At 53.9% G+C, this 57,671-nt stretch carries 49 protein-coding genes (2 of these 49 running past the window's edge); 28 read left to right on the forward strand and 21 right to left on the reverse strand.

Annotated elements, in window-relative coordinates; all coding sequences use genetic code 11:
• The 10 genes from D5398_RS10840 to D5398_RS10885 all read left to right on the forward strand — a co-directional run.
• On the forward strand, window positions 1-1,258 hold the 3' portion of the coding sequence (locus tag D5398_RS10840; RefSeq protein ID WP_120507636.1) for an ABC transporter substrate-binding protein. The gene continues 338 nt to the left of window position 1, outside the view; the window shows 1,258 of its 1,596 coding nt (coding positions 339-1,596); its start codon lies off the left edge, out of view; its stop codon occupies window positions 1,256-1,258.
• Window positions 1,258-2,271 (forward strand): ABC transporter permease, encoded by a 1,014-nt coding sequence (locus D5398_RS10845; RefSeq protein ID WP_112288693.1) that lies wholly within the window; start codon window positions 1,258-1,260, stop codon window positions 2,269-2,271. Before D5398_RS10840 ends, D5398_RS10845 begins: the two co-directional genes overlap by 1 nt.
• Window positions 2,268-3,194: an ABC transporter permease gene (locus tag D5398_RS10850; RefSeq protein WP_120133822.1), complete on the forward strand. Its 927-nt coding sequence runs from the start codon at window positions 2,268-2,270 to the stop codon at window positions 3,192-3,194. Before D5398_RS10845 ends, D5398_RS10850 begins: the two co-directional genes overlap by 4 nt.
• Window positions 3,194-4,024: an ABC transporter ATP-binding protein gene (locus D5398_RS10855; protein ID WP_120507637.1), complete on the forward strand. Its 831-nt coding sequence runs from the start codon at window positions 3,194-3,196 to the stop codon at window positions 4,022-4,024. The genes D5398_RS10850 and D5398_RS10855 overlap by 1 nt, the downstream gene beginning before the upstream one ends.
• Window positions 4,021-4,806, forward strand: coding sequence for an ABC transporter ATP-binding protein (locus D5398_RS10860; protein WP_120507638.1), 786 nt, complete (start codon window positions 4,021-4,023; stop codon window positions 4,804-4,806). The genes D5398_RS10855 and D5398_RS10860 overlap by 4 nt, the downstream gene beginning before the upstream one ends.
• 86 nt (window positions 4,807-4,892) lie before the next feature.
• Complete coding sequence (locus D5398_RS10865; protein ID WP_120507639.1) at window positions 4,893-6,440, forward strand: serine hydrolase domain-containing protein; 1,548 nt, start codon at window positions 4,893-4,895, stop codon at window positions 6,438-6,440.
• A gap of 392 nt (window positions 6,441-6,832) precedes the next feature.
• Window positions 6,833-7,309: a GlcG/HbpS family heme-binding protein gene (locus D5398_RS10870; protein WP_120507640.1), complete on the forward strand. Its 477-nt coding sequence runs from the start codon at window positions 6,833-6,835 to the stop codon at window positions 7,307-7,309.
• A gap of 78 nt (window positions 7,310-7,387) precedes the next feature.
• Window positions 7,388-7,945: a sugar dehydrogenase complex small subunit gene (locus D5398_RS10875; protein WP_120507641.1), complete on the forward strand. Its 558-nt coding sequence runs from the start codon at window positions 7,388-7,390 to the stop codon at window positions 7,943-7,945.
• Complete coding sequence (locus tag D5398_RS10880) at window positions 7,938-9,542, forward strand: GMC family oxidoreductase (RefSeq protein WP_120507642.1); 1,605 nt, start codon at window positions 7,938-7,940, stop codon at window positions 9,540-9,542. The genes D5398_RS10875 and D5398_RS10880 overlap by 8 nt, the downstream gene beginning before the upstream one ends.
• A gap of 22 nt (window positions 9,543-9,564) precedes the next feature.
• A complete protein-coding gene (locus D5398_RS10885; protein WP_120507643.1) occupies window positions 9,565-10,884 on the forward strand; it encodes a c-type cytochrome in 1,320 nt (439 codons plus the stop codon).
• Between the two features lie 75 nt (window positions 10,885-10,959).
• Here D5398_RS10885 and D5398_RS10890 read toward each other — a convergent pair whose 3' ends face one another.
• Window positions 10,960-12,066, reverse strand: coding sequence for a GGDEF domain-containing protein (locus D5398_RS10890; protein WP_120507644.1), 1,107 nt, complete (start codon window positions 12,064-12,066; stop codon window positions 10,960-10,962).
• Window positions 12,067-12,338: 272 nt separating this feature from the next.
• Here D5398_RS10890 and dauA point away from each other — a divergent pair, with 272 nt between their 5' ends.
• Window positions 12,339-14,018, forward strand: a complete 1,680-nt coding sequence (gene dauA / locus D5398_RS10895) for a C4-dicarboxylic acid transporter DauA (protein ID WP_120507645.1) — start codon at window positions 12,339-12,341, stop codon at window positions 14,016-14,018.
• A gap of 50 nt (window positions 14,019-14,068) precedes the next feature.
• On the opposite strand, the gene kdsA is transcribed toward dauA, so the two are convergent.
• From kdsA to hemA, 6 genes are all read right to left on the reverse strand, one after another.
• Window positions 14,069-14,923 carry a 3-deoxy-8-phosphooctulonate synthase gene (gene kdsA, locus D5398_RS10900; RefSeq protein WP_120507646.1) on the reverse strand — a complete coding sequence of 285 codons (855 nt, stop codon included), beginning with the start codon at window positions 14,921-14,923 and terminating at the stop codon, window positions 14,069-14,071.
• 94 nt (window positions 14,924-15,017) lie between these two features.
• A complete protein-coding gene (sirB1, locus tag D5398_RS10905) occupies window positions 15,018-15,827 on the reverse strand; it encodes an invasion regulator SirB1 (RefSeq protein ID WP_120507647.1) in 810 nt (269 codons plus the stop codon).
• Window positions 15,828-15,829: 2 nt separating this feature from the next.
• Window positions 15,830-16,219 carry a SirB2 family protein gene (locus D5398_RS10910; protein ID WP_120507648.1) on the reverse strand — a complete coding sequence of 130 codons (390 nt, stop codon included), beginning with the start codon at window positions 16,217-16,219 and terminating at the stop codon, window positions 15,830-15,832.
• A gap of 71 nt (window positions 16,220-16,290) precedes the next feature.
• Window positions 16,291-17,133, reverse strand: a complete 843-nt coding sequence (gene prmC / locus D5398_RS10915; RefSeq protein WP_120507649.1) for a peptide chain release factor N(5)-glutamine methyltransferase — start codon at window positions 17,131-17,133, stop codon at window positions 16,291-16,293.
• Window positions 17,133-18,215 carry a peptide chain release factor 1 gene (prfA, locus tag D5398_RS10920; RefSeq protein ID WP_120507650.1) on the reverse strand — a complete coding sequence of 361 codons (1,083 nt, stop codon included), beginning with the start codon at window positions 18,213-18,215 and terminating at the stop codon, window positions 17,133-17,135. Before prfA ends, prmC begins: the two co-directional genes overlap by 1 nt.
• Before the next feature lie 32 nt (window positions 18,216-18,247).
• The gene (gene hemA, locus D5398_RS10925) at window positions 18,248-19,510 is read right to left on the reverse strand and encodes a glutamyl-tRNA reductase (protein WP_120507651.1); all 1,263 of its coding nucleotides are present in this window, start codon (window positions 19,508-19,510) and stop codon (window positions 18,248-18,250) included.
• A gap of 259 nt (window positions 19,511-19,769) precedes the next feature.
• Between hemA and D5398_RS10930 the strand changes: the two genes are divergently transcribed.
• Window positions 19,770-20,252, forward strand: a complete 483-nt coding sequence (locus tag D5398_RS10930) for an Hcp family type VI secretion system effector (RefSeq protein WP_120507652.1) — start codon at window positions 19,770-19,772, stop codon at window positions 20,250-20,252.
• Window positions 20,253-20,278: 26 nt separating this feature from the next.
• Here the strand turns inward: D5398_RS10930 and D5398_RS10935 are convergent, their stop codons facing one another.
• Both D5398_RS10935 and D5398_RS10940 read right to left on the reverse strand, forming a co-directional pair.
• Window positions 20,279-20,614: a DUF1493 family protein gene (locus tag D5398_RS10935; protein WP_162940751.1), complete on the reverse strand. Its 336-nt coding sequence runs from the start codon at window positions 20,612-20,614 to the stop codon at window positions 20,279-20,281.
• Window positions 20,614-21,081 carry an STM2901 family protein gene (locus tag D5398_RS10940; protein ID WP_120507654.1) on the reverse strand — a complete coding sequence of 156 codons (468 nt, stop codon included), beginning with the start codon at window positions 21,079-21,081 and terminating at the stop codon, window positions 20,614-20,616. The genes D5398_RS10935 and D5398_RS10940 overlap by 1 nt, the downstream gene beginning before the upstream one ends.
• Window positions 21,082-21,318: 237 nt before the next feature.
• Here D5398_RS10940 and lolB point away from each other — a divergent pair, with 237 nt between their 5' ends.
• From lolB to prs, 3 genes are all read left to right on the forward strand, one after another.
• Window positions 21,319-21,942: a lipoprotein insertase outer membrane protein LolB gene (gene lolB / locus D5398_RS10945; protein ID WP_120507705.1), complete on the forward strand. Its 624-nt coding sequence runs from the start codon at window positions 21,319-21,321 to the stop codon at window positions 21,940-21,942.
• A gap of 1 nt (window position 21,943) precedes the next feature.
• Window positions 21,944-22,807, forward strand: a complete 864-nt coding sequence (ispE, locus tag D5398_RS10950) for a 4-(cytidine 5'-diphospho)-2-C-methyl-D-erythritol kinase (RefSeq protein ID WP_120507655.1) — start codon at window positions 21,944-21,946, stop codon at window positions 22,805-22,807.
• A 162-nt stretch (window positions 22,808-22,969) separates the two neighbouring features.
• Entirely contained in the window at window positions 22,970-23,917 is a 948-nt protein-coding gene (gene prs / locus D5398_RS10955; protein WP_013575591.1) for a ribose-phosphate diphosphokinase, read from the forward strand.
• 151 nt (window positions 23,918-24,068) lie between these two features.
• On the opposite strand, the gene ychH is transcribed toward prs, so the two are convergent.
• Complete coding sequence (gene ychH, locus D5398_RS10960) at window positions 24,069-24,347, reverse strand: stress-induced protein YchH (RefSeq protein WP_120507656.1); 279 nt, start codon at window positions 24,345-24,347, stop codon at window positions 24,069-24,071.
• A 293-nt stretch (window positions 24,348-24,640) separates the two neighbouring features.
• Here ychH and pth point away from each other — a divergent pair, with 293 nt between their 5' ends.
• The 7 genes from pth to fbpC all read left to right on the forward strand — a co-directional run bounded on the left by pth (window position 24,641) and on the right by fbpC (window position 33,336).
• A complete protein-coding gene (gene pth / locus D5398_RS10965; RefSeq protein ID WP_037034067.1) occupies window positions 24,641-25,231 on the forward strand; it encodes an aminoacyl-tRNA hydrolase in 591 nt (196 codons plus the stop codon).
• A 158-nt stretch (window positions 25,232-25,389) separates the two neighbouring features.
• Window positions 25,390-26,013, forward strand: a complete 624-nt coding sequence (locus D5398_RS10970) for a response regulator transcription factor (protein WP_120507706.1) — start codon at window positions 25,390-25,392, stop codon at window positions 26,011-26,013.
• Window positions 26,013-27,542 carry an MASE1 domain-containing sensor histidine kinase gene (locus tag D5398_RS10975; protein ID WP_120507657.1) on the forward strand — a complete coding sequence of 510 codons (1,530 nt, stop codon included), beginning with the start codon at window positions 26,013-26,015 and terminating at the stop codon, window positions 27,540-27,542. The genes D5398_RS10970 and D5398_RS10975 overlap by 1 nt, the downstream gene beginning before the upstream one ends.
• 89 nt (window positions 27,543-27,631) lie before the next feature.
• Window positions 27,632-28,948, forward strand: a complete 1,317-nt coding sequence (uhpC, locus tag D5398_RS10980; protein WP_120507658.1) for an MFS transporter family glucose-6-phosphate receptor UhpC — start codon at window positions 27,632-27,634, stop codon at window positions 28,946-28,948.
• A 44-nt stretch (window positions 28,949-28,992) separates the two neighbouring features.
• Entirely contained in the window at window positions 28,993-30,033 is a 1,041-nt protein-coding gene (locus D5398_RS10985; RefSeq protein WP_120507659.1) for an ABC transporter substrate-binding protein, read from the forward strand.
• A gap of 124 nt (window positions 30,034-30,157) precedes the next feature.
• A complete protein-coding gene (locus tag D5398_RS10990; protein WP_120507660.1) occupies window positions 30,158-32,236 on the forward strand; it encodes an ABC transporter permease in 2,079 nt (692 codons plus the stop codon).
• Between the two features lie 23 nt (window positions 32,237-32,259).
• Window positions 32,260-33,336, forward strand: a complete 1,077-nt coding sequence (gene fbpC / locus D5398_RS10995) for a ferric ABC transporter ATP-binding protein (protein WP_120507707.1) — start codon at window positions 32,260-32,262, stop codon at window positions 33,334-33,336.
• A gap of 68 nt (window positions 33,337-33,404) precedes the next feature.
• Here fbpC and D5398_RS11000 read toward each other — a convergent pair whose 3' ends face one another.
• From D5398_RS11000 to D5398_RS11040, 9 genes are all read right to left on the reverse strand, one after another.
• Complete coding sequence (locus tag D5398_RS11000) at window positions 33,405-35,309, reverse strand: heavy metal translocating P-type ATPase (protein WP_120507661.1); 1,905 nt, start codon at window positions 35,307-35,309, stop codon at window positions 33,405-33,407.
• A 12-nt stretch (window positions 35,310-35,321) separates the two neighbouring features.
• A complete protein-coding gene (hflK, locus tag D5398_RS11005) occupies window positions 35,322-36,365 on the reverse strand; it encodes a protease modulator HflK (RefSeq protein WP_120507662.1) in 1,044 nt (347 codons plus the stop codon).
• Window positions 36,362-37,405, reverse strand: coding sequence for a protease modulator HflC (hflC, locus tag D5398_RS11010; protein WP_120507663.1), 1,044 nt, complete (start codon window positions 37,403-37,405; stop codon window positions 36,362-36,364). The genes hflK (D5398_RS11005) and hflC overlap by 4 nt, the downstream gene beginning before the upstream one ends.
• Window positions 37,402-39,360: a protease modulator HflK gene (hflK, locus tag D5398_RS11015; protein ID WP_120507664.1), complete on the reverse strand. Its 1,959-nt coding sequence runs from the start codon at window positions 39,358-39,360 to the stop codon at window positions 37,402-37,404. Before hflK (D5398_RS11015) ends, hflC begins: the two co-directional genes overlap by 4 nt.
• Before the next feature lie 201 nt (window positions 39,361-39,561).
• Window positions 39,562-40,713 carry an ROK family transcriptional regulator gene (locus tag D5398_RS11020; protein WP_244216745.1) on the reverse strand — a complete coding sequence of 384 codons (1,152 nt, stop codon included), beginning with the start codon at window positions 40,711-40,713 and terminating at the stop codon, window positions 39,562-39,564.
• A 53-nt stretch (window positions 40,714-40,766) separates the two neighbouring features.
• Window positions 40,767-41,924: an N-acetylglucosamine-6-phosphate deacetylase gene (locus D5398_RS11025; RefSeq protein WP_120507665.1), complete on the reverse strand. Its 1,158-nt coding sequence runs from the start codon at window positions 41,922-41,924 to the stop codon at window positions 40,767-40,769.
• Window positions 41,917-42,693 (reverse strand): 6-phosphogluconolactonase, encoded by a 777-nt coding sequence (locus tag D5398_RS11030; RefSeq protein WP_208645935.1) that lies wholly within the window; start codon window positions 42,691-42,693, stop codon window positions 41,917-41,919. Before D5398_RS11030 ends, D5398_RS11025 begins: the two co-directional genes overlap by 8 nt.
• 37 nt (window positions 42,694-42,730) lie before the next feature.
• Window positions 42,731-44,254 (reverse strand): sodium:solute symporter family protein, encoded by a 1,524-nt coding sequence (locus D5398_RS11035; protein WP_120507666.1) that lies wholly within the window; start codon window positions 44,252-44,254, stop codon window positions 42,731-42,733.
• 264 nt (window positions 44,255-44,518) lie between these two features.
• Window positions 44,519-46,000, reverse strand: coding sequence for a SulP family inorganic anion transporter (locus tag D5398_RS11040; RefSeq protein ID WP_120507667.1), 1,482 nt, complete (start codon window positions 45,998-46,000; stop codon window positions 44,519-44,521).
• A gap of 218 nt (window positions 46,001-46,218) precedes the next feature.
• On the opposite strand from D5398_RS11040, the gene ychF reads away from it, so the two are divergent.
• From ychF to D5398_RS11055, 3 genes are all read left to right on the forward strand, one after another.
• Window positions 46,219-47,310, forward strand: a complete 1,092-nt coding sequence (gene ychF / locus D5398_RS11045; protein ID WP_120507668.1) for a redox-regulated ATPase YchF — start codon at window positions 46,219-46,221, stop codon at window positions 47,308-47,310.
• A gap of 171 nt (window positions 47,311-47,481) precedes the next feature.
• Complete coding sequence (yajD, locus tag D5398_RS11050; protein ID WP_120507669.1) at window positions 47,482-47,829, forward strand: HNH nuclease YajD; 348 nt, start codon at window positions 47,482-47,484, stop codon at window positions 47,827-47,829.
• A 210-nt stretch (window positions 47,830-48,039) separates the two neighbouring features.
• A complete protein-coding gene (locus tag D5398_RS11055; RefSeq protein WP_120507670.1) occupies window positions 48,040-50,247 on the forward strand; it encodes a TonB-dependent receptor in 2,208 nt (735 codons plus the stop codon).
• Between the two features lie 78 nt (window positions 50,248-50,325).
• On the opposite strand, the gene D5398_RS11060 is transcribed toward D5398_RS11055, so the two are convergent.
• Window positions 50,326-51,930, reverse strand: coding sequence for an OpgD/OpgG family glucan biosynthesis protein (locus D5398_RS11060; protein WP_120507710.1), 1,605 nt, complete (start codon window positions 51,928-51,930; stop codon window positions 50,326-50,328).
• A gap of 624 nt (window positions 51,931-52,554) precedes the next feature.
• Between D5398_RS11060 and D5398_RS11065 the strand changes: the two genes are divergently transcribed.
• A complete protein-coding gene (locus D5398_RS11065) occupies window positions 52,555-55,116 on the forward strand; it encodes an autotransporter outer membrane beta-barrel domain-containing protein (RefSeq protein ID WP_120507671.1) in 2,562 nt (853 codons plus the stop codon).
• An 89-nt stretch (window positions 55,117-55,205) separates the two neighbouring features.
• Here the strand turns inward: D5398_RS11065 and D5398_RS11070 are convergent, their stop codons facing one another.
• Window positions 55,206-56,165: a zinc-binding dehydrogenase gene (locus D5398_RS11070; RefSeq protein ID WP_120507672.1), complete on the reverse strand. Its 960-nt coding sequence runs from the start codon at window positions 56,163-56,165 to the stop codon at window positions 55,206-55,208.
• 138 nt (window positions 56,166-56,303) lie between these two features.
• Between D5398_RS11070 and D5398_RS11075 the strand changes: the two genes are divergently transcribed.
• The gene (locus tag D5398_RS11075; RefSeq protein ID WP_120507673.1) at window positions 56,304-57,188 is read left to right on the forward strand and encodes a LysR family transcriptional regulator; all 885 of its coding nucleotides are present in this window, start codon (window positions 56,304-56,306) and stop codon (window positions 57,186-57,188) included.
• Window positions 57,189-57,325: 137 nt separating this feature from the next.
• A protein-coding gene (locus D5398_RS11080) for a nitroreductase family protein (protein WP_120507674.1) crosses the window boundary here: on the forward strand, window positions 57,326-57,671 show its 5' portion. The gene runs 293 nt beyond the window's last position; 346 of the gene's 639 nt are visible here — the first part of the coding sequence; its start codon is at window positions 57,326-57,328; the stop codon falls past the right edge of the window.

Here is a 57,671-nt window from a genome sequence, read left to right on the forward strand (position 1 = left end):
CGAAGACGCGGCGTTTTCGCTGCAACGCGTGGTGAAACTCGATAAAAGCCCTGCGTACATCATCAACCAGTTTGGCTATACCAAAGATAACGTCGACAGCCTGATCACCGCTCCTGACGCCGAAACGCTGGTGATTACAACCACTGAACCGGCGTCTGAATCCTTCCTGCTTTACTGCCTGACCGCTAACGTCGGCAGCATCGTGCAAAAATCGGCCTGTCTGGCCAATCAGGCGGGTGATGACCTGGGTAATGCCTGGCTGAAGAAAAACAGCGCCGGTTCCGGTGCCTTTAAACTGCGCGACTGGAAAGTCAGTGAGTCTGTGATTCTGGAGAGCAATAAAAACAACCCGCACGCGGGTAAAATCCAGCGCATCATCATGCGTCATATCATCGACCCGTCTGCCCAGCTGTTAATGCTGCAAAAAGGCGATATCGATATCGCGCGTAACCTGACCACTGAACAACTTCGCCCGCTGATGAAGGACAAAAATTTCACGCTGGTACAGAAAGGGATTGCCGGGACCTTTATGCTGTCCGCCAATACCGCGCACCCGAATCTCGCCAAACCGCAGGTCTGGCAGGCGATCAAATGGGCAATCGATTACGAAAATATCCAGCAGCATATCGTGCCGCTGACCCATAAAATCCACCAGAGCTTCTTGCCGGAAGGTTTCCCGGCGGCGGTGAATACCATCATGTACAAACGTGATGTGGCGAAAGCCAAAGCGCTGCTGGCCGAAGCCGGTTTCCCGAACGGTTTTGAAATCACGCTGGATCACTATTCCGCCTCGCCTTCTTCTGACATCGTGCAGGCATTACAGTCGAACCTCGCGGAAGTCGGGATTAAAGTCACGCTGCTGGCTGCCGAAAGCCGTCAGGTGCTGACCAAAATGCGTGCACGTCAGCAGCAACTGGCGATGACCCAATGGGGCGCGGATTATTTTGACCCGAACTCTAACGCCGAAGCCTTTTGCAGCAATCCGGATAACACCGATAAAGCGAAAAGCCGCACCCTGGCGTGGCGTTGCAGCTGGCAGGATAAAGAGATTTCAGACCTCAGCACCAAAGCACTGAAAGAATCTGATCCGGCCACACGCATCAAGCTATATGAAGAGTTGCAGACCAAACATATGGAAAACAGCCCGTTTGCCATCATGTTGCAGCCCACCATGACCGCCGCCTGCCGTAACGTGATTTCCGGCGTGGTATTAACAGTAATGAGCACCAGCCCTTACGAGAAGGTTGTTAAAGCGTGATGAGCAAGAGACTCAAAGGATTTCTGAGTACCTGCATCAGCGTTTGTCTTACTTTGTTTGGTCTGTCGGTAGTGACTTTTTTCATCGGTCGCGTGATGCCGACAGACCCGGTTCTGGCTGCGGTTGGCGATAACGCCCCGCAGGCAGTCGTCGAACGGGTTCGTCATGAAATGGGGCTGGATCAGCCCCTCTGGATGCAGTTCTTCCATTATCTCAGCCAGGTGTTTCACGGTGATTTAGGCCGTTCCGCCCTGACATCCAATCTGGTCACCACCGATATCGCGCGCTTTTTCCCGGCCACGCTGGAACTGGCGACAGCGGCCATCATCATTGCGGCCATTGTCGGCATTCCGCTGGGCGTCTGGGCGGCAACGCGTCAGGGCAGCTGGATTGACCAGACCATCCGCGTGGTGTGTCTGGCCGGTCACTCCCTGCCGGTATTCGTACTGGCGTTGCTCAGCCTGCTGATTTTCTACTCCGCGCTGGGTATCGCGCCGGGTCCGGGACGCCAGGACATCATTTATCAGGACATGATCCCGCAGGTCACTGGTTTGCTGACCGTCGACTCTCTGCTGGCCGGTGACATGGGCGCGTTCTGGGATGCCCTCGCGCATATGGCCCAGCCGGTGCTGATCCTCGCGTATTTCAGCATGGCTTATATCACCCGCATGACACGAACGTTCATGCTCAACGCACTCGGCGGCGAATACGTGATTACCGCCCGCGCCAAGGGGCTTTCTGCGCAGCGCGTCATCTGGAAACATGCTTTCCCGACCGTCGGCGTGCAGCTGATTACCGTTCTTGCACTGACGTATGCCGGTTTGCTGGAAGGCGCTGTGGTCACTGAAAACGTCTTCTCCTGGCCCGGCCTCGGACAATATCTCACCGTCTCACTGATGAATGCGGATATGAACCCGGTGATCGGCTCCACACTGTTGATCGGCGCGATTTACGTGCTGCTTAACCTGCTGGCCGACCTTCTCTACCGACTATTGGATCCCCGCGTAAAATGAGCACTCTTCCGGTCACACCTCAACCCCGAGCGGGCAGCCGCGCCTGGCTGCTGGCGGATACTCCGCATACCCGGACGCAAGCCGTCTGGGGACGCCGTTACCGTATCTGGCTTGGTCTGCGCAAAAATCCGCTGGCCGTCACTGGCCTTTTCACCGTACTTATCGTATTGCTGATTTCGATTTGCGCGCCATGGCTGACCAGTTACGACCCCGGTGCGCAGGATCTGGCTCACCGTCTGGCGAAACCCTCCTCCCTGCACTGGCTCGGCACCGATGAGCTGGGGCGCGACACCCTGAGCCGAATTCTTTATGGCGGACGCATCACGCTTGGAATGGTGATTATTGTGGTGGCGATCGTCGCCCCGCTCGGCCTGCTGATTGGCTGTGTGGCCGGTTATGCCGGCGGATTACTTGACCGTATTTTGATGCGCATAACCGACATCTTTCTGGCATTCCCTCGTCTGATTCTGGCTCTGGCTTTTGTGGCTGCCCTCAAACCCGGTATCGAAAGTGCCATTCTGGCGATCGCTCTCACTGCCTGGCCGCCGTATGCCCGTCTCGCCCGCGCCGAAACCATGCAGGTGCGCGGCACGGATTATATTGCCGCCTGCCGTCTGACCGGCGCGACACCGACGCGTATTGTGCTGCGCCATATCATGCCGCTGTGCGTGCCAAGTCTGGTGGTGCGTATCACGCTGGATATGAGTTCAATCATTATCACCGCCGCCAGCCTCGGTTTTCTGGGCATGGGCGCACAACCACCGTCACCGGAATGGGGCGCGATGATCGCCACCGCACGCCGTTTCCTGTTCAGCGAATGGTGGGTGCCGCTGATCCCGGCTATTGCGATTTTCGTCACTTCACTGGCGTTCAACTTCCTCGGCGACGGCCTGCGCGACGTCCTCGATCCTAAGGAGAAATGATGCTGGTTGATATCAAAGATCTGCATATTACGTTCCAGACCAATAGCGGCAGTTTCGACGCAGTTCGAGGCGTATCGCTGTCACTGGACAAAGAAAAGTTCGGTATTGTCGGCGAAAGTGGATCGGGGAAATCCCTGACCGCGCGCTGCCTGATGAATCTGCTACCTTCAAGCGCAAAATGCCGCGCCGAAACCCTGTCTTTCGACGGTATCGACCTGCGTAATGCCAGTGAAAAACAGATGCGCCAGATACGCGGCAAACGCGTCGGCTTCATTTTGCAGGATCCGAAATATTCCCTGAATCCGGTAATGCCGGTTGGTAAACAGGTGGCGGAAGCCTGGCAGACGCATAAAGGCGGGTCGAAAAAGCAGGCGATGAACGCCGCCATAGAACTGCTGGATCAGGTGCGTATCCGTGATCCGCATAAAGTCGCCGAACGTTACGCCCATGAAGTTTCGGGCGGTATGGGACAGCGCGTAATGATCGCCATGATGCTGGCTCCGGATCCGGAACTGATGATTGCCGATGAGCCGACCAGCGCACTGGATGCCACCGTGCAGGCCGAGATTTTGCGCCTGCTCGACGACCTGGTGTCCAGTCGCGGCATGGGACTGATCCTGATCAGCCACGATTTGCCGCTGGTGTCCAAATTCTGTGACCGCGTGGCCGTGATGTATGCAGGCCGTATCGTCGAAACGTTACAGGCCGGTGATTTGCTCAAAGCACAACATCCCTACACCCGCGGGCTGCTGGAATGTCTGCCGTCGCTGAAACATCCGCGTGACAGGTTGCCGGTACTGGTGCGTGACGAAGCATGGAAAACCTCATGACTGATCAATCCCCTCTTATCCGTCAGGATTTAGATAACAGTAAAATTATTCTGAACAATCTGCGGATTGCTTTTGGTGATACCGAAGTGGTGAAAGGCGTGAGTTTCAGCGTCGCGCCGGGTGAATGCTTTGGGATTGTAGGAGAAAGCGGCTCAGGGAAATCCACCATTTTACGTGCGCTGGCCGGACTGAATCAGTCCTGGTCGGGTGAAATGGTGATTGGCGGTGAAGATCAGCTGCCGGTGCGCCAGAAGCGCTTTTTCCGCCGCGTGCAGATGGTATTTCAGGATCCCTACGGCTCGCTGCATCCGCGGCAGACCATAGACCGCATCCTCAGCGAACCGCTGATTGTTCATGGTTTTCTCAATATTGAGAAACGAATAACCGATGCCCTGAGCGAAGTTGGTCTGCCGCAGGCGGTGCGTTTCCGCTTTCCGCATCAGCTTTCCGGCGGTCAGCGTCAGCGTGTTGCCATTGCGCGGGCAATGATTTCGGAACCGGAAATTTTACTGCTCGACGAGCCCACCTCAGCGCTGGATGTCTCGGTGCAGGCGGAGATTCTCAACCTGTTAAGCGACCTGCGTGAACGGCGGAAACTGACTTATATCCTCGTCAGCCACAATCTGGCCGTAGTAACGCATCTTTGCACCAGCATTGGCGTGATGATTGGTGGTGAAATGGTCGAGCTTCTGAGCGCAGACGATTTACGGACGGGCAACGTCACCCATCCGCATACAGCAGAACTACGATCGTTAAGTCTCAGTTTAGAGGAGCCCGAATAACCGTTGCATTAACGGACATTATTCCGGTCTCACGGGCAGTCTGGGCTGCCCTCTTATTCACTGATAGACAGTCTGTGGAGATTCTCATGACCTCTGATTTACAGTGGCAAGCCGCTGAGGCGACCGCAAAACGCATCACTAAAAACTGGGATAAACCCGGCGAGCCCGGCGGGGCAATCACACTTTTCGACAGCAAAACACTGCGCGGTTTCGCCACCGGCGGTATGTCTAATCTGACCACTTCTGAGCCGTTTAGCATTGATTCCGTGGTGCGTTACGCTTCCGTCACCAAGCATATTTTCGCGGCTCTGGCCTTACTGAAAAGTGATGCCGGACTCTCGCCGCATGACACCCTCGGCCAGTATTTACCCGCGCTGAAACCGCCGATGTCGCAGGTGACTATTGGTCAGGCTCTCGACATGACCGGCGGTTTACCGGACGTTCGCGAAACGCTCTCCCTGCTGGGAATTTCGGTTTATAACGTCAGCGATGCTGACGTGATCATGGCGTTTCTGGCGCAGGACGGCGCCCTGAATTTCCCTGCGGGTACGGAGATTTCATACAGTAATACCGGTTACCGACTGGTGGAAGAAATCCTCAGGCAAAAAGGCATTTTGTTTGAAGATCTGCTGCAAAAACATATAGCTCATCCGCTGGATATTGCATTCCGCGCACCGGAAACCTGGTTTGATATTGTGCCGGGTCTGATCCCTGGTTACTGGCAGGACACCACCGGCTGGAAAACGGCCGCCGCCGGTTTACATCTTTCGGCTTCCGGCAGTCTGACCGGCAGTGTACGTTCGCTTTCCGTCTGGCTGCAAAGTCTGCTGGCAGACAGCGGACCAGGCGCAGGCGTACTGAAAACGCTGACCGCGCAACGCCATTTGCAGGGTCATATTCCTTCCGCCTACGGGCTGGGCACAACGTCGTCGCAAATCGGTGAACATACGGTCTTTGGCCACGGCGGTTCCCATGCAGGATACAAAACCTATTTCCTGCTGCACCCGGAACTGGACGCCGGGATTGCGCTGGTCTCGAACCGAGAAGACACCACTGCGTATACCCACGCGCTGGAAGTGATGTCCGCCCTGCTGGCATCACCGCTTCCCGCCCGGAGTCACGCATTGCCGGACGGACTGTATTCGAGCATTGCCGATCCTTACTGGCTGAAAGTCAGCAATGGCACCGCCAGCTATCTGGGTTCCGCCGATAATCTGTATCAGGGCGATGACGCCGGTGAGGCCATTACGCTTTCGGCACATATGCCCATGCGGTTACGCTGGAACGGTCAGGCCATTGAAGGTGAAATCGGCCATGCTCCGCGTTATTTCCGGCCGATTGAGCCTAATGACTGCCTGAAAATGGTTCAGGGGCGCTGGTATCATCCGGAGTCAAAAGCCGCCTTTGATATCGATGGCGACCAGCTGCGGATTGGGGTCGGGACACAGCGTGCCAGCGGACAGTTAACCTCGCTGGGTGCAGGACGCCTGCTGGTGGAATTGCCCGACGGGCCGTGGAAGAAAACCTTCTGTCTTTACTTTCAGGGTTACAACGTCAAACTCGTTTCAAACCGCAGCCGCGTACTGAGCTTCCGCCGCGATGAATGCCGGAGCAGCTGGCAGCCGGGACTCTAATCCCGAACGGTGTACTGCAAAGCCTCCCGTCGTGGAGGCTTTTTTTGTTAACTTCATCACATTTTATTAATACAAACGGATCAACTGGTACATAACAGCACAAAATGTTCACTCCTTATTTAACAAGGGCTGCAAGCCCGTTTTGCCCAAAATCCCCTCACAAAACCTCCTGAAAATTAGTTGCCACTCGTAACCGTCACTTCTTCATGCTTGTTAATTGAATTAACATCTGGGAAACAAAATTCAATACCCGCTTTATCTGCATGGCATTAAGAAACACATCAAGTGTTCAGCAGATGATGCCGTTGGATTTTAAACATACTGATTTAACTAAACTATTTTATATGTCTTTTTTTATGCAATGTTTAGCAACTGCTACAAGGGATGAGTCTATGTCTGTTAATAAACACACGGCACGTGCTGTAATTTGTGTCTCCGCTTTACTGTTTTCCGCCCCCTCCGTTTACGCTGCCGGGCATCCTCAGCTCGATAACGCTCAGGCCGCTAAAGTGATCGACAGTGTTAAAGCCACTCTTGCTGAACAGCACAGCACCGGTTGCGTTGCTGTAGTTGATGCATCTGGTTCGTTACTGGCATTCCAGCGTCTGGATGGTTCCCCTGCCGGATGCGTCGATGCATCCATTGGCAAAGCGCGCACCTCTGCGCTTTATCACGCCCCTTCGCTGAAATTCATGCAACGCCTTCAGGGCGGCGAAACCACCGTGCTGGCAATCCCGCACGCGGTGGCACTGGGTGGTGGCTTCCCATTGACCCTTGACGGTGAAGTGGTCGGTGCCGTCGGTGTCAGCACACCGAAGCAGGACATCGATAATCAGTCATCAGAAAAAGCGGCCAGCGTCCTGAAATAACAGGCACTTTTAATCACTCCTTCTTGTTGACGGCCACGCCCGTGGCCGTTTTATACGGAACATTTACGGACTTTCAGCATGATCAATCTCTCTCGTCGCCGGTGGATACTCGGCACTGCGGGCGTCATGGTTGCGGGTATCGGTGGCCAGATGCTGGGCGGTGGCGTGTTTGCTACTCTCGCCCATGCCGCGCCTCCGCTGGCTTCTGCTGTGACAATGCCAGACAGTTTTATGGCGCTTTCTAAGCAGCTTACCGGCATGGACGCACTCGAACCGCACCTCGGACAGGCACTCTACAGCTGGCTGCATCAGGCACAGCTCGACACGCAGCTTGAGGCCCTTTCGACACTTTTCACCACGCACCGCAACGTTGTCGGTGATGATTTGCATCAGTTGCTGGCCGCACAACCGGCGGAACTGGCGCAGTTGTATCAACAGCTGGTCAGCGGCTGGTATCTCGGCGTGGTCGGTCAGCCCGGCAGCCAGAAATGTATCGGATTCGAAAATATCATCAGCTATCAGTTGCTGAAAAATAACCTGCTGCCGCCAAGTTATGCGCCGGGTGAACCGAATTTCTGGGTCAACAAGCCTGCTGCGCCGCAACAAAATTCCACGGAGGTGATTGCTCATGGCTGATGCACTGAATGCAGATGTCGTTGTTATTGGTGCCGGTATCGCCGGATCGCTCGCTGCGCTGAAAATGGCGAAAGCCGGCGTTTCCGTGCTGATGCTCGATTCGGGGCCGGTCATCAAACGTGATGAAGCGGTAGAACTGTTCCGCCAGTCACCGCTGAAAGGCGATTTCACCGAGCCGTATCCGGCAAAACCCTGGGCGCCGCAACCGAAGTTTCAGCCAAAAGATAACAACTATCTGATCCAAAAAGGCCCGGATCTCTACGCTGCGCAATACCTGCGCGGCGTCGGCGGCACGACCTGGCACTGGGCGGGACAGGCGTTCCGTTTGCTGCCAAACGACATGAAGATCAAAACACTGTATGGCGTCGGTCGCGACTGGCCAATCAGTTATGAAGAGCTGGAACCGTATTACACCGAAGCGGAAATTCAGATGGGTGTTTCAGGTGACGATGCGCTGGACTCGCCGCGCTCCCGGCCTTATCCGCTGCCAGGTATCCCGCTGCCTTACGGGTTCGACCGAATCAGCAAACGCATTGCCAAACTCGGTTACATACTGGGTATCGGCCCGCAGGCACGTAACAGTATTCCTTACGACGGACGACCTGCCTGCTGTGGCAACAACAACTGTATGCCGGTTTGCCCGATTGATGCGCAGTATCACGGCGGGATTTCCGCGCGAAAGGCGATTGAAGCCGGTGTGCGCGTCATTGCCAACGCCGTGGTGTACAAAATCGAAGCCAATGACAGCGGCGAAATCGTTGCCGTGCATTATCTCGATGCCGACAAAGTGGCACACAAAGTCACCGGTAAACGCTTCGTGCTGACCGCCAACGGCATCGAAAGCCCGAAACTGCTACTGATGTCCACCAGCGACAAATATCCTGACGGCATCGCCAACAGCTCCGGCATGGTAGGCCGCAACCTGATGGATCATCCGGGCACGTCCGTGGAATTTTACGCCGATGAACCGGTGTATTTCGGCCGCGGCCCGATGCGTCCGGGCAGTATCAACAACCTGCGTGATGGCGATTTCCGTCGCGACCGTTCAGCACTTCGTATCGACGTCGCCAACACCTCCCCGGTGCGTTATCTGACCGAGCGTCTGGTGCGTCAGGGTTATTACGGCAAAGCGCTGAACGACAAACTGACCTATCAGTCAGAGCGTTTTATTCAGCTGAAATGCCTGCTGGAAATGCTGCCGGAACCTGAAAACCGCGTGGTACTGAGCAAGACTGAGAAGGACGAATGGGGGATCCCGCGTCTCGAAGTGCATTACAAATTCCCGGACTACGTTCACCGCGGTTATGACCAGTCGATGCTCGACTTCCAGAAAATCGTTAAAGAGATGGGCGGCACCGAAGTGGTGTACAGCAAGCGTGGCGTTTACGACAACAACCAGCACATCACCGGCACCATGATCATGGGCAGCGATCCGAAAGATTCGGTGGTGGACGGGAATTGCCGTACGCATGATCACCCGAACCTGTTTATCGCCGGTACCGGCATCATGCCTTCCGCTTCGACAGTGAACTCCACGTTGTCCGGAACCGCGCTGGCATTACGTATGGCTGACGCGGTACTGAAAAGCCTGGCCTGATTGATTTTCTGAGGATTGAGCAATGAAAATGAAATTCGTGCTGGCGGCATTGCCGTTAATGGCAGCGGCCAGCGCCTGGGCTGATGATGCAGCAGGCAACGCGGACATGATTAAACGCGGTGAATATCTGGCAATAGCCGGTGACTGCACCGCCTGTCACACCGCACCGGGGGCAGATAAAACCGCGAAATTCGGCGGCGGTTATCCGCTGGCATCTCCTTTCGGGGTGATTTACGGCACCAACATTTCTTCTGACAAGGAATTTGGTATCGGCAGCTGGAGTGACGATGAATTCGTCCGCGCAGTGCGTGAAGGTGTCGGCAAAGACGGACAGCAGCTGTATCCGGCAATGCCTTACGACAGTTTCACCAAAATGAAACGCGAAGACGTTCTGGCGATCAAAGCCTATCTGATGTCGCAGCCTGCGGTGCATTCCGCCGGGCCGCAAACGGATTTGTCCTTCCCGTTTAATCAGCGCTGGGGCATGCGCGTGTGGAAGCTGTTTAACTTCGACAAAGGCGAGCTGAAAAACGATCCGTCCCAATCAGCGGACTGGAACCGTGGCGCCTATCTGGTGGAAGCACTGGAGCACTGCGGCACCTGCCATACGCCGCGCACGCTGACAATGGGCATGGACACCGACAAAGCGTTTTCGGGCGGTGATTTAGGCTCATGGGTCGCGTTTAACATCACGCCGGATAAAAACGCCGGGATCGGCACCTGGTCGCAGCAGGATTTGGTGACATACCTGAAAAACGGTTTCGTGGCAGGCAAAGCGTCGGCTTCCGGCGCGATGTCTGAGGCCATTGAGCACAGCCTGCAACACTTGTCAGACAGTGACCTGAATGCGATTGCCACGTATATCCGCTCGGTTGCGGCTATAGGCGATGACAAGCAAACCAAACCGCGTGATGCATGGGGTCAGAAGAATCAGGACATTTATCCGCTGCGCGCCGAAGGTCAGACAATCGATCAGTCAGCCGCCGCGCTGTTTAATGCCAGCTGCGCCGCCTGTCACGGAAAAGGCGGTGAAGGCAGCGGCGAAGGATTCCATGCGTATCCGTCGCTTTTCAGCCACACCAGCACTGGTTCTTACGACAGCCGTAATCAGGTTTCGGTTATCCTCAACGGCGTACAGCGTCACATGGATAAAGGCGAAATCATGATGCCGTCGTTTGCCAATCAGCTGAATGACCAGCAGATTGCGACGCTGAGTAATTACGTCAGCACGCAGTTCGGAAATCCGGCAGCGGCAACCGTCACTGCCAAAGACGTGGCAAAAATGCGTAAAGCAGCTGACCTGACATATCCGCCGAAAATCGAAGAAGGCACACAGAAATAATTTGTTGTCGTGCAACAGACAAAAGGAGCCGCTGAGGCTCCTTTCCCCGTTTAGGGTAATCGTATTTGATGAGCGTTATAGCTTATGAGATTGCCGTCTGGCACCGAGCGTGGCGAGTGTCAGAATTGAGCTGGCCACCACGCGGTTTTTACCCTGCCGCTTCGCCTCATATAAAGACAAATCTGCCAGTTTGAGTGACTTGCGGATAATCATTCCCGGTAAATACAGTGAAACACCCAGTGACACCGTCACTTTAAGTTCCCTGCCATCTTCCAGAATGATCACGCATTGTTCGACTTCCTGACGGATGCGCTCCGCTATTGCCAGCAGCGTCGTCGGGTCATAAGCCGACGTCATGATCAGAAACTCTTCGCCGCCGTAGCGACCGGCAAAGTCTTCATTGCGCGTCAGGTGGCGTAATAAACGTCCTATTTCAATTAATACCCGGTCACCGGCCAGATGCCCGAGAGTATCATTCACCCGTTTAAAGTTATCGATATCGAGCAGAATTAAGCCGCAGGCTTCACGCTGTATTTGCCGCTGCGCCAGCCAGTAATCAATGCTGGCCCGGTTATTAATTTGCGTCAGTTCATCGGTCGCCGCTTTCACGCGAATGGTGAACACTTTGCTCATGTAGATTTCTTTATAATTTAGCGCGTGGTAACAGAGGATCATACATAGCGCGGCAATGACCTGATAAAAAATCAGCGCCGTCCACGGCACCTGAATGCCATGCAATCCTGAAACCAGCGCCAGACGGAAAATACCGACCAGCACAATGGTAATGTAAAGTTCACGGTGTTTTCGGCGTTGCCAGACACGGAATAAAAACAGAGTGCCGAGGATTATCGCGATAAATAAGTTATTGAGCGTAAACATTCCGCTGAAGAGAAATGTCACGGCATAACTGCATAATCCGCTGAGCCAGCCGCCAAAAAAAGTCACCAGTATCATCGGCAACATTTCAAAACTAAAAGAAAGGCTGTCCGTCAGCGCCAGCTGGTTGCCGCGCAGATACAGTGCCGTCATCCCCGCAACCAGTCCGAATGCCACCCGTTTCCAGTGTGAACCTTTAAAGGTGAAAGGTTCACTGCGGCTGAGGACAAAAAAGCTGATCGAAAGCGTGGCGTACGTAACACAAATATCCGCATACAGGCTGGTCAGCGAAAATATATCCGGCATAGTTAAATGCGTCCTCTCACGCTTTTCCCTGTCGATTTACGGGCATTAACTTAAATATAGATGATGAATGCCTTCATCGTATCCGTAGATGAAATAACCGGCGGCACATCACATTGCCGCCCATTACTATAAAACGAAGACTAAGCAGGAAAGTGTCAGCGAGTCTTGATTTATGTCTACATAACCTGAGTCGGACCGGCGTAGGCTATGACTTTTCCGGTGACGGAATACCGGGTTATTATCAATTCTTCTCACCAGGTGGTTTACGCTCTATGAATATTTCAGGAAGTCGCCGCATCAGACTGTTCAGTGCTCTGACCGACGCCTGTTTTCGTGAAAAATATACCCTTCAACGTTTACTAAAAGACGCCATTGCCGGTGTAACGGTCGGGATTATTGCTATCCCTCTCGCCATGGCGCTGGCCATTGGCAGCGGTGTTCCGCCGCAGTACGGGCTTTATACCTCGGCAGTCGCCGGGATTATTATCGCCATTTTCGGCGGCTCTCGTTTCAGCGTATCTGGCCCGACTGCGGCATTTGTGGTGATCCTCTATCCGGTTTCGCAGCAATTCGGATTATCCGGCCTGTTACTGGCGACACTGATGTCCGGCTTTATGTTGCTGCTGATGGGGCTGGCGCGTTTTGGCAGGCTGATTGAATACATTCCGCTGCCGGTCACGCTCGGTTTTACCTCCGGTATTGCGATTACTATCGGGACGATGCAGTTCAAAGATTTCTTCGGTCTGTCGATGGCAACGGTTCCCGAACATTATCTGAGTAAAGTGGCTGCGCTGGTGATGGCCTTGCCGACGCTGGATATCGGCGATGCGGCGATTGGCATTGTGACGCTCGGTATCTTAATTCTGTGGCCAAAACTGGGGCTGCGCATTCCCGGACATCTTCCGGCACTGCTGGCCGGTTGTGCAGTAATGGCCATTTTCATGCAGGCCGGACATCCGGTCGCCACCATCGGTTCACGTTTTCATTTCCTGTTACCCGACGGTTCGCAGGGCAACGGTATCCCGCCAATTTTGCCACAGTTCGCCCTGCCGTGGACTCAGCCCGACGGCAGTGGTCTGAGCTGGTCATTGGTGCAGGCGCTGCTCCCTGCGGCATTTTCCATGGCGATGCTCGGTGCGATTGAATCATTATTGTGTGCCGTCGTGCTCGATGGCATGACCGGCAAGAAACACCATTCAGACAATGAGCTGATCGGTCAGGGTATTGGCAATATGGTCAGCCCGTTTTTTGGCGGCATTACGGCCACGGCGGCGATTGCCCGTTCAGCAGCTAACGTCCGGGCCGGGGCAACATCGCCGGTATCTGCGGTGATCCACTCGCTGCTGGTGATCCTCGCCCTGCTGATCCTTGCGCCATTACTTTCATGGTTGCCGCTGGCGGCGATGGCGGCGCTGCTCCTGATGGTGGCGTGGAATATGAGTGAAGCACATAAAGTTGTGGATCTTCTGCGCCGCGCGCCGAAAGACGACATTCTGGTGATGCTGACCTGCATGAGCCTGACGGTGTTGTTTGATATGGTGATCGCCATTACCGCCGGTATCGTGATGGCGTCATTACTGTTTATGCGGCGGATAGCGAAACTGACGCGGCTGACGGAAGTTTCCGGCGAAACGGCGAAAGACACGCTGGTTCTGCGCGTTAATGGCCCGCTGTTCTTCGCAGCGGCTGAGCGACTTTTCAGTGAATTGCAGCTACGCAGTTCCGGCAAGAAAGTGATCGTGTTGCTGTGGGACCGCGTCGCTGTGCTGGATGCCGGTGGCGTTAACGCCTTGCAGCATTATATCGACGCCTTACCGCAAGGCACGGAACTGAGGATTGCAGAAATCCCCTTCCAGCCACTGAAAACGATGGCCCGCGCCAGAATGCATCCGGTGGAAGGAAAGCTGAGTTTTTATAGTTCTCTGCAAGATGCTTTGCAAAGCCATCACTAAACGAAAAAGGCGACCAGAAGGTCGCCTTTGTTTTATCTGGTCGTGACAGATTATTTGCTGGTATCGAGCACCGGGAAGCTTTTCACCAGATCGTCGATAGCTTTCATCTGCACCAGGAAAGGTTCCAGTTTGTCCAGCGGCAATGCAGAAGGACCGTCGCATTTCGCGTGAGCCGGATCTTCGTGCGCTTCGATGAACAGACCTGCAATACCCACCGCCATACCGGCGCGAGCCAGTTCAGCAACCTGTGCACGACGACCACCGGAAGCTGCGCCAAACGGGTCGCGGGTTTGCAGAGCATGAGTCACGTCGAAGATGACCGGATGACCGCCAGTGGCGTTGATCATCACGTTCATGCCCAGCATGTCGACAACCAGGTTGTCGTAGCCGAAGTTGCTGCCGCGATCGCACAAAATAACCTGATCGTTGCCGCCTTCTTTGAATTTATCGACGATGTTACCCATCTGGCCAGGGCTGACGAATTGTGGTTTTTTCACGTTAATGACAGCACCGGTTTTCGCCATGGCTTCCACCAGATCCGTCTGGCGTGCCAGGAATGCTGGCAGCTGGATCACGTCGACCACTTCTGAAACAGGCTGTGCCTGCCAGGATTCATGCACGTCGGTGATGATTTTTACACCGAAAGCTTTTTTCAGTTCCTGGAAGATTTTCATGCCTTCATCCAGGCCCGGACCGCGGTAAGAATGAATGGATGAGCGGTTCGCTTTATCGAAAGACGCTTTGAACACGTAAGGAATACCGAGTTTCTGGGTCACGGTGACGTAATGCTCACAAACGCGCATCGCCATCTCGCGAGATTCCAGCACGTTCATCCCGCCGAACAAAACAAACGGCAGATCGTTGGCGACTTTGATGTCCTGAATGCTAACCACTTTATGTTTCATACTTTGGCCTTTTAGTAAAAAATCCTTCACCTGAATGCGCCGCAACCGGCTGTTTTATCAACATTATTCAGATGGAACGAGAGGTAATGATAAATTAATGGAGCGTCACTTGCTTGTGCTCAATCGAGTGGATCTGCACTTTAATCACTTCTGAAATCGGGTCTTCCGGGCACTGTTCAACAAAATAGTTCAGATCGTTGATCGCCACATGGTCACATTCCAGCTGGGCGTAAATCAGCCCGCGGTCACGGATTTCATACGGATCTTCAGGGTCGAACTGCAATACCGTTTCACTGGCGCGCAGAGCGAGTTCAAACTGTTTTTCTTCCATCAGCGCGGCTTTCAGGGTATCGAGCATTTTACGCACGATCAGCGTGTTTTCCGCTTCCTCGAGATCATCATCTTCGATCACTGCCATCACGCCAAGATTGCCCTTCAGCCACACATTCAGCATGTGTTCATTGAGCGTGTCGCCGTTGATTGGATTGAGCAGCCACATCTCTTCATCGAGCCAGTCGGCGCGCATGATAAGCTGTGTCGGGAAAATCACCGGCATCAGCGGCAGATCCAGTTCATGCGCGATATGCAGGAAAATCACTCCCAGCGAAACCGGCGTGCCCTGGCGCGATGACAACACTTTGTCGATCCAGATGGCGTCCGACAGGCGATAAACGCCTCCTGCGCCACCAAAACCCCAGGTACGATAAAACAGTTCAATCAACACTTCGAGCTGCTGATCCTGATCAAGATCGACAGGAACGATGCTGCGCGCTTCATCGACCAGCAATTGCAGCTGGTGGCGAACTTCGTCCGCATTGAAATCAAAACGCACGGATTCTGTTACTTTGATCACCCCGGCACTGAGCCGGGTGGTGTTAAATTCAAAATCAGCAAGGGTACTCATAGTTATCCCATTAGCAGCGGTATTTTCGTCAGCGCCAGTTTAAGAATCACATACAGGCAAGCAAGCGCCAGGATAAAGGCCAGCCAGCGGGTTTTCTGACTCACTGGTCGCTTGCTCAGGGCTACAAAACCCAACGCAATATAGATAATAACGCCAAAAATCTTTTCGGTCAGCCAGGTTCCCTGTGGGCTGAACGGATAAAAGTGTGTGATGAAGATAAGCGAAATACCACTTAATAGCAGTAAAGTATCCACAATATGTGGAACAACCCTCACCCAACGTTTCTGCATCATAACAGAACCCGCCCATTTCCAAAAAAATCGCAGGACAAACAGCGCAATGCTCAGCGTGATTGTCAGCAAATGCAGATTTTTAATCCAGACATACGCCATTGTCTGCTTCCTTTCTATTTATTGTTTTTAATGAGTGATGTTTTTAGAAAATACGTGTTGGCAGAAACTGCTTACTTTGACGACGGCTGCCATTGCCCGAGGCTGACGCGATCATTACCACCGTAATCTTTCACCGTCGCAATCTGCTGATAGCCTGCATCTGTAAAAAGTTTTTGCACATCCGCCGCCTGTTGCCAGCCATGCTCGAGCAATAACCAACCGCCATCCTGAAGATACGCGGGTGCGCCGGCAATAATATGCGCGAGATCAGCCAGACCAGCATTATCAGCCACCAGCGCGCTGGCAGGTTCAAAACGCACATCTCCCTGAAACAGATGCGTGTCCGTGGCATCAATGTAAGGGGGATTGCTGGCGATAAGCACAAAGCGTTCTCCGGCCACCGGCGTAAACCAGCTGCCCTGCACAAACTGTACATTCGGGATATTCAGCTTTTGTGCATTGTGTTTCGCGAGGCAGACAGCATCGGGTTGCAGATCAATTCCTGTTACCTGACAGTCAGGACGCTCACTGGCTAAAGCCAGCGCAATAGCACCCGTACCGGTACCTAAATCGAGAATACTGACGGGTTCTGACGGCAGACGTTCCAGCGCCTGTTCAACCAGACATTCGGTATCAGGACGCGGAATTAATGTGGCGGGAGAAACAGACAGTGGCAGCGACCAGAATTCGCGTTCTCCGGTCAGATACGCCACCGGCTCACCCTGCTCACGTCGCGCCAGCAGGGTTTCGAGCTGTTGAAGTTGTTCAGCGGTAAGTTGCGTTTCGCCAAAAGCCATGATGTACGTTCTTGCCCGGCCAGTCACAAAGCCGAGCAGAATTTCAGCATCACGCTTCGGGCTTTCACCCGCAGAAAGACGAAGGGTGGCGTCACGCAGCCAGGACTGAAAATCCATCAGTCCTGCTCTGAGAGCGCAGCAAGCTGATCGGCCTGATATTCCTGCACGATCGGCTGGATCAGCGCGTCCAGTTTACCTTCCATCACTTCATCCAGACGGTAAATGGTCAGGTTGATACGGTGATCGGTCACGCGACCCTGCGGGAAGTTGTAGGTGCGGTTACGGTCTGAACGGTCACCGGTGCCGAGCAGGTTACGGCGCGTCGAGGCTTCTTCTGCCTGACGTTTTGCCACTTCCGCAGCCCGGATACGCGCGCCCAGCACCGACATTGCCTTGGCTTTGTTTTTGTGCTGAGAACGTTCGTCCTGACATTCCACCACGATACCGGTTGGAATGTGGGTGATACGGATAGCGGAATCGGTGGTGTTAACGTGCTGACCACCCGCGCCTGAAGAACGGAAAGTATCAATGCGCAAATCACCGGCATTGATTTCCGGCAGTTCTGCTTCAGGAATTTCAGGCATTACAGCGACGGTACACGCCGAGGTATGAATACGTCCCTGAGATTCGGTTTCCGGAACGCGCTGAACGCGATGACCGCCTGATTCAAACTTGAACTGGCCGTACGCGCCCTCGCCGCTGACTTTGGCGATGACTTCTTTATAACCGCCGTGTTCGCCTTCGTTGGCGCTCACGATCTCCACACGCCAGCGGCGCATTTCTGCGTAACGGCTGTACATACGGAATAAATCACCGGCAAAAATAGCCGCTTCATCGCCACCGGTTCCGGCACGAATTTCGAGGAAACAACCGCGTTCGTCATCCGGATCTTTTGGTAATAACAGAAGCTGTAATTTTTCTTCGAGTTCTTCGATAGTGGTTTTGCACTCTTTGATCTCATCCTGCGCCATTTCGCGCATCTCTGGATCATCAAGCATCATTTCAGCGGTTTCTAAATCTTCCTGCGCCTGACGCCAGGCCAAAAAACATTCAGAAACTGCTGTTAACTGTGAGTATTCGCGGGAAAGACTGCGGAATTTATCCTGATCGGCAATAACGCTGGCATCGCCGAGCATCGCCTGCACTTCTTCGTGGCGCTCTTGTAACGCTTCCAGTTTGGCAACAATAGAAGGCTTCATGCGTGGTGTTTAACCCTGTGAGAAAAGGAGAACTATTGCTGACCCAGCCCGAGGCTGTCGCGTAAAATTTGCAAACGCTCCACATCACCGTCGCTGGCTGCCTGTTGCAGAGAACGGGTTGGCGCGTGAATAAGGCGGTTTGTCAATTTGTGGGCTAATTCATGGATCACCGCTTCGACGTCAGCGCCCTGCGCTATGGCGGCAAGAGCTTTTGCTTGTGCGTCGGCGCGAATAATATCAGCACGTGAGCGATAATCACGAATAATTTCAACGGCTCCCTGCGAACGCAGCCAGGCCATGAAGTTTGAACTCTCCTGCTCAACGATCGTTTCGGCCTGAATGGCCGCCGCTTTGCGTTGTGCAAGGTTGTTTTGAATGATGCTGTGCAGGTCATCGACGCTGTACAGATAAGCGTTAGCCAGTTTGCCGACTTCCGGTTCGATATCACGCGGAACGGCAATATCCACCATCAGCATTGGCTGATTGCGGCGGGCCTTCAACGCGCGCTCCACCATGCCTTTACCGATGATCGGCAGCGGACTGGCGGTGGAACTGATAATAATGTCGGCTTCAGCCAGACGGGAATCGATATCCTGTAGGCTGATGACTTCTGCGTTCACTTCCGTCGCCAGCGCCTGTGCGCGTTCACGCGTACGGTTGGCAATCATCATGTGACGCACATTGTGCTGATGAAGATGGCGCGCCACCAGTTCGATGGTTTCACCCGCACCGACCAGCAACACGTTCACATCAGAAAGGGATTCGAAAATCTGACGCGCCAGCGTACAGGCAGCAAACGCCACAGAAACGGCACTCGCACCAATATCTGTTTCAGTACGGACACGCTTGGCAACCGAGAAGGATTTCTGGAACAGACGCTCCAGTTCACCGGAAACCGCCTGACCATTTTGCGATTCTGCGAAGGCTTTCTTGACCTGACCGAGAATTTGCGGCTCACCGAGAACCAGCGAATCCAGCCCGCTGGCGACGCGCATCAGATGGCTGACGGCTTCATTATCGTGGTGCCAGTAAAGGCTTTTGCGCACTTCATCTTCGCTGAGATGATGATAATCACATAACCACTTAACCAGCTGTTCCTGCAGATTTTCCTGCTGTTCGACGCTGAGATAGAGCTCAGTGCGGTTACAGGTAGACAACACGACTCCGCTCTGCACCAGCGGTTGCTGGAGAAGACTGGAAAGCGCCTGATTCAGCGTCTCGGGTGAAAATGTTACCCGTTCACGCAGAGACACCGGGGCTGTTTTGTGGTTGATACCTAATGCAAGCAGGGTCATATCGGGAGCGGTTATCGGCTTATACTTTATAATAGTATGGGTTTACGTCTGCTGCGCATTCTACAAGATGCGCGAGATCAATAAAAGGCGAACAGCACCATCGGTTAATTATGATGTAGGTTTATTTCCGATAAGGTTATGGAAATCGCACAGAAAGCCGCTTTCAGTTTGCCAGACTGCCACTCAAGTCAAATTAACCATTCTAAACGTCTGCGCACCGCCCCATTATAACCCTACTTTTTATAAGGATATATTAAGAATGGCTATACCCGCTTACTTATGGCTTAAAGATGATGGTGGCGCGCTGATCAAAGGCGGTTCAGATGTCAAAGACAGGGAATACAGCATTGAGGTAAAAGGCTTTCATCATAATCTGATGATCCCCACAGATAACGCAACAGGTAAAGTCACCGGCACGCGCATGCACTCTCCTCTCCTGATCGTGAAGGACTTCGACTGCTCCAGCCCTTACATTTATAAGGCTGTAGCAACCGGCCAGAGTCTCGAATCTGCTGAGATTAAATGGTACCGCATCAACGATGCTGGCCAGGAGGTTGAATATTTCAATATGCTGTTAGAGAAGGTAAAGATCGTTTCAATTTCGCCAGCGATGGCCGCCGCAAGCAACCCGAACGAGAACCATATGGAGACGGTCGAGCTTCGCTACGAGAAAATTACCTGGAAGCATAATGACGGCAATATTATTTTTGCTGATTCGTGGAACGACCGCCAAACGGCATAATTTGAGAGGGGCGGGAGCCCCTTTCTTTAATCATCGTAAAACCATCGCCCAGCTTTAACTGCCTCAATAAGCATTTCGACTGTTAGAGGTCTTAATTCACGTTGCGGTAGTTTCTTTTGCCAAAAAGCTCTTTCCGCTTCGTAATAATTTAGCATGTCAAAATCAGAAGAATCGACGCTGTACTTCGTGAAAACGTCCACCAGCATGTCTTCGGCGTCTTCGGGCAATAAGTTAAACTCCCCGCTGTTTATGCCCCAGTTCTTTTGAACCGGAACAATTTCAGGGTCACGCCAGCTTTTTCTGAAACCATAATGCCTGGTCAGATACTCACAAATTTCAGTCTCTAAATCCCTCTCGTTCATTAGAAATATGTCCATGCAATTCGGTCTTCAGGTCTTGCGATGAGGTTATATTTGTTCCTTGTACTCTTATTAACCATTTCAAGCATAATGATGATCTGCGCATAACCCAGCCATGGAGTCCAGCGGCCAATGAAAGGAGCCATCTTACTGGTTGGGACAAGTTTTATTTTTGATCCTTTCCCCATAGGAGCAGAGAGTCTTAAACCGAAAGGTATTCTTTTCTCCTTGAGTAAGGCCCGTGCCAGCTTAGAAACAACGCTTGTTCCGGGTGTGTTGTTTATCGCTGAAAGCTTCCCAGAAACAGGAATCCATGGCTGGCCGCCTAAAATCATCGCAGTCGTGGTCACATCTAAACCCAGGTGTTCTGACAGCCCTTCTACGTAGATGAGCCAGAATAATTCTTGAGCCGTCACATTCGCCTGCCCATGATAGAAATAAGTTCCACCTAACTCTTCAGTAGTATCCATTCTCAATATCCTTTTGAAAAGAAGGGTTTTAGCATAGGCTTTCACGCCTTAATGGACAAACACTCCTGCATGTCTGGTGCATTATTCAATTACAAATCAGCATTGTCCCAAAACGGATTGATCGCCGATCATCTGCGCAGGGTTGAGATCATCCCGCGCTCTGGCTGTGCTAAACTGACGCACGCCACATTTGCCCTGGCATCCCATTTCGCCAAAGCACAAAGGATTTTATCTGTTATGCCAATGCGTAAAGCACACTTTGTTCGCCTTCTTCCTCTTGCAAGCTTAGTTCTTGCCGCCTGTTCGATTAATGCGCCGAAAGGTCCGGCGACCAGCCCGACGTCCCCGCAATGGCGTGAACATGAAGCTCAGGTTAAACAGCTTGAGCATTATCAGACCCGCGGTTCTTTCGCTTATCTTTCCGATAAACAGAAAGTCTATGCCCGCTTCTTCTGGCAACAATATTCCCCGGACAGCTACCGCTTACTGCTGACCAACCCGCTGGGCAGCACCGAAATGGAGCTGAAAGTGCAAAGCGGTATTGCACAGCTGACCAATAATGAAGGCAAGCATTACACCAGTAATAATCCGGATGACATGATCCAGAAGCTGACCGGCATGTCGATTCCGCTGGCGAATTTGCGTCTGTGGATGCTCGGCCTGCCAGGTGACGGCACCGATTTCACGCTCGACAGCCAGTACCGTCTGTCTCAGGTTAAGTTCACGCAGAACGGTAACGCGGGCACCGTGGTCTATCAGAGCTATGACGAAGATGCCAAACCTTCCCTGCCGCAACGTCTGGAAATGACCCAGGGCGAACAGCGTATCAAGCTGAAAATGGATAACTGGACGTTAAACTGAGATGACACAGCAATTGTGGCCTTCTCCGGCTAAACTCAATTTGTTTCTCTATATCACTGGCCAGCGTCCAAATGGCTACCATGATTTGCAGACGCTGTTTCAGTTTGTCGATTACGGTGACAGTTTGAGTTTTAACGCCCGTGACGACGGTGCCATCGTGCTGACCACTCCGGTTGAGGGTGTGGCTGACGAAGATAATCTGGTGGTGCGCGCCGCGCGTCTGTTGCAGCAACATGCGGGAACGTCTCAGGGCGCAGACATTGCACTGCAAAAACGTATTCCTATGGGCGGCGGTCTGGGCGGCGGTTCTTCTAACGCGGCGACCGTGCTGGTGGCGCTGAATGCAGTCTGGAATTGCGGACTTTCCGATACCGAACTGGCGCAACTTGGCGTGACTCTCGGCGCGGATGTGCCGGTGTTTGTAATGGGTCATGCCGCTTTTGCCGAAGGCATCGGCGAGATTTTGCAACCGGTCGAACCGGCAGAAAAATGGTACCTGATCGCGCATCCCGGCGTCAGCATTCCGACGCCGTTGATTTTCGGCGATCCGCAACTGACCAGAAATACACCAAAACGCCCTGTTAATGTGCTTTTGGACACGCCTTACGCAAATGATTGCGAACCGATTGCGAGAAAACGATTTTACGAGGTTGAACAGCTACTTTCTTGGCTGTTAGAATACGCGCCGTCGCGACTGACCGGGACAGGTGCTTGTGTGTTTGCAGAATTCGACACTGAGTCTGCCGCCCGTCAGGTTTTGGACAAAATGCCATCGTGGAGTCGGGGTTTTGTCGCGCAAGGTGTTAATATCTCGCCGTTGCACCGTTTTCGCGAAGTCTGGTTGAGAACTGCGGGCAAAGCGTAGAGAGTCACAGCGGTTTTGTGTCTGTTCTTTGCCAGCCAATTATTCAACAGATTTAAGTAGTAAGATTTAGAAGTATCGTGAGCATAATGCTTTGGTACCGCTCACCGCCCGGTGGTGCCAAAAGCCAATGTCTTCCCTGGACGCAAGCCTGAGGTTCTTCTCGTGCCTGATATGAAGCTTTTTGCTGGTAACGCCACCCCGGAACTAGCACAACGTATTGCCAACCGTTTATACACCAGCCTTGGTGACGCCGCCGTCAGTCGTTTCAGCGACGGTGAAGTAAGCGTGCAAATTAACGAAAATGTACGTGGCGGAGATATTTTCATTATCCAGTCCACCTGCGCGCCTACTAACGATAACCTGATGGAACTGGTCGTAATGGTTGATGCCTTACGCCGCGCCTCCGCTGGTCGTATCACAGCCGTTATTCCTTACTTCGGCTATGCACGTCAGGATCGCCGGGTGCGTTCTGCCCGTGTACCCATCACTGCTAAAGTTGTTGCTGACTTCCTGTCCAGCGTCGGCGTTGACCGTGTTCTGACTGTAGACCTTCATGCAGAACAGATTCAGGGCTTCTTCGATGTTCCGGTAGATAACGTGTTCGGCAGCCCTATTCTGCTCGAAGACATGCTGCAACAGAACCTGGAAAACCCGATTGTGGTTTCTCCGGATATCGGTGGTGTTGTCCGTGCCCGTGCTGTGGCAAAACTGCTGAACGATACCGACATGGCTATCATTGATAAACGTCGTCCACGCGCAAACGTTTCTCAGGTGATGCACATTATCGGTGATGTTGCTGGCCGTGACTGCGTACTGGTCGATGATATGATCGACACCGGTGGTACTCTGTGTAAAGCCGCTGAAGCACTGAAAGAACGCGGTGCTAAACGCGTATTCGCTTACGCCACCCACCCGATTTTCTCCGGCAATGCAGTGGAAAACATCAAAAACTCCGTCATCGACGAAGTGATTGTATGTGACACCATCCCGCTGTCCGCAGAAATCCGCGCACTGAAAAAAGTGCGTACCCTGACCCTGTCAGGCATGCTGGCAGAGGCTATCCGCCGCATCAGCAACGAAGAATCCATTTCTGCGATGTTCGAGCATTAATCATCACGCCCCTGTTTTCAGGGGCGTTTTGTTTTGCCTGAATGTGCTTTGCCAGAAACAGAAATGCAAAAAACCGTTATCGCGCAAGCGACAACGGTTTTTTTTATGGGCAAACGTTTTTAGGGATTAACGTTATAACGCCCGGTCAGGATCAGGAATGGCGATGTGATTTACTGTTGGTGCAGCGGGAATCAAAGTGGCGTACCCACCAGTATCGGTCTGCGACGCGCTCATGCCCGCCGACTCTCGCACCTGCTACCCATAAAATGGCACCGACGAAAATGCTGCCAATCGCGCCATGCGCCAGGAATTGCGGTAAACCGAGTTCAGGCATCTGATTCAGAATCGAATAACCAACACCACCGACCATTGTGAGTAAACCGAGTCCCATCAGGCCATTGCCGATCATTCTTGCGGTTTTACGTTTCATAAGTCACCTCCAGTTGTCGATAGTCTTAGCATCATTGCTGTCTTGTCTTTTCTTGCCTTTAACTATAGACGTCCCATCCGGTTCACTTTGAGGTAACGATCACAGACAGAGAACATTGAATGACAAATCTTTACGTTTTCCAGTCATATAGGTTCGAAAGGTTAATAGTCAGCCCGGTGAACTATTCAACATTTTGCGTAACTGGCAGGAATTATTTTTTGTGATGTTTGGCACAGTGAAAGGCGACAGGTAAACTAGCCCGCTAAACCTCACCGGATAAAGAAGCGAAAATCGTGAGCAGCATTAAATTGATCGTTGGCCTGGCCAATCCCGGCGCAGAATACGCCCAGACCCGTCATAACGCAGGCGCCTGGTATGTTGATCTTCTCGCCCGCCAGCACAACCAGCAGTTGAAAGAAGAAAGTAAGTTTTTTGGATATACCGCCCGCCTGTCACTGGCCGGTCAGGACGTCCGTCTGCTGGTTCCGACCACCTTTATGAACCTCAGCGGCAAAGCCGTTCTGGCGATGGCGCAGTTCTACCGCATCGAGCCGGATGAAATTCTGGTCGCGCACGACGAACTGGATATCCCGCCGGGCATGGCGAAAATTAAACTGGGCGGCGGTAACGGCGGCCATAACGGTCTGAAAGACATTCAGAGCAAATTCGGTAATAACCCGAACTTCTACCGCCTGCGCATTGGTATTGGCCATCCGGGCGATAAAAGCAAAGTCGTGGGATTTGTACTCGGCAAGCCGCCAGCCAGTGAACAGAAGCTGATTGATGATGCCATTGATGAGTCACTGCGCTGTACCGAATTACTGATGAAAGAAGGCCTGGAAAAAACCATGCGCCGTCTGCATACCTTCAAAGCTGAGCTCTAAAAAGTCGTGAAGTGGCGCGAATTACCGCGCCCTTTTCTTTACCTCCCTCCTCCCTAACTCAAATTCCGTTACCTGTCCTGCAATTCCTCCGCTCAGTGTTGCCAACTGCAACTATTCATGAGCATTATGCGAATCTCATTTACATTCAGTTACGCCTGATGATTAACGTTGCTTTGATTGACGACCACGTTGTGGTGCGTTCCGGTTTTGCCCAGCTGCTGGGCCTTGAGCCCGATATTCAGATTGTCGGCCAATATGCGTCGGCGGCGAATGCGTGGTCGTCGCTGCTGAAAATGAATATCGACGTGGCGGTGATGGATATCGCCATGCCCGATGAAAGCGGGTTAAGTTTGCTGTCGCGTTTGCGCCAGCAGCGACCGGATTTCCGCGCCATCATTCTGAGCATTTACGACACTACTGCATTTGTTCAAAGTGCGCTGGATGCCGGTGCGGGTGGCTATCTCACCAAACGCTGTGGCCCGGAAGAACTGGTGCAGGCAGTACGCACCGTGCATGCCGGTGGCCGTTATCTGTGTTCCGATGCCCTGCTGGCACTGCGCCAGAGTCAGCAAACGCCGAAAGCGTTGCAGGCCCTGACGCCGCGTGAACGCGAGATTTTCGATTTGCTGATCAACGGACTGAGCGTGAAAGCGATTGCCGAACAGCTCGCACTGAGCCACAAAACCGTGCACGTTCACCGCGCCAATATCCTCGGTAAACTCCAGTGCGACACCACCATCGAACTGGTCCATTTCGCCATTCAGCACCATCTTCTCGCCTGATGCGCAGAGTTGGCCTGACGCTGTTTCTCGCCATTTTCTACAGCCTTTGCTGGCTGGCCCTGTGGTCGATCAGTTTTTATCTGACGCAGAATGGCCAGCAGGCGATGTTACTTCTGCCGCAGGGCCTGCGTCTGGCGCTGATGACGTTACTTTCGCGCCGTTACTGGCCGGTGATGCTGGCATCAGAATTTGGCATTGCCGTCTGGCTGCACAGCGAACAGTTACAAACGCACTGGTTCATCCTGCTTTCACCGCTGCTCAGCCTGATCCCCGCCGCACTCGTTCAGCATTTCTGGCGTCGGTATACCCTTTACTGGCAGCGGCTTTTACTGTTGCTTGGCGCGGTGGCCGGTAACAGCCTGTTGCAGATGGCGGTACCCGGCCTGTGGCTGAATTCACCGCTGAGCCAGACGCTGCTGGCCTCCTTCACCGGCGGCATTCTTCTGACGCCGTTTATCTATCTGATTTATGAATACCTCAAGCAACAGCATCTGCAAAACCTGCTGGCGCAGGAGATCCCTGATCCGCCGCTGCGCACATCGCTGCTGATCTGGTGCTCGCTGTTTTTCGCTCTCGCCGTCTGTCTGCAAATGACGCTGGCACCGGAAGTTGAACGCCTGCTGATCATTCTGGTCTTTCTGCCCAATGTGGTGATGGCTTACGCCTTCGGCTGGCAGGGCGGCGTGCTGGCGGCGGTGCTGGGCAGCCTGATGATTACGGTAACGCGGCAGATGAGCGGCGCGTTTCACGATCTGCTCGAGCTGGAACTGTTTCTTTCCACACAGGCGCTGCTCGGCATCGGCCTGGGGATCGCCATCAGCCGTCAGCAGCAGCTGGCGTCACATCTCAACCGCTACCGTTTACAACTGGAGCAGGAATTGCACACCCGTCGCCAGCTGACTGAGCGGCTGGTGCATACCGAAGAAGCGGTGCGCAAGGAAATCGCCCGCGAACTGCACGATGAAATCGGGCAAAACATCACCGCCATACAAATCCAGGCGATGCTGGTCGACCGCAGCCCGCCCGGCGCGGCCACTCACGCCGCCGCCAGACAGATTGGCGAACTTTCGCAACGCATTCACCACACTACGCGGCAGTTACTGCGCCAGCTGCGCCCTCCTGTGCTCGATGAAATGTCGCTTGACGTTGCCCTGCACCATCTGGCGGATGAATTCGCCTTCTTACAGCAGGGGATCGACTTTCAGCTCGATTACTCCCTGACCGATGCGCCCACCGATGACACGCTGATTTTCACGCTGTACCGGCTGGTACAGGAATTGCTCAACAACATCAATAAACATGCCGGTGCGACCGAGGTGCGTGTCAGCCTGACCGTGCAACAGAACATGCTGGTGCTGACGGTCAGTGACAATGGCATCGGCTTTACCCTGCCGGTAAAAGAAGGCTTCGGGCTGCGCGGTATTGAAGAACGCGTCCGTGCTCTGGGCGGCGAATGGCTGGTTCATCAGCAGGACGGCACCCGCATAATTGTTAAGTTGCCCACAGATTTGCAAAGAACATCACCCTGACTAGGACTAATTCCTAGTCATCTAAAACCTTGTCTCATCCCCCCGACAAAACACACGCATACACTCGCCTCATTACGCCGGAGAACACCATGACAGCAACGCCGCTATCCGCCACCGACGTGGATAAAAATTATCGCTACTGGCGCGTGCATTTATTGCTGTCGATGGTCATTGGCTACGCCGCGTTCTACCTCACCCGCCGCAGCGTTAACTTTGCGATGCCAGTGATGCAGCTGGAACTGGGGCTGACCAAAAGCGATATCGGCCTGCTCGGCACACTGTTTTATCTGGCCTACGGCGGCTCGAAATTTATCTCGGGCATTTACAGCGACCGCACCGGAGCCCGCTGGTTTATGGGTGTCGGATTACTGATGACGGGTGTGCTGAATATTCTGTTCGCCTTCTGCCATTCGCTGACCGCGCTGCTTGTTGTGTGGACGCTCAACGGATTCTTTCAGGGCTGGGGATGGCCGCCGTGCGCCAGATTGCTGACGCACTGGTATTCGCGCAGCGAACGCGGTTTCTGGTGGGGGTGCTGGAATACGTCGATCAACATCGGTGGCGCGGCGGTTCCGCTGCTCTCGGGATTACTGGCCGCCACCTGGGGCTGGCAGGCGGCGCTGCTGGTTCCGGGCGCGGTCGGGGTCATCCTCGGATTGTGGCTTTGCCGCCAGCTGTGCGGCACACCGCAGCAGGAAGGATTGCCAACGGTGGGCGTCTGGCGGCGTGATCCGCTGGAACTGCGGCAGGAGCAGCAAAGCCCGCCGATGAGCATGATGCAGATCCTGCGCCGGACGATTTTGCAGAACCGGACAATCTGGCTGCTGGGCGTCTCGTATGTGCTGGTATACCTCATCCGCATTGCGCTCAATGACTGGGGCAATATCTGGCTGGCGGAGAATCACGGTGTCAATTTGCTCAGTGCAAACGCGACACTGTCACTTTTCGAACTCGGCGGCCTGCTCGGTGCGTTATTTGCAGGATGGGGTTCTGACCTGCTGTTTCGCGGGCAGCGCGCGCCGATGATTTTACTGTTTTCTCTGGGGCTGTTTCTCACCGTCACCGCCCTGTGGCTGGCACCGGTGCATCATTTCGGGCTGCTGGCGCTGAGTTTCTTCAGCATCGGATTTTTTGTTTTCGGGCCGCAAATGCTGATTGGTCTGGCGGCAACCGAATACTCACATAAAGACGCGGCAGGCACGGTGACCGGTTTTCTCGGCCTGTTTGCCTACCTCGGCGCGGCGCTGGCCGGATGGCCGCTGGCGATCGTGATGCAACACTACGGCTGGTCGGGATTTTTTGCAGTACTGACAATGGCTTCGGCGTTCGTCGGGCTGCTGCTGATGCCCATGATGATGGCCGGGATCAGCAAACGCGAATTACAGTCCGCTCCGCCGGACAACTGACAAGGTTCTCTGCCCTGCAACATAACAAGAAAAAGGTAAACACCATGAAAACGACTCTGACTTACTCCCTCCTCGCCGCAGCCGTCGCCATGACGGCTTTCACCGGTGCCGCTCAGGCAAAAGGCCGTCTGGTGGTCTATTGCAGCGCCACCAACGCGATGTGTGAAGAAGAAACTAAAGCCTTCGGGGAAAAATACGACGTCAAAACGTCCTTCATCCGCAACGGTTCCGGCAGCACGCTGGCGAAAGTCGAAGCCGAGAAAAAGAACCCGCAGGCGGACGTGTGGTACGGCGGCACCTTAGATCCACAGTCACAGGCCGGTGAAATGGACCTGTTGCAGGCTTACAAATCCCCCAACCTCACGCAAATCATGCCGAACTTCCAGGATCCCGCGAAGCGCAAAGGTAACTACTCCTCCGCAGTGTACATCGGCATTCTGGGCGTCGGCGTGAATACCAACCGCCTGAAAGAGAAAAACCTGCCTGAACCGAAATGCTGGAAAGATCTGACCAACCCGATTTATAAAGGCGAAATCCAGATTGCTGATCCGCAAAGTTCCGGCACCGCATACACCGCACTGGCGACCTTCGCACAACTGTGGGGCGAAGATCAGGCCTTCGATTACCTGAAAAAGCTCAACAGCAATATTTCCCAGTACACCAAGTCCGGTATCGCTCCCGCCCGTAACGCCGCACGTGGTGAAACCGCCATAGGTATCGGTTTCCTGCACGATTACGCTCAGGAAAAAGAGAGCGGCGCACCGCTGAAGCTTATCTCTCCTTGCGAAGGTTCCGGCTATGAAATCGGCGGCATCAGCATCCTGAAAGGCGCACGCAACCTGGATAACGCCAAACTGTTCGTTGACTGGGCATTGTCAAAAGAAGCGCAGGAATTGGCATGGAAGAAAGGCCAGTCGTATCAAATTCTGACCAATACCACCGCAGAAACCTCGCCGAACTCGCTGAAAATGAGCGACCTGAAGCTCATCAATTACGACATGGACAAGTACGGCGCATCCGATATGCGTAAAGAGCTTATTACTAAGTGGGTCAACGAAGTGAAGATGGGCAAAGAAACACAATAAAAGCCCAAGTAACTTATTGAGTGACTTAGCTCTGCTCCTCCCCCTTCGCAGGGGAGGAAGTTGCGGGGCTCTCTCACTCAGCATTATTTTCGCCAACACCACTTTCTCTTATTAAGGGGACGTTATGTCTCAATCACTAACCCTGCCCGACACACGACGCCGTGACCCGGTTTTCGGCTGGCTGGGGCTTATTCTGGCCGCTTTTGTGCTGCTGCCGTCGTGGAGCCTGGACTACGGTCTGCTGGAGTCAACTCAGGATGAAATTCTCGCGGCGTACGGCTGGTCGGGGCTGAATCTCAGCCTGCTATGGCTGATCCTGCCGATGGCGTTACTGTTTCGTCCGCGCCATGCACAGCGGCTGGAAGCCCGCCGTCGTCATCAGTTCGACGCCGCCTGGTCGGTGTTTTGTGCGCTGTTCATGATCGTCAGTGCGACTCTGATTGGCCGCGGGCTGGGCTATGGCAGCATTCTGATGTTTATCGCCCTGGGTGCGATTTGCTCGCTGGCGCTGTCACGGCTTGAGTGGCTGGGCGGCGACCGTTTCGTGCTCGGTTCGCTGATTTGCATCATCGCGCTGATCGGCGTGTTTATCATTTATCCGAGCATTGCGATTTTCATCCCGATGTTCACCAGTGAGGCCGGAGATTTCGCGCCGCTGGCCTTTATGGCGGTACTCGGTCAGTCGCATATTTTGCAGGTGATCTGGAACTCGTTCCTTCTCAGCGTCGCCGTCGGGATCGGTTGTACCTTCTTCGGGCTGGTGCTGGCGATTTACACCACGCGCATCGCCAAACGCTCAGCGATTATCGGACGTATTTTCTCGATTTTACCGATTGTTACTCCGCCGTTTATCGTCGGGCTGGGTGTTACGCTGATGATGGGCCGCTCAGGTTATGTCACTGAACTGATGGTCGACGGGTTCGGGCTGACCAACACCAACTGGCTTTACGGTTTCACCGGCATCTGGCTGGCTCAGGTTCTGGCGTTCACGCCGATGGCGTTTATGATCCTCGACGGTGCCATCAAAACCATTCATCCGTCACTGGAAGAAGCGTCTTATACGCTGCGCGCCAGCCGCTGGCAGACCTTTCACCGCGTATTTCTGCCGCTGCTTAAACCGGCGCTGGCGAACGCCTTTCTGATTGTCATCGTCCAGTCGCTGGCGGATTTCAGTAACCCACTGGTGCTCGGCGGAAATTTCGACGTGCTCGCCACGCAAATCTATTTCTACATCACCGGCGCACAGCTCGATTATCAGGCAGCCAGTACTCTCGGCGTGATCCTGCTGGTGTTTTCACTGCTGGTGTTCTGTGTGCAATACATGTGGATCGGCAAACGCTCGTACGTCACGATTTCCGGCAAAACCTCACGCGGCGACGTTCAGCCGTTGCCGGTGACGCTGGTGTGGGGCGTCACTGCCCTGCTGGCGGTATGGATAGCCTTCAACGCCCTGCTTTACGGCAGCATTTTCTACGGCAGTTTCACCGTCAACTGGGGCGTGGATTACACGCTGACTTTCGACAACTTCACCAAACTGTTCGGACAGGGCTTCTCCGACGGCGCATGGCCTTCGCTGCTCGACACTCTGCTCTACGCCGGAATTGCCGCGCCAATCACAGCACTGTTTGGTTTGCTCATCGCTTACATCGTGGTGCGCCAGCAGTTTCGGGGCAAAAAAACCATCGAATTCAGCACCATGCTGTGCTTTGCGGTACCGGGCACGGTGGCGGGGATTTCCTACATTCTGGCCTTTAACAGCGCACCGGTTTATCTGACGGGTACGGCAGCCATCGTGATTATCTCCATGGTGATGCGTAACGTGCCGGTGGGTATCCGCGCCGGGATTGCCGGGCTGGGACAGCTGGATAAATCGCTGGATGAAGCCTCGCTCAGCCTGCGCGCCGGTTCGATGCGCACGGTAATGTACATCCTGCTGCCGTTGCTGCGACCGGCCATTCTGTCAGCGCTGATTTACAGCTTCGTCCGCGCGATTACCACCGTCAGCGCTATCGTTTTCCTGGTCACGCCGGACACCCGCGTCGCCACCGCGTACATTCTCAATCGTGTGGAAGACGGCGAATACGGCGTGGCGATTGCCTACGGTTCAATCCTTATCGTCGTGATGCTGGCGATCATTTTCATCTTTGACTATCTGGTTGGCGAAGCGCGAATTTCCCGCTCAAAAGCCAAAACCGGCCAATAATTCTGGAGCGTTTTCACATGACAATGACCACTGAAAATCCGGTTACTGCGGCACCGGAAGAAACCACCAAGAGCTTTGTTGAGCTGAAAAATGTCGCCAAACGTTTTGGCAACAATACGGTACTGGAAGGCCTCAATCTGGCGATCCCAAAAGGGAAAATGGTGACCCTGCTCGGCCCTTCCGGCTGCGGTAAAACCACCGTACTGCGCATGGTCGCCGGGCTGGAGAAACCGTCAGAAGGCCGGATGTTTATCGACGGCGAAGACGTCACTGACCGTTCCATTCAGCAGCGTGATATTTGCATGGTGTTTCAGTCCTACGCACTGTTTCCGCATATGTCGCTGGGGGAAAACATCGGTTACGGACTGAAAATGCTCGGACGGCCAAAAGCAGAAATCCGCGACCGCGTGCGAGAGGCGTTATCTCTGGTTGATCTCGACGGATTTGAAGATCGTTACGTCGACCAGATTTCCGGCGGTCAGCAGCAGCGTGTGGCGCTGGCCCGTGCGCTGATCCTCAAACCCAAAGTACTGCTGTTCGACGAACCGTTGAGTAACCTTGACGCCAACCTGCGACGCAGCATGCGGGAAAAAATCCGCGAGCTGCAACAGCAGTTTAATATAACCTCGCTGTACGTGACGCACGATCAGAGCGAAGCCTTTGCGGTATCCGACACGGTACTGGTGATGAACAAAGGAAAGATCATGCAGATTGGCGCACCCCAGGAACTTTACCGCCAGCCCGCGTCACGCTTTATGGCAAGTTTTATGGGCGACGCCAACGTGTTCCCGGCGGATTTACACCGCGATACCGTCGAGATTTTCGGCTATCACATCCCGAAACCCGCTGCGTTCGCACCGGGTATGCAGCAATGTACCGTGGGCGTGCGGCCTGAAGCGATCACCCTCGGCTTGCAGGGCGATGACAGCCAACGCTGCATGATCACCCACGTGGCCTATATGGGACCGCAGTATGAAGTGACGGTGGAATGGCACGGCCAGTCGTTGCTGTTGCAGGTCAACGCCACGCAGTTGCAGCCGACCGCAGGCGACAATTTCTTCCTGCAAATCCACCCTTACGGCATGTTTGTCCTGGTGTGATAGCGCAATAAACGTAAAAAAAGGTGCCGTTTTGACGCGGCACCTTTCTCTTTCAGTCAGTTTGCGGATCAGAGTGGTTCGTCGAAACGCAGTAAACGCCCGGCATTGCCCAGCACCAGCAACGTGCTGAGATTATGCAGCAGTGCGGCAATCAGCACGCCCGCCACGCCGAGTAGTCCCATCGCGGCGGCGGCCATCACTATCAGCGTCCAGCCAAGCCCGATGAAGACGTTGATTTTCAGCGTCCGGCGGCAGGCACGGCTCAGACGTACACAGGTGCCGAGACGGCGCAAATCACTGCCGATCAGCACCACGTCGGCTGAAGCCAGCGCGATATCACTGCCGCCCGCGCCCATCGCAATCCCCACCACACCGGCTTTCAGCGCCAGCGAATCATTAATGCCGTCACCGACTACCATCGGGCGAAAACCTTGTGCGATCTCAGCGGAAACCTGATGCAGTTTGTCTTCCGGTAGAGCCTGGGCGACCACATCCCTGATGCCCAGTTCTCCGGCGATACGCTGCGCCACACTGGCACGGTCGCCGGTGAGCAGCAACTGTCGTTGCAGGCCCAGCTGGCGCAGTTCGGCTAACGCGGTCTGCGCTTCAGGCCTTAACGAATCCGCCAGCAGCAGCCAGCCAAGAAAACGCCCGTTCAGCGCCAGACCGACCAGCGGCCCGTCATGTTCCGGGACTTCACTGACTGCGATATTGTTCTGGCTGAAAAAGGCCGGACGTCCCAACAACGCCTCTCCCTGCGCGGTTAGCGCCCGCACGCCCATCCCCTGCTGTTCTGAAAACCCTTCCAGCGGTAAATATTGCTCACGCGGCAGTAACTGCGCCAGCGCACGGCTGACCGGATGGCTGCTGGCCGCACCGAGACTGGCCGCCAGCGCCAGTACCGCATCGGAAGATTCGTTTTCCTCCAGCACAGTACGTTGCAGATGCAGTTCGCCGTGGGTCAACGTGCCGGTTTTATCCACCACAATGGCGTTGAGATCGGCCAGTTCTTCCAGAAAAGCCGAGCTGCGGATCAGGATCCCGTGGCGCGCCGCCACAGCGATACCTGCAATCGCAGTGGCCGGAGCGGAAAGCACCAGCGCACACGGACAGGCCGCCACCAGCACTGCCAGCATGGCGTGGGCATCACGCGTGATAAACCAGGTGGCCGCCGCAATCAGCAAAATCAGTACCAGATATTGCCCGGCATAGCGCTCGAGCAAACGGGTGATCGGCGGTTTGGCATGTTCGGCTTTTTGCATCAGCGCAATCACTTTCCCCAGCGTGGCATCTGCGCCGGTTCGCGTAATTTCTACAGTCAGCAGACCGTCCAGATTAATGGCACCGCCAAAAACGTTGTCACCCGCGCGGGCTTCCTGCGGCACGGACTCGCCGGTGATCGGCGCGGTATCCAGACTGGCGCTGCCGGAGATGACCCGACCATCGGCGGGCATACGGTCGCCTGCACGAACTTCAATCCGATCGCCGGTTCTCAGCTGGTGGTTATCGATTTCTTCAATTTCACCCTCGGGCAAAATACGCCGCGCGCGGCTGCGGGTCAGACGGCTGAGCGCATCGATCGCTTCCTGCGAACCGATCACACTGCGTTCTTCCAGAATATGACCAAAAATCATAATGCCCGGCAGCAATGCCGCGGTCATCAGATCGCCGGTGGCCCACGCGCCGAGCATCGCCAGCGCAATCAGCTGATCGGTAACGCCGTGCAGACTCGGGCTGCGTAAGCTGTGTATCGCCGAACGCAATACCGGCACGGCCACCAGCAAAGACGCCACGCCAAACAGAATCTGACCGACGTCGCTTTGCTGAGGAAACAGCCACTGCCAGATCCAGCCGCAGAGCAGTAATCCGAAAGCTGCCATCGCCAGAATCAGCTGCACCGCCATGCTGCGCTGCTCGTGGCGCGTCAGCAGCACGCTTTTCACGGACGGTTCTTCAGAGGAAATAGAAGTCACAGGGCAAATACCTCAGGGTTGAGAGGATGGACGGTCTGGTCCCGGCAGGATCAGATGTGCGTCGTCATGGGGATCAACTGCCGTCACGCTGCCGGCACGGGCGAGGATCGCAGGCATCCGCTGCCGCCACAAACGCCACAGCAATTCGGGAGAGTGATCATCAGCCAGCTGCACAATTGTCGCGGTATCGGTGGAAGCCCGTGCAATCTGCTCGCTGGCTTTGGCCTGAGAAACCTGCAAGGCACGATCTGCCAACTGAACGGCTTCCTGATGTACGCGGGCGGCCTCATTACTGGCGCTGGCGATATTCTGTTCCGCCTGCTGACTGGCGGTCAGCACAGCGTTGAACGCATCGACAGCCGCGGGCGGCAATGACGACTGCACGTCAACGCGCCGGACTTCGATACCGGGATTGCTGCCTGCCGTATTCAGGGCAGCGAGTTGCTGATTAATCCCCTGACGCAAATCACCGCGCAGCCGCTCGCGCCGTTCAGCGATATGGTTGCCGTTGCCGACCATTTCCGGACGAGCGACCAGAATGGTATCCAGATCCCGCGAGGCACAAATCGCCACCGCCGCGTGCTCGGTTAATCTGTCCAGCGCAGGCAGCACGTGCTCCCCTTGCAGCACAAACGCTACCGGATCGGTTATCACGTAATACACCTGCACATCCAGCTGAACCACGCCGGAGTCGCCGGTCAGTAAATACCCGGCACCGGCAAAGGCATCACTTTTCTCGCCGCCGGTATTGGTCCACGCAGGCACAATGTCTTTTCTCAGCAAAGCCGTAACATGATGTTCGATCACCCGGTCAGCCGCGGGCAATATTTCCACCTGTTCAATGGGTTCCGGCCACGCCAGCAGCAGACCGGCGCTGGCCGTGCGCGAAACGGCACCGAAGCGCATCACAACCGCACGTTTGTCCGGCTCAATCTGGCGGACATTGGAGAACAGCCAGCTGGCGGCTGCAATCAGCGTCATGATAAACAGTGCCAGATACGCCATGCGTCCCGCCTGAAACCAGGCATTGCCCTGAATACGGGCTAAGGGATTCATGGGTGCGATCCGTTAATGTTAGCGGGTAACGCGGGCGGGCCTTCGACCAGTTGCCTGAACGGTGCCGCATCGGTGCGTAATACCAGCTGAGTGCCCGGTGTGATCACGTTGTTGAGCGTATCGAGTGAGCGCAGCAAATCATACAATTCAGGATTACCGGCCCAGGCTTTGGCGTAAATCGCCGCACTCTGCACCTGCGCCTGTGCTTCGATATTGGCCGCGTTAACGGACGCATCGGCTTTAATCACGCGGGCATCGCGTTCAGCAGAAGACCGGATTTCGGCCGCCTGACGCTTACCTTCAGCAGACCGCTGGGTGGCAATGGTTTCACGTTCGGCACGCATACGATCCACGGTCGCATCCAGCGTTACCGAAGGCAGCGTCAGGCGTTCGACGCCGACCTGAACTAATTCGATGCCATAACTGTCGAGCAACTGGCGGGCAATCTGGTCATGCAGATGCTGCTCAAAACCGGAAAGCCGGATTTTGCTGGCATCCGTATTCACCAGATCAGCCAGCGCAAAACCGCTGGTGGTGGTTTCCAGCGCCGAACCGATAAACGTCCGTATTTGCGCCGCTGCCATATCCGGCTGATTTTGTACCGCGCGGATAAAACGCTGCACATGCTGAGGATCGTTTTTCACCTGCCAGACTGTGTAAGCCTGCACGATAATCCGCAGACCGTCTCGGGTGCCGACATCCTGTAAACCGCTCGACGTGGTGCGGATACGTAAATCCACCGGAATTGCCGTCTCCAGCGGAACCGGCAAATGCCACGCCAGTCCCGGATTTAATAACACGCGCACCGGATTACCAAAGCGGGTGATCACCATCGCCTCGCCGGAACGCACCTGTACCAGACAGGCAGACGCGGCAATCAGCGCCACAATCGCGATGGCAATAGCAGCCCGTCGCCAGAATTTGGGTGCCGCCGGGCCGGAATGATGGTGATGATGGTGGTGATGTCCGCCACCGTGTTGATGCCCGCCATGTGTGTGGTCGTCGTGGTCGTGGGCCTGAGTATGTTGGGAATCACTCACCGGGTAGTCTCCGCTTTAACAGAATGCGCCGTTTTATCCGCTCCGGGCGTAAATGGCAGGGTGAAATTTCTCAGATCCAGAACCGGCGGCGTTCCGCCACCAATACGGCTGTCGACAATCAAAACTTTCGGATGCTGTTGCATCGCCAGCGTCAGCTGACTGAAATAACGCTCAGTCAGGAACGACTGTCCGCCTGCCTGATAAGCCTGATTTTCAGCGTTAAACCGCAAGGCCATGACCTGTGCCTGATCGAGATCCTCATGACTTTGTGCGCTGGCGGCGTCGAGCGCCAGACGGGAAAATTGCTGTGCTGCATTAAGCTGCTGCGCGGCTTGTCCTTTCTCACCGGCGATCGCGCTTTGCGCCAGAATCTGTGCCGCCTGTACGCCATGATAGGCATCCGCAGCGCCCGCTGGCGGATGGATGGATTCAATCACCGTCGCCAGCAGTTCCACGCCACTGTGAAGATTATCCAGCTGGCTTTGCACTTTCTGGCCGATGTCTGCGGCAAGACGGATCTGCTCGCTGCCCAGAAGACTGTCGAGCGTGCGGGAGGAAAAATCGTGCACCAGAACCTGATTGGCAATACTGCGGATAAGCACCGGCATATTTTCGGTGTGATAAAGGCTCGCCATCGCCGCGTCATCGTTCATACCGACGCGGTACACAAACCGCACATCCATATCCATGATTTGAAAACTTTGCCGGTCATTACCCGCACTGGCGATAATTTGCGATTTGTCGCTGCTGTGGCTGGAATCCCATAACCGGTTGGCGCTTTCCGGCGCGGGGCCTTCAGCGGTATCTGCGACCGCGACTGGCGAGACGTTCACCGGCTCTTCGGAACCGGTGGTAAGTTCATGCACTTCGCCGTTATCGACCATTTGCGTATGCCCGAAAGGCCACGGCAGACCAAGATGTAAACCGGGTTGTCTGACCGCGACCGGTTTACCGAAGGATTCGTAAATCCCCCGCTGTGTCAGCGGAACTTCACTGACGCTGGTCAGCAGCCAGCCCGTCAGCAGTAAGAGTGCCGCCAGCGGCAACAACGCACGACGTATAAAATGGAATGCCCAGATCTGGCGCAGATCAATGCCGAAATGCTGATGCAGTTCATTTTGCACAAACTGCAACGGACGCGGCGGCCAGCAAATTTGTGCTGCCAGCAGACTGCCTGCGATAAATTCCGGCTCTTTATCTTCACGCGGCGGCGAAAACAGCGCCATCAGCGCACACAGGAAAAGCTCCAGCGCCACCAGTGCCGGTAATATTCCGGTGAGCACCAGCAAATGCGCGGGCCAGACCGCCGTGCCATGGGCAAACATCACACCGGCGGCGCTCAGTAATAAAACGCCAATCAGCATGCGTAATAACGGTGCGAGTTTTACCGCTTCCGGCCATTCCTGCGGATTTTTCAACGTCCAGTGACGTTCCAGCACCAGTACCGCAAAAGCGCAGAGAATGAAAAATGAACCGGCAAAATATCCCGTTTTACCCGCTTCATTGGCGGGTAAAGGCAGTTGCCACAACACCACGACGAGCAGTAACGCGGCCAGCGCGGGCAGTGCCTGAAAGAAGACGTGCGCATCCACATAACGCAACAGCGGGCGCACCCGTGACGAAGCGGTCAGGCGGTGGAGAAAAGCGGGAGGTTTTTCAGGTGTCACGGTTTCATCGCGGGGCGTAAACTGCTGGTCACGCCAGCGGGTCATACGCCGGGCACATTGCAGTGAGGCGGCGCAAACCCAAAGAGCGGCCATAATATTGCCGGTCACCCACGGCCAGACTGAATCCGGAGAAAGCATATACAGCATCAGCAATATCAGATACAGCACGCTGCTGATCACCATGATGCCGTTGATAAGCGCGCTCAGCCAGCGTGTGTGGGATGCGGCTGACTGAAAACGCAGATGTTTACTGGCGTCATCAGTCGCGGATGTCTTGTTTATACTCATGTCCGCTCCGGCAGAGGAGAAAAATAACCCGCACGCGGACACGAGTCAGCGATGGCGAAGTCAACCGGGCGTAACCGTATAACATTACAGAATTTTCAGCGATATGAATTTAGCCGTTTTTTTGACACGAATTGTAAGCGTTTATCAGCAAGAAGGGACGACCGACAGAATGGGTTTCTGCCAGCCGTTTATAAAAGAATGTTACGTCAGGGAGACTTGTTCGAAATGCTGGAACATCGCCAGCGCCAGTCCCTGGGCGGGATTGAACCGCTCCGTTACAAAGTTGATGTGTGTGCGGCTGAACGCAAATGTCAGCGTAAATTGCTGCGCCGCCGCCAGGGTGTTTTCCACAAATAAAGGATGGCTGTTATAAGGGCAATCAATCAGTAAAGTTTTCGGATTCACTAAATGGATAATCTGACTCAACGCCTTGCCTAACAGCCTTCCGGCCTGCGCCATGACTTCATCCACAATGTCTGCCGACTGCTGGCGATTATCCCAGCTCAACCCCGGCTGGCGCTGTTCCAGTTGACGGTTAATGGCAGAGAAACCGATCAGGGATTCCAGACACCCCCGCTGACCGCATGAACACAGCGGCCCGTCAGGCAGCACGGCTAAATGGCCGACTTCGCCCGCCGTCCAGCTGCCGCCGGAATAGACCCCGTGTTCGGTTAACAGCGCACCGCCGATCCCTTCACCAACGCGCAGATAAAAACAGGCATCATCATCTTTTGCCACATCGCCCTGACGGGCAATCAGTGCCGCCGCTTTCACGTTGTTCCATACGCTGACCGGAACCGCATCCGCGCAGGTCAGCAACGGTTGCAGATTCACTTCGCCCCACCCCAGATGCGAGGAAACGTGCAGAATACCCAGCTGGTGATCAACGATACCGGGAAACCCGATGCCGATGCCGACCAGCTCCGGCCACGTTTGGTGCAGTTGCTGGCAATGACGCATGATTTCATCCAGTACGGCGTGTGGTGCGCAGGTGTCGAGAGAGAAGGTTTTTTCCTCGACAATCTGCGAAAAGTAATCGCAGACCATCCAGTGCAGACGGTTGCGTTCAATCATGATACCCGCCGCTTTTATTGCCGATGGTTTCAGCGCGACGTGAATTTTTGGCCGTCCGATGCTGCTGGTTTGCGCCACGCCCTGTTCTTCCACATAGCCCAGCGCAATCAGGTCATCGACAATCAGAGAAATGGTGTTCTTGCTCAGTGCCAGCGCACGCGAAATATCCAGACGGGAACTGATTTTTTGCTGGCGGAGCCAGGCCAGTACACGTTTCTCATTGTACTGGCGCAACAGCGCGGGTCCTTTGCCTGAGTCTTTCATGTCATGACTTTCCATTGCGTTACACCGTAGCGTCGCATTATTACATGACAGAGGATCCGCGCGTCAACCTATTCACCCCGCCAGACTTCCACCCCGTTTTTGTAGGTCGCCATCAGCCGCAGGGTATTGTCCGGCGCCTGTTGCAGCAGTATGGCATCCAGTGGCGCACCGGGGCTAAGCCCCTGAGCTACCGGCAGATTCAGACGCGATGCCGGACGCACCGAGGCCATCTGAATCGCTTCCGCCAGCGGGACAATCTCATTGCTGACCAGTGTATTCACACCGTATAACAGCCCCTGCACCGAGCCTGCCAGCAGCGCCGGATTGCTGGCCATCGACAGCCTTCCTTCTGCACTCAGCACCACGTCGCCACCGATATGCGAATGGTAACAGCCCGGCGGCATTCCGGCGTGGCTGGTCACGTCGCTGACCAGCAGCGCCCTGCCATTTTTGGCACGGATAAAGGTTTTCAGCACCGAAAGTGGCAAGTGTTCGCCATCTGCAATCATCGCGCACCACAAACCATCCTGCGCCAGTTGCTCCCAGATATAGTTCGGATGCCGCGGCAACGTCAGATGTGCGCCGTTGCCCAGATGCGTGGACATCCGCGCCCCGGCTTTTACCGCAGAGGCAATCTGCTCCGGGCTGGCCGCGGTATGCCCGAGCGAAACCACCAAATTATTCGCGACGCACTGGCGAATAAAATCGTCCGCCTGCGGCCATTCCGGCGACAGGGTGATCATACGGATCCGCCCTTCTGCCGCAATCTGCCAGCGCTGAAACTGGTCCCAGTCCGGCGCCTGAATATGAGCAAGATTGTGCGCTCCGCGCGGGCCGTCCTGCGGGGATAAAAACGGCCCTTCCAGATGGATACCGGCAACAGATTGTTCCACCGCCGGATACTCACGGCAGGCCGCCGCCAGCGTGGCGACCATGTGGGTGATTTCATCAGCACCGTTGGTGATCACCGTCGGCATAAATGTCGTGACGCCCTGCTGCCACAACGCGTGCGTCACTTCTTTCACAGACCCCACGGTAAAAGGGAAACTGTTAAAATCAGCGCCGCCGTAGCCATTGACCTGGAAGTCGACTAATCCTGGCGCGATCAGCGGGAGATCCTGACTGCTGGTCGCCGGACGTATCTGGCTGATAATGCCGTCCTGCGCCACAATTTCCACCGGCTGCTGCGTGCGGTAATCCCTGCCGCGTAACGTGATTTCACTCATCCGGCAACTCCCCGAAACCTGCGATATCGGTGTAAAGCGTGCAGGCAGAATGCGTGCGAAGCACCGTGGCCGGACAATCCACCGACTGCGGCGCATTCAGTGTATGCGTAACAGCCTGATGTTTATTTTTGCCGGGCACCATGCAGAATAAGCGCGCAGCCGCCATCAGCGTCGGGATAGTCAGCGTCAGCGCGTGCGTCGGCACATCCTTTAAGGCAGGGAAACAGCCGTCATTGACCTGCTGCTGACGGCAAATGGCATCCAGCTCAACGATTTTCATCGGCTGCGGATCGTTAAAATCAGCCACCGGCGGATCGTTAAAGGCCAGATGTCCATTCTCTCCAATTCCGAGGCAAACCATATCCACCGGCGCCTGTTGCAGCAGGCGAGCGTAGTCCGCACAATTCTGCGCCGCATCACCCGCCGCCGGAATTTTATGCACCGAGCCCGGTCTGACTTTGCCGAATAAATGCGTCGTCAGATAGTGACTGAACAAGGCCGTTGAACTGACCGGCAACCCGACATATTCGTCCATGTGAAAAGCATCCACACGCGCCCAGTCAATATCGTCGGCCTGCGCCAGAGATTCCAAAAATTCATTCTGGGAAGGCGCAGCGGCAAAGATTATGCGCACGCGATCCTGCTCTTTAAGCCGCAGACGTAAATGCGTGACTGCATCGCGGGCCGCCGACTGCCCCATTTCCAGACGGGTAGAAAACACTTCAACATTCAGGCTTCCGGCCTGCGTGGTATATCGCGGAGATGTCATATCAAAACCTGCTCTTTTCTTTATTTAATGTGATCCGTTACCGGGATTCAGACGGGTACGCGGCCGCCACTTTCGGCGCAGGCAGGTCTTCGTCCTGATCCTGATTCAGCGCATTCAGTAAAACATCCACTTCAGCACTGACCGGACGACGGCGAAGCAGTCCGCCAATGATAAATACCGCCAGTGATAACAGCACCGGAATGGCAACGATTTGCGCCGTGCTCATGTCCGGCACCACAAATTTGACCAGGAAAAAGGCTGAGACACCGGCAGCCCAGGAGGTAATTGCCGCCGCCGATCCGCATTTACGGAACCACGGCAACAACCCGAGTAACATCGGAATAGAAATCGGCCCGACCAGCCCGCCGAACCAGACAATCAGCAGCGACAATACGCCGCCAAAACGGCTGGCATTAACCGCAATCAGCAGCGTCGTGAGGATAAACAGCACCACCGTGACGCGCGCCACCAGCAGTGAAGATTGTCCCTGACCAAAGCGTTTCGGCATTAATACCGGCAGAATATCGCGCGTCACAACGGCGGTGATGGCATTGGAATCCGAAGAGGTCATCGACAAGGTGTGGGTGAACATGGCGACCAGCACCAGTCCGATCAGACCGTTGGGCAGCAGATTCATCGCCATGATCGAATAAGACTGTGAAGGGTCAGCAATGTCCGGGAACAGCAGCGGTGCGGCCCACATCGGGTAAAACAAAATCAGCGGCCAGACCAGATACAGTACCGAAGAAAGTAACGCGGCTTTGCGGGCATCTTTTCCGCGCGGTGAGGCGATAAAGCGCTGCGCAAGATTCCAGGTACCGCCGTTATAGCTCAGGGTATAGATGACAAAATACGCCAGGATAAAGCCCATCGAATACGGCCCGGCGACGATGTCAGTATGGCCTGCGGGGAGCCTGTCCCAGATGGTCAGCAGATTGCTGAAACCACCCAGATGGAACGCCACCGCCACCACCATCACAATCGCGGCGATAAACTGGACAATAAACTGCCCGAAATCATTACAGGCATCCGCCCACAAGCCACCGAGCACGGTATAAAACAGACACAGCACACCCGAAATCGCGATACCCACCAGCGGATCCAGCCCGGTAAACACGTTGATGATAATGGCGATAGCTGCCCATTTAGCGCCGACGTCGAAGGTTTTCAGAAACACCCCGCTCCACGCCAGAATCTGCTGCGTCGGGACGTTATACCTCGTGGAGAGGTATTCCATCGGTGATTCGATATTCATATGGATCCGCAACCGTGCCCAGCGTGGCGCAAAAATCACTGACCCGATGAAAACGGCAATCGAGATCGGAAATGCCCACCAAAAATAAATGGTCAGCCCGTATTTGTAAGCCACCGCCGCGTATGCAACAAATACCGCCGCGCTGTAGCCAGACATATGGTGTGAAATCCCTGAAAGCCACCAGGGCATTTTGCCCCCTGCGGCGAAGAAATCCTTGGTGTTGCCCACTTTGCGCATAGCCCACAGCGTGGTCATCACAATCATCAGCGCGTACAGCGCCATGACAAAATAGTCTATCCCGTTCATCGTTAACTCCGGAGGCAAGATTGCATTGTCGAAGTCCGGCGGGAAAACTTGCCGGTTTTTTAATTAATCCTAACTAAGGACTAATTAAACCTAGCATGAGAAAACATGAACAAAACGTGAGCAAGATCACGTAATTTTTCAATGATTGTCAAAGTGTTATAGGACTTTCTTATGGATGAGACGGAGATCGAAAATCAGGAACATGGGGCAACAGTGAAGAACATCATAAAACAGGCGCCGTTTTCAGGCGGCACCTTAAAGATTTCAGAGAGTATCTTCGGCAACGTAGTACTGCGGATCGTCAAGTTCATGGGAGCAGAACGGCCCGGCTTTCTTAAGCAGGCTCACGCAGTCATTGCTCAGATGGCGCAGGCGGATGGTTTTACCGGCATCAAGATAACGCGCCGTCAGCTTATCAATGGCTTCCACCCCGCTCGAATCCATTACCCGCGTACCGGCAAAATCCAGCACCACGTTTTGCGGATCGTTTTCGGGATTAAACAGTTCAGCAAACGTCGCAGCAGAACCAAAGAACAACGGCCCGTCCAGTTTATACACCGCCAGATCGCCTTTGATTTTGTGCTCACGGATCCGGATACGCGCCTGCTGCCAGGCAAACACCAGCGCCGAGATAATCACGCCGCTGATCACCGCCACGGCCAGATCGGTGAAAATGGTAATGACGGTGACAATCAGCATCACCAACACATCGGCTTTCGGCATACGGCGCAGGCGACGAAGTGAACTCCACTCAAATGTGTTGTAACAGACCACCAGCATAATTCCCGCCAGCGCCGCGACCGGCAGCAGGCCGATATAACCTGACAAACTGACCACAAACAGAATCAGCAAAATCGCGCCAACCGTGCCTGAAATCCGCCCGCGACCGCCGGACGTAAAGTTAATGATCGACTGCCCGATCATCGCACAACCGGCGAAACAGCCGAACAGCCCGCAGATGGTATTGCCTGCGCCCTGCGCGATGCTTTCGCGATTCCCGTTACCCTTCTGATTACCCATTTCATCCAGCACCGTCATGGTCAGCAGCGATTCAATCAGCCCGACCAGCGCGATAACCACCGCATACGGCAGCACGACTTTCAGCATCTCAGTGTTAAACGGCGCGACCGGCAGGCTGAAGTGCGGCAACGCACCGGAGATGTCCGCCAGGTCACCCACGCGTAACGTGTGCAGGTTGAAACCAATCGCCACAGCGGAAACCACAATCAGCGCAGCCAGCGAGGAAGGTATGATTTTGGTGAGTTTCGGGAACAGCACCACCACCAGAATCGCCAGCAGAACCAGCCCGTACATCAGCGGTCCCTGCCCGGCAATCATGTGCAACTGCGCCAGCATAATCACAATCGCCAGCCCGTTCACAAAGCCGTGAACCGCCGGTAAAGGCACCAGCCGGATAAATTTACCGAGGCGGAAAACGCCAATCAGAATCTGAATAATCCCGGCAAAAATCGTCGCCCACAGCACATAGCCCATGCCGTGCTGCGCTGCCAGACTCATCAGCACCACCACAATAGAACCCGCCGCGCCGGAAACCATACCCGGTTTGCCACCAAACAGCGCCGTCACCAGCCCGATGATAAACGCCGTGTGCAGCCCGACAATCGGCGACAATCCGGCCACCAGCGAGAACCCGACCGCTTCGGGGATCATCGATACGGCCACCACAAACCCGGCCAGCGTTTCATTTTTTACTTCTGACAACTTCATACCACGCGGGCTAAACATAAGACATCCGTTACATTTCCAGCTCAGTTAAAAAATTGTGACAAGTATCTAAAAATGACGGAACCGAGGCAAGGGTTAATCCGTGCCTGTGCGGTGGGGCAGATCACAAGCGGATCGAGATAAACGTCGTTTACGTGTATAATGCGGGGAATTATGGTCATTACATCGTGCGGTTACAGTTAATCGCTTGATAACTAAGCTATTAAGGTGAGAAAAACATGGGATTCAAATGCGGTATCGTGGGCCTGCCGAACGTCGGTAAATCTACTCTGTTCAATGCGCTGACCAAAGCGGGTATCGAAGCAGCAAACTTCCCGTTCTGCACCATCGAACCGAATACCGGCGTGGTGCCAATGCCTGATGCGCGTCTCGACCAGCTGGCCGAGATTGTAAAACCGCAGCGTATCCTGCCAACCACCATGGAATTCGTTGATATCGCGGGTCTGGTAAAAGGCGCCTCTAAAGGTGAAGGCCTGGGTAACCAGTTCCTGACCAACATCCGTGAAACCGAAGCTATCGGCCACGTTGTACGTTGTTTCGAAAACGACAACATCATCCACGTTAACAACAAAGTGGATCCGGCTGATGACATCGACGTTATCAACACCGAACTGGCGTTGTCTGACCTCGACACCTGCGAGCGCGCGATTCACCGTGTGCAGAAACGCGCCAAAGGCGGCGACAAAGATGCCAAAGCTGAACTGGCTGCGCTGGAAAAATGTCTGCCACAGCTGGAAAACGCCGGTATGTTGCGTGCGCTGGCCCTGACTGAAGAAGACAAAGCGGCCATCCGCTACCTGAGCTTCCTGACGCTGAAACCGACCATGTACATCGCGAACGTCAACGAAGACGGTTTCGAGAACAACCCTTACCTCGACATCGTGCGTAAAATCGCAGACGCCGAAGGCTCCGTGGTGGTGGCAGTCTGTGCAGCGGTTGAGTCTGATATCGCTGAGCTGGAAGATGCTGACCGTGAAGAATTCATGGCGGAACTGGGCATCGAAGAGCCGGGCCTGAACCGTGTGATCCGCGCCGGTTACGAACTGCTGAACCTGCAGACTTACTTCACCGCTGGTGTGAAAGAAGTCCGCGCATGGACCATCCCTGTGGGTGCTACCGCGCCACAAGCTGCCGGTAAAATCCACACCGACTTCGAGAAAGGCTTCATCCGCGCACAAACCATCGCGTTTGAAGATTTCATCACCTACAAAGGTGAGCAAGGCGCGAAAGAAGCCGGCAAAATGCGTTCAGAAGGTAAAGACTACATCGTTAAAGATGGCGACGTGATGAACTTCCTGTTTAACGTCTAAGTCACGCTTCAGTTTCTGACCTTACATAAAACCCACGCTTTGGCGTGGGTTTTTTCATTTCCATACTTCCCTGTGGATCACCGCGCACGCTTTCATTTCTCCTCTCCCCCCATTCCGCGATATATTAGTGCCATTCTCATAAAATTTTCTCTTTGTAACGGGTACATCTCCATGGCTCTCATTCCAAAAAACTACCAGCGTCTTGAAAGCGGTTATCGCGAGAAAGCGCTGAAAATTTACCCGTGGGTATGCGGGCGGTGTTCGCGGGAATTTGTGTATTCCAATCTGCGCGAACTGACGGTTCATCATATCGACCACGATCACACCAATAACCCGGAAGATGGCAGCAACTGGGAGTTATTGTGTCTGTATTGTCATGACCACGAGCACTCCAAGTATACGGAAGCCGACCAGTACGGCACCCGTGTCGTGGCGGGTGAAGATGCGCAAGATGATGTCGGTGCAGCGACCTATAACCCCTTTGCTGATTTGCAGGCGTTGCTGAATAAGAAGAAATAAGATCAGTCCACCCTGCTCATCGGGCAACCTTGAAAACCTCTGCTTTAACCAAAATCCACGCCACGCCGTGGATTTTTTTATGATCTCCCAGGTCGTTCCCGCCAAATAAGTGAGTCCCCTAAGATTTTCCTTGCATCCGAAAGCCGCGTAAGCATAATCGCAAATCCAAATAATAATGATTCTCAGTCCTTTTTAAATCAGGGTTACATTATGCGTGTTTCAGTTACATCACCGGGGTTTAAACCTTCCCTGCTGGCACTTTTTGTCAGCGTCAGTTGCCTGCCAGCGATGGCGGCCACCGCCCCTGCTCCGGCAACGTCTTCGACCGCAGCATCCGGCGATACCATGACCATCGTCAGCGCGCCGGATAACGAATTCAAACCGGGCGGCAATCAGCTGGTTCCGGCCTATCTCGACGGACAAGTGGCACACGGCGGCCGCCTCGGAATGCTCGGCGAACAAAATGCGATGGATGTGCCGTTCAACGTGATGAGCTTCACCTCAAAACTGGTGCAGGATCAGCAGGCCAAAACCATTGCGGATGTGGTGCGCAACGATGCCACCGTCCAGAATGTTCAGGGATACGGTAACTTTGCCGAAACCTACCGCATCCGTGGTTTTGAACTGGATGGCGATGACATGACTTATGGCGGATTGCCGGGCGTGGTTCCCCGTCAGGTGATGGATGCGTCGTTAATCGACCGTATCGAAATCTTCAAAGGCGCCAACGGATTGCTCAACGGCGCGGCGACTACCGGCGTCGGCGGTATGATTAACCTCGAGCCGAAACATGCGGATGACACGCCGCTCACCCGCGTGGGCGTTGATTACACGTCTTCCTCACAGGTCGGCGGCACGCTGGATGTGGGGCGTCGTTTCGGTGATGACAATCAGTTTGGTGTCCGCCTTAATGCGGTTAACCGTGAAGGCGAAACCGATATTGATGGCGAGAAAAAACGCACTACGGCAGCGTCACTCGGGCTCGATTATCGCGGTGACCGTCTGCGCACTTCCGTGGATATGGGCTACCAGAAGAAAACCTTCCATGACGCCCGCCTTGGCGTGAATATCAGCGGTGTGGATTTCATTCCGAAAGTGCCGTCTAACAGCCACAACTACAGCCAGGACTGGATATACAGCAACATTGAGTCCGAATTTGGTATGGCAAAAGCTGAATATGATGTGACGGATAACTGGACCGTATATGGCGGCGTGGGCGCGCAGCATTCACGTGAGACCGGCGACTATGCCTCTCCTGCGCTGAAAGATGCGGACGGAACGGCGACGATTGGCCGTCTGGACACCAACCGCATCATCAATAACTTCAGCGGCATGGCGGGCATTCGCGGCAATTTCGATACCGCATTTATCACCCACAAAGTGAATTTCGGGTATTCCGCCCTGACGTCGCGCAATAACACAGCCTGGCGCATGGCTTACGGTGCCAATGCTGAAAACACCAATATTTATGACACCCCGAATGTTCCGAATCCGACACCAAATCTGTCCGGCGGTAATTACAACGATCCTTTAACGACCGGTCGTAACCGCACTCAGGGCTATCTGTTAAGCGACACAATGGGCGTGCTCGATGACACCGTATTGTTCACTGTGGGTGCCCGCCATCAGAAAGTGGTCGTACGTAACTACAGCAACAAGACCGGCGCGGAAGATGTTTCAACCCGTTATGACGACAGCCGCTGGATGCCGACCTACGGCATTGTGTATAAACCGTGGAAAGTTATTTCCCTGTACGCCAACCATACCGAGTCTTTGCAGCCGGGTGATGTGGCACCGAATACCGCGACAAACTACGGTACGACCACCGGTATTGCGCATTCAAAACAGAATGAAGTGGGCGTGAAAGCAGATTTCGATCGCGTCGGCGGATCGCTTGCGTTATTTGAAATCAAAAAACCTTCCGGCATTCTGGACAGCAATAAATACTACGGTATGGACGGCGAACAGCGTAACCGTGGCGTGGAGCTGAACGTGTTTGGCGAACCGGTGCTGGGCCTGCGTCTGAACGGCAGCGCGACCTGGATCGATCCGGAAATGACCAAAACGGCAAACAATACCTATAACGGTAAAGATGCGATTGGTGTGCCGCGCTACAACATGGTGCTGGGCGCAGAATATGACATCAAACCGGTGGAAGGCTTGACGGCGACGGCGCTGATTAATCATTCCGGCTCACAGTGGGCTGATTCTGCCAACACCAAGAAAATTGACTCTTACACCGTGTTGGATCTTGGCGTGCGTTACCGGACTAAACTCAATCAGAACGATATGGTCTGGCGTGCGGGCGTTGATAACGTGACTAACGAGAAATACTGGTCAAATATCGACAGCACCGGAACCTATATCTATCAGGGCGATCCGCGTTCGCTGAAAGTCTCTATGACTTACGACTTCTGATCATTCATTCATAATGATAATCATGGGGATGCGTCGGGCATCCCTTTTTTATCCTCCTCCAGTGTTGCCCTTAATCTGTTAAACGCCCTGCATCGGCTTCGGCGAAGAAGTAAACGGAAGGTACTGATACATCCAGGTTTCGGACAACGTTTTGTCTCCGGATTTGAGGTAGAGCCGGAGTTCAACCGGTTCCTTACCCTCGGCATGCAAATCAAAAAACGTGCGCCAGTGGCCCTTTCCGCCGGGGGATTTCTCCACCCTGATATCTTTCAGCGTGCCGCGGGAAGCAGTGACCACTGCGTCAAGGTGAGTGTCTGCGGGAAGGTGCTCCAGCACATCACCCTGAAATTCAACCATAAATTTTCGCGCATCGGGATCTTTATACGCACCGGGATTGCCTCCTCTTCCCATCCGCGTTATCCCGCAGCGTGCCAGTTTCGATGGAAAAGGCTCATCGGCCAGCCAGTGTAAGCGATAGCTGAATTGATACTCACTGCCAGCTTTGGCTTCCTTTTCCGGCACCCACATCGCGGCGATGTTATCGAAAATCTCGTCATCGGTCGGGATTTCGACGAGTTGCACCGCGCCTTTACCCCAGTCGCCTTTCGGCTCAACCCACAAATCCGGGCGTCGCTCATAACCTGCTGAGCCAAGGTAGCTGGCAAAGTCGCGCTGCTTCTGCCGCAGGCCAAAACCCCGCGGATTATTGTCACTGAACGCCGAAAGCCGGATCTGCAAAGGATTATTCAACGGCCGCCAGATATGTTCATCACCGCCGGTCCACAATGCCAATCCATCGGAGTCATGGACTTCGGGTCGCCAGTCGGAGGCAGATCCTTTCGCCAGTTCGGAAAACCAGAACATAGAAGTCTGCGGGGCGATACCCAACCGGCCAACGTCACGCCGCAAAAACAGCGAGCATTCTACGTCCATCACCACACCTTTGGTTCGCTGCATATCAAACCGGTAGGCACCGCAGACACTCGGCCCGTCTAGCAGCGCGTAAACAACCAGATGGTCGCTGCCCTTTTCCGGGGTTTCGAACCAGAAATGTGTAAAGTCGGGGAATTCCTCTTTGGTATCGCCAAAAACAGTGTTAATCGCAATTCCGCGCGCAGACAAACCAAACTGCCCCTGCTCGCCCACAGCACGAAAATAGGACGCGCCCAGAAACGAAACCCAGTCTTTAACCCCATGACTTTCAAAGGATTGCTGATGTTCCAGCACGCGAAAACCGCTAAAAACGTTACCTTTCACGGCGGACAACGCATTCTGATAGTTATCCGGAAAAGTGAAATAGTCAGCATTCTGGATGATTTCTCTGGCACTTTTGTTTTCAACTACCGACATTTTCAGCGGCAATTTATGCAGACTACTGACGCTGAAGAAGGTCACAGGAAAACGACTGACGCCCTCGTTAAACAGCGCATATTCCGGCTTATACATGACTTTGCTGTAAACATCGTAATTGATATTGGCCACAGCACTGTCGGGCACCTGTTCAGGTGCAACATAAGGATGTCTGGCACTCTCTCTGGCTTGCTGTATCAGCCCTTCAAAGGTAAAAGGCACTTGTGCTGCAAGCTTTAAACGACGGGCAGCAAAAACGGCTGGAGTGAATCCCAGCGCCGCCAGCGCCATCGAAAATGAAGTAAAAGTCAGCAAGTCTCGCCGCGTCACCATAAACAACATCCACTCATGTTTGAGGATAAATTTTTCTTTTCAGAAAGTAAGAAGCCATTTACCAGGCAAGCCGTGGTTCAATTTTAGAACACTTCGGCAGAAAAAATAGGTGTACAACTCATTTTGCGGATTGTGCGGTATAACAGGTCAGACTCTGCGGTCAAAAACCCAAAAAAGCTCATTAACACGCGTGCTCACAATAATGGGAGTCTTATCCAAAAACATTATTTAAAAAAGTGACCCGTTTGGCTAATTTTTTTAGAAAAATTAATATCCATACGGGGGAAATGTTTTAAAGCGAGTTCGTCTGGGTTTTTAAATCTCTTTTATCCGCATAAACTTCCCTTATGAATTTGCTGTGATATATAAAAACCCATCTTCTGCATCGCGTTTTTTTATCTGATCAAAAATAAGCATATCAAAATTATTTACATTCATTTAAGTGATGGATAAACGTCTTTTCAATCAGGACAATGATCAAACCACAAAAGCAAAAATAAATACAAATCATAAAGATAAAAGAAAATGTCCAAAAATGCACATTGATCGGCACCTCAGTATGACGATATAACAGCGCCAGAAAATATCACCCGCCCTCCCTTTCAGGTCTAAAGGTTAATTCTTATGAAGGCAAGACTCATTGCTTTTGGCATCTTAGCTGCGCTAAATGTACAAAGCTCTCAGGCAAGTTTCACGACTAATGTCACAGCAGGAAGCATTGTTGAAAATGAAACTATTGATGACCCTGCAAATACTCAAAATGTATTTGGCAGCGTAATTAATTCGACGATCAATAACGGTTCACAACATGTGTTTGCAGGCGGTATCGTCAACGGAATGAATAACCTGGCAGGAACACAAACTGTCGATTACCTTGGCCTGATTGCCAACTCGTCTCTTAATGGTGCAGATGCCAGTTTGCTTCTCAGCGGCAACGCTGCGAATGTCAGTATCAATGCCGGTACCATGGATATCCTCAATGATGGCGTTGCTACGGATACAGTCGTCACCGGCAACAGTTCCGTGCTCGATAACCACTTTGGCGCAGATTACGATACTCACGTTAGCGCGGGTGGCATCCTCAATACCGGATCTCTTAATGAAACCAACGAGATCAACACCGCGCAATCTTATAATGCGGTTATTGAAGATGGCGGCACGCAGAATGTTCAGAACGGCGGCATGAGCGAAGGTACTACAGTACAGAAAGGTGGCCAGCTATATGTTAAGGCCAATTATCATCCTGAAGACACCAGCCTTGATCCTGTTTCCGGGGTAGCCAATGACACGACCGTGTATGGTCAGATGACTAACCGTGGCGGTATCGATAATGACACAGTGGTAAAAGCTGGAGGTTATTATACCTCCGGCTACATCAGGTCAGATGGTTTAAATAATGAACAAGCTTCCGTGTCCAATAACCTGCTTGTAGAGCAAGGTGGATATGCACAACTGAGTGGATATTCTGTCGTCAACAATTTAACTGTTGAGGGCATGGCAGACAGTTATGATCAAGCCAACCTGTACGACACTGTTGTCGCATCTGGTGGTGTGTTGACCATCACCGACCACAGCCAGGCGAATAACATTACAAATAATGGCCTATTAAACATTAAGGCTGCCGGAAAAGTTGATCCTGTCATTACAGGGGACGTCATCACAAACAGCGATGCTACGACCATTGTCTGGGCCCATGCTGACACGTCGGCTGCCGATTTTACCGTCTCGGGTAATCTCTATTTCGACGGTTCAAATGACGTTGACCATTCAACTGCAACCGTCCGCCCCGCAAGTTATCAGGTTAATTCTCTGGATATGGAGGGCGGCAGTGTCTATCTTGATCCTGCCAACTACAGCTCACTGACTACTGATTCACTCAGCGGTAGCGGTAACTTTTACATCTACACCAGCATTGGCGACCAGAAAACCAGTACCCTGAATATTACCGGTAGCGACAGCGGCAATTTTAATGTCTATGCCAAAGATTCCGGCGTCAGCCCTGCCAACGATGCCCCTCTGCGCGTGGTGACAGCAAACGGCGGTACCGTTGAATTTACCCTTGCCAATAAAGGCGGTGTCGTCGATGCCGGGACTTATGAATATCGCCTGATCGCTGACGGTACCGGTAACTGGGATTTATCGACAGGCGTTCAGCCGCCAGCACCACCCGATCCGGTTGATCCGGTAGACCCGGTCAATCCGACCAATCCGACAGATCCCACTGATCCGACGAACCCGGTAGATCCAACGCCACCGGCACCACCGGCGCCGCCGAAACCCACTTATACGCCGTCAACGTCTGCCGTGCTTTCAATGGCCGTCACTGCGCCGGTCATCAACGATGTGGAAATGCATACCGTACGTGACCGCATCGATGCGGTGCGCGATATTTCGCATGACCTGAACGTGTGGTCACGTTACATCGGCAGCAAGCAAAGTGTGAATAACGACGCAGCCGGGTTTGATATGAACCTGAACGGTGTAATGCTCGGTGCAGACGCCAGTACAGATTATACCAGCAGCCATCTGACCGTCGGGGGTTTCGTCGGGTATACCAACAGTGATGTGGATTTCGACCGGGACGGTTCGGGTAACGTCGATTCATGGTCAACAGGGGCGTATCTGAGCTGGATGAATAACAGCGGCTATTATGTTGACGGTATTGTAAAAGCCAACCGGTTCAGCGATGACGTGAACGCCAAAATGACCAGCGGTGAAAGAGCGGACGGCGATTACAACCAGAACGGGTTATCAGCGCATCTGGAAACCGGGAAATACTTCAGGTTTGATCAGTCCTTTGTCGCCCCTTATGTTGGCATTACCGGTTTTACGACTAATGACAGCAACTACACGCTTTCCAATGGCATGAAGGCCGATGTGGACAGTGTGAAATCTCTGGTCGCGGAAACGGGTGTCAACATCGGTACCACCTACAACGTGCGTTCGGTAGAACTCAAGCCTTACGTGAAACTCGCCGTGGCAGACGAAACGGTTAGCGGCAACTCCGTGAAGGTCAACAACGACCAGCTGGAAGATGACATGTCCGGTGTAATGGGTATTTATGAAGCCGGTGTAAACTCGCAAATCACCCAAAATCTGAATGTCGGTGCCAGTGTGCAGTACAACCACTCCGATAACATGGAATCACCGTTTATTGTGAATGCTGGTTTATCCCTGAAATTCTGATGCACTGCATATATACAAAAAATCCACGCAATGCGTGGATTTTTCTTTTTATGGCCTCACCGGAAATTAAAGGTTATCCGGTCTGATGTTTACGGCATCAGGATAATTTTACCGCTGAAACTGCGGGTTTCAAGCAGACGATGCGCGTCTGCACCGGCAGATAAAGCAAACTGAGTGACGGGTGGAAGTGTCACCTTCCCGTCTTTAATCAGTGCAAACAGACGGTCTGCGCGACGCTGACGCTCTTCACCGGAAACCAGATAAGTCCAGAGATCAGCGCCCAGTATACCGTGCGAATTCAGCTGAAGGCGCGACGGGTCAAATGCAGAAAGCGCACCGCCTGACATACCGAACAACACCACCCGCCCGCCGTCTTTAAGCGAATCGAGGCTTTCAGTAAGCGTGGTACCGACCGAATCAAACACCACATCACAGCCACCGCTCTGCCATTCCCTGACCTCTTTAGCCCAGGTATCGTAACCGGCAGCGGCCTCTGCACCGAGCCCGAGACAGGCAGACTGCTTGTCCTGATTCGACGCGACGGCAAAAGTGTGGATGCCCTGATGCTTCAACATCTGCAATAGTAACCGGCCAACGCCACCCGCTGCCGCCAGCACCGCAACATGCATTCCGGCACGCAACGGCAACACATCGTGCAGCAGATAATCGGCAGTCAGACCCTGTAATAACACGGCCGCAGCGTCAGATTCTGATAACCATTCCGGCAGGCGGATAGCGTGTTCAACCGGCACACAGATATGGCTGGCATGTGCCAGTGGAACATCGGCAAAACCGACCCGGTCCCCCGCTTTCCAACCTTTAACGTTTTCACCGACGGCAATCACACGACCTGCGCCCTCATAACCGGCAATATAGGGTGAATTGCCCGCCAGCGGATAACGCCCCTGACGGCGATAAATATCAGCGAAGTTCAGTCCGGCAGCGGTCACCGCCACCAGCAGTTCATCACCAGCCGGAACCAGATCCGCAGATTCATGCATGTGTAACACATCTGCCGTACCTGTATTTTCAAAAACCAGTGCCTGCATTGCCGTTCCTTAAAAAGTAATTTTACGATTATGGCGGCGATTATCGGCATGCGGGGACCGGAGATAAAGTGATGTCTGCTTTATTAATTCGATAATAAAAATTTATAATAACCTTCTTTATTCTTACCGGATGAAATAATGGACTACTTAAAGTGCATTGAATCCTTCATCAGCGCGACAGAGTCCGGCAGTTTTACCGCCGCTGCTGATAAGCTCGGGATTACGCCAGCGATGGTGGGCAAACATATCCAGATGCTGGAAAAACGCACCGGCTGCGTGCTGATTAACCGCACGACACGGCGTCAGGGACTGACAGAAGCCGGGCACCGCTTTTATCTGTACGGCGTGCAGATCCTCGCGACCATCGAAGATGCTGATTCACTGGCCCGGCATCTCAACGAAGAAGTCACTGGTCTGCTGCGTATCAGCGCACCGGTTTCGTTCGGGCAAAGGATACTGACGCCGATATTGTCGACCTTTTTGCAGCGTTTTCCCGCGGTGAATGCCTGTCTGGTGTTGAGCGACCGGCGTGTGGACTTGATTGAGGAACGCTTCCAGATAGCCATCCGCATCGGCAATTTGCAGGATGAAGGCTATATCGCCGTACCGCTTCCGCCCTATGAAATGGTACTGGCGGCATCGCCCGCTTATCTGGATAAACACGGTACGCCTGAGGATCCGGCTGATTTATCCGGCCACAACTGTATCAGTTTCAGCCAGTGGCGCGCCGATCATCTCTGGCCGCTGAACGGACCTCAGGGACTGGTTGATGCACTGGTATCCCCGAGACTTACCGTCGATTCCGGCGAAGCTATCCGCCAGGCCGCCTTATCCGGTCTTGGGATCGTCATGCATTCGTGCGTGATGTTGCAGGAAGATATCGATGCCGGAAGACTGCGCCGCGTGTTACCTGATTACGCGCCGGTTCCGAGACCTATGCACCTGCTGCGACTTCCCAACCCTCCGGCGCCGCTGGTTTCCGCTTTCTTTGAGCACTTTATGGAAGAGCTGGCTAAGTCCTGAAAGCACTGCGGGATCTTATTGAATATAAACGCCCTTCATAAGCCCGCAGCTTATTCAGCTCAGGGCTCAAATCCATAAAACTGCGGAGCGGGATCATGCGAATATTCAGGCCTTATACACCTCCACGGAAATAAAAAATGACGACCTTAAATGAACGCCTTGAGTGGCGCTATGCCACCAAAAAATTTGATGCGACCAAAACTGTAGAAACTGAAAAACTGGAACGTATTCTCGAAGCGATTCGTCTGGCTCCGACATCCAGCGGCCTGCAACCGTTCGAATTGTTTGTCGTCACCAATCCTGATATTCGCGCCAAAATCCGTACCGTTTCCTGGGATCAGGCGCAGGTTACCGACTGTTCGCATCTTCTGGTATTTGCAGCGTGGGATGACATCACGCCAGAACGTGTGAATATGATGTTTGACCTGACCAACGACATCCGTGGTTTTAAAAACGAAGGCTGGGAAAACTATCGCCAGATGC

Source organism: Rahnella bruchi, assembly GCF_003614975.1.
Lineage (GTDB): Bacteria > Pseudomonadota > Gammaproteobacteria > Enterobacterales > Enterobacteriaceae > Rahnella > Rahnella bruchi.

Coding starts and splice junctions, on each gene's coding strand:
- ychF (WP_120507668.1), top strand. CDS start 46,219: ATGGGATTCAAATGCGGTATCGTGGGCCTGCCGAACGTCGGTAAATCT.
- ispE (WP_120507655.1), top strand. CDS start 21,944: ATGACACAGCAATTGTGGCCTTCTCCGGCTAAACTCAATTTGTTTCTC.
- kdsA (WP_120507646.1), bottom strand. CDS start 14,923: ATGAAACATAAAGTGGTTAGCATTCAGGACATCAAAGTCGCCAACGAT.
- D5398_RS11025 (WP_120507665.1), bottom strand. CDS start 41,924: ATGAGTGAAATCACGTTACGCGGCAGGGATTACCGCACGCAGCAGCCG.
- prfA (WP_120507650.1), bottom strand. CDS start 18,215: ATGAAGCCTTCTATTGTTGCCAAACTGGAAGCGTTACAAGAGCGCCAC.
- D5398_RS11040 (WP_120507667.1), bottom strand. CDS start 46,000: ATGTTTAGCCCGCGTGGTATGAAGTTGTCAGAAGTAAAAAATGAAACG.
- D5398_RS11055 (WP_120507670.1), top strand. CDS start 48,040: ATGCGTGTTTCAGTTACATCACCGGGGTTTAAACCTTCCCTGCTGGCA.
- prmC (WP_120507649.1), bottom strand. CDS start 17,133: ATGGATTTTCAGTCCTGGCTGCGTGACGCCACCCTTCGTCTTTCTGCG.
- lolB (WP_120507705.1), top strand. CDS start 21,319: ATGCCAATGCGTAAAGCACACTTTGTTCGCCTTCTTCCTCTTGCAAGC.
- D5398_RS10880 (WP_120507642.1), top strand. CDS start 7,938: ATGGCTGATGCACTGAATGCAGATGTCGTTGTTATTGGTGCCGGTATC.
- yajD (WP_120507669.1), top strand. CDS start 47,482: ATGGCTCTCATTCCAAAAAACTACCAGCGTCTTGAAAGCGGTTATCGC.
- D5398_RS10990 (WP_120507660.1), top strand. CDS start 30,158: ATGTCTCAATCACTAACCCTGCCCGACACACGACGCCGTGACCCGGTT.
- D5398_RS10930 (WP_120507652.1), top strand. CDS start 19,770: ATGGCTATACCCGCTTACTTATGGCTTAAAGATGATGGTGGCGCGCTG.
- hflK (WP_120507662.1), bottom strand. CDS start 36,365: ATGAATCCCTTAGCCCGTATTCAGGGCAATGCCTGGTTTCAGGCGGGA.
- D5398_RS10885 (WP_120507643.1), top strand. CDS start 9,565: ATGAAAATGAAATTCGTGCTGGCGGCATTGCCGTTAATGGCAGCGGCC.
- D5398_RS10875 (WP_120507641.1), top strand. CDS start 7,388: ATGATCAATCTCTCTCGTCGCCGGTGGATACTCGGCACTGCGGGCGTC.
- D5398_RS11030 (WP_208645935.1), bottom strand. CDS start 42,693: ATGACATCTCCGCGATATACCACGCAGGCCGGAAGCCTGAATGTTGAA.
- D5398_RS10935 (WP_162940751.1), bottom strand. CDS start 20,614: ATGAACGAGAGGGATTTAGAGACTGAAATTTGTGAGTATCTGACCAGG.
- D5398_RS10940 (WP_120507654.1), bottom strand. CDS start 21,081: ATGGATACTACTGAAGAGTTAGGTGGAACTTATTTCTATCATGGGCAG.
- D5398_RS11020 (WP_244216745.1), bottom strand. CDS start 40,713: ATGGAAAGTCATGACATGAAAGACTCAGGCAAAGGACCCGCGCTGTTG.
- D5398_RS11070 (WP_120507672.1), bottom strand. CDS start 56,165: ATGCAGGCACTGGTTTTTGAAAATACAGGTACGGCAGATGTGTTACAC.
- D5398_RS10870 (WP_120507640.1), top strand. CDS start 6,833: ATGTCTGTTAATAAACACACGGCACGTGCTGTAATTTGTGTCTCCGCT.
- D5398_RS10865 (WP_120507639.1), top strand. CDS start 4,893: ATGACCTCTGATTTACAGTGGCAAGCCGCTGAGGCGACCGCAAAACGC.
- D5398_RS11065 (WP_120507671.1), top strand. CDS start 52,555: ATGAAGGCAAGACTCATTGCTTTTGGCATCTTAGCTGCGCTAAATGTA.
- ychH (WP_120507656.1), bottom strand. CDS start 24,347: ATGAAACGTAAAACCGCAAGAATGATCGGCAATGGCCTGATGGGACTC.
- D5398_RS10855 (WP_120507637.1), top strand. CDS start 3,194: ATGCTGGTTGATATCAAAGATCTGCATATTACGTTCCAGACCAATAGC.
- D5398_RS10850 (WP_120133822.1), top strand. CDS start 2,268: ATGAGCACTCTTCCGGTCACACCTCAACCCCGAGCGGGCAGCCGCGCC.
- D5398_RS10845 (WP_112288693.1), top strand. CDS start 1,258: ATGAGCAAGAGACTCAAAGGATTTCTGAGTACCTGCATCAGCGTTTGT.
- D5398_RS11075 (WP_120507673.1), top strand. CDS start 56,304: ATGGACTACTTAAAGTGCATTGAATCCTTCATCAGCGCGACAGAGTCC.
- D5398_RS10890 (WP_120507644.1), bottom strand. CDS start 12,066: ATGCCGGATATATTTTCGCTGACCAGCCTGTATGCGGATATTTGTGTT.
- fbpC (WP_120507707.1), top strand. CDS start 32,260: ATGACCACTGAAAATCCGGTTACTGCGGCACCGGAAGAAACCACCAAG.
- D5398_RS10910 (WP_120507648.1), bottom strand. CDS start 16,219: ATGGCGTATGTCTGGATTAAAAATCTGCATTTGCTGACAATCACGCTG.
- hemA (WP_120507651.1), bottom strand. CDS start 19,510: ATGACCCTGCTTGCATTAGGTATCAACCACAAAACAGCCCCGGTGTCT.
- dauA (WP_120507645.1), top strand. CDS start 12,339: ATGAATATTTCAGGAAGTCGCCGCATCAGACTGTTCAGTGCTCTGACC.
- D5398_RS10860 (WP_120507638.1), top strand. CDS start 4,021: ATGACTGATCAATCCCCTCTTATCCGTCAGGATTTAGATAACAGTAAA.
- D5398_RS11060 (WP_120507710.1), bottom strand. CDS start 51,930: ATGGTGACGCGGCGAGACTTGCTGACTTTTACTTCATTTTCGATGGCG.
- D5398_RS11035 (WP_120507666.1), bottom strand. CDS start 44,254: ATGAACGGGATAGACTATTTTGTCATGGCGCTGTACGCGCTGATGATT.
- D5398_RS10975 (WP_120507657.1), top strand. CDS start 26,013: ATGCGCAGAGTTGGCCTGACGCTGTTTCTCGCCATTTTCTACAGCCTT.
- uhpC (WP_120507658.1), top strand. CDS start 27,632: ATGACAGCAACGCCGCTATCCGCCACCGACGTGGATAAAAATTATCGC.
- hflK (WP_120507664.1), bottom strand. CDS start 39,360: ATGAGTATAAACAAGACATCCGCGACTGATGACGCCAGTAAACATCTG.
- D5398_RS10970 (WP_120507706.1), top strand. CDS start 25,390: ATGATTAACGTTGCTTTGATTGACGACCACGTTGTGGTGCGTTCCGGT.
- D5398_RS10985 (WP_120507659.1), top strand. CDS start 28,993: ATGAAAACGACTCTGACTTACTCCCTCCTCGCCGCAGCCGTCGCCATG.
- sirB1 (WP_120507647.1), bottom strand. CDS start 15,827: ATGAGTACCCTTGCTGATTTTGAATTTAACACCACCCGGCTCAGTGCC.